Genomic DNA, 56,792 nt, shown 5'->3' with positions numbered 1-56,792 from the left:
TGCCGCACGCCGCAGGGCGGTCCTTTCGAACCCTGCGCCAGGGCCGATCGGGCGGGCCGCGCGGGTGTGACCTTCGCCGGGGGATCCGTGTGCCGTTGACACCGGGTGCCAGGGCTTCTAGCGTCTCGTCTGCTGAAGCTACTAAGCGGTTGCTCAGGGACGAGGAGCCGCGGATCCCCAGGGCGAGGAGAACAGCATGTCCACCACCGAGCAGCGTGTCGCCATCGTGACCGGGGCGGCCCGGGGCATTGGCGCCGCGACCGCCGTCCGGCTCGCGGCCGAGGGCCGCGCGGTCGCCGTACTCGACCTCGACGAGGCGGCCTGCAAGGACACCGTCGAGAAGATCACGGCGGCGGGCGGCAAGGCGATCGCCGTCGGCTGCGACGTCTCCGACAGCGCCCAGGTCGAGGCCGCCGTGGCGCGCGTCGCCGCCGAACTCGGGGCGCCCACCATCCTCGTCAACAACGCGGGCGTGCTCCGGGACAACCTGCTCTTCAAGATGAGCGAGTCCGACTGGGACACCGTGATGAACGTGCACCTCAAGGGCGCGTTCCTGATGGCCAAGGCCGTCCAGAAGCACATGGTCGACGCCGGCTGGGGCCGTATCGTCTCGCTCTCCTCGTCCTCCGCGCTCGGCAACCGCGGCCAGGCCAACTACTCCGCCGTCAAGGCGGGCCTCCAGGGCTTCACCAAGACCCTGGCCAAGGAGCTCGGCAAGTTCGGCGTCACCGCCAACGCCGTCGCCCCCGGCTTCATCGTCACCGAGATGACCGCGCAGACCGCCGCCCGGGTCGGCATGGGCTTCGAGGACTTCCAGGCCGCGGCCGCCACCCAGATCCCCGTGCAGCGCGTCGGCCGGCCCGAGGACATCGCCAACGCTATCGCCTTCTTCACCGGCGACGACGCCGGCTTCGTCTCCGGCCAGGTGCTGTACGTGGCCGGCGGACCCCTCAACTGAAGCCGGGAGAGCACATCATGACGAACACCCAGCTCCCGGAGCTCTCCGGACGGGTCGCCCTGGTCACCGGCGCGAGCCGGGGCATCGGCTACGGCGTCGCCGAGGCGCTCGTCGCCCGCGGCGACCGCGTCTGCATCACCGGCCGGGGCGAGGACGCCCTCAAGGAGGCCGTCGAGCGGCTCGGCGCGGACCGGGTCGTCGCCGTCGCCGGCAAGGCCCACGACGAGGCCCACCAGGCCGTCGCCGTGGAGCGCGCCATGGAGGCCTTCGGCCGGATCGACTTCCTCGTCAACAACGCGGGCACCAACCCGGTCTACTCGCCGATGGCCGAGCTCGACCTGAACGTGGCGCGCAAGGTCTTCGAGACCAATGTGATCTCCGCGCTCGGCTTCGCCCAGCAGACCTGGAAGGCCTGGCAGAAGGAGAACGGCGGCGCGATCGTGAACATCGCCTCCGTCGCCGGCCTCGCCCCCTCGCCCTTCATCGGCGCGTACGGGATGAGCAAGGCGGCCATGGTCAACCTGACCCTCCAGCTGGCGCACGAGTTCGCGCCGGACGTGCGGGTCAACGCGATCGCCCCCGCGGTGATCAAGACCAAGTTCGCCCAGGCGCTCTACGAGGGCCGCGAGGAGGAGGCTGCCGCGGCCTACCCCCTCAAGCGCCTCGGGGTGCCCTCGGACATCGGGGGAGCGGTGGCGTTCCTCACCTCCGAGCAGTCCGCCTGGGTGACCGGTCAGACGCTGGTGGTCGACGGCGGGCTCTTCCTCGGCGCGGGCGTGCACTGACGCCCCGCGCGCATGGGGCCCCGCGCACGCGCGCACCGGCACCCCCGCGCGCGTGCCCGGAGTGAGGTGATCTTCATACCGGTGAGTAGCGTTCCGGTTTGCCCCTCCTTGTTCCAAGTGCCCCGCTCGGTCCCCCAGTTGACCGGGCGGGGCGCTGCGGTATGGTCTGCCGACCCATGGCTGAACGAGGAGCGTGCACGTGTTCAACCGGACCATATGCCTGCGCACCACCGCGGCCCTTGCGTCCATGTCGTCGTTGGCCCTGCTGAGCGGCTGCGGGCTGCTCTCCGGCAGCGGTTCGGAGACCGAGCAGACGATCAAGGTCGGCACGGTGAGCGAGCCCAGCACCCTCGATCCGGCCGCCTCCTGGGACGGTTCCTGGGAGCTCTTCCGCAACGTCTTCCAGACGCTCCTGTCGTTCCCGACCGGCAGCAACGCGCCCCAGCCGGACGCGGCGGAGAGCTGCCGCTTCAAGGGCGCCGGCAGCCGTACGTACCAGTGCACGCTCCGCAGGGGCCTGGTCTTCTCCAACGGGGACAAGATCGACGCGGCGGCGGTGAAGTACTCGATCGACCGCATTGTGAAGATCAACGTGAAGGCGGGCCCCAAGGGGCTGCTCACCAGCCTGGACCGGGTCACCGCCGACGACGAGCGGACCGTGACCTTCCACCTGAACAAGCCGGACGCCACGTTCCCCTTCGTGCTGGGCGCGCCGGCCATGTCCATCGTGGACCCCGAGACCTACCCGGCGAACGAGCTGCGCGACGACGGCGGCCTCACCGGCTCCGGCCCGTACACGCTGGAGTCCTACCACGCGGGCGACCGGGCCGAGCTGAAGAAGAACCCCCACTACGCGGGGTTCGCCCAGCTCAAGAACGACGCCGTCTCGATCCGCTACTTCAAGGACTCCGCCGCCATGGTGGACTCCCTCAAGAAGAAGCAGATCGACGTCACCTACCGGGGCCTGACCGCCGACGAGGTCGTGGACGTCCAGAACGAGAAGACCGCGGGCAAGCCGCTCCAGCTGGTCGAGACGGTCGGCACCGAGATCCGCTTCCTGGTCTTCAACCCCAAGGACCCGCTCGCCGCCAACCCGGCCGTCCGCCGGGCCGTCGCCCAGCTCGTCGACCGGGACGCGCTGGTGGCCAAGGTCTACAAGGGCACGGCAGAGCCGCTGTACTCGATGGTGCCCAAGGGCGTGGCCGGGCACACGGTGAGCTTCTTCGACTCCTTCGGCGCCCCCAGCGTCCCCAAGGCCAAGGGCATCCTGCGGCGCGCCGGGATCACCGACCCGGTGCCGTTGAGCCTGTGGTACACCACCGACCGCTACGGCTCCTCCACGGCCCTGGAGTTCGCCGAGATCAAGCGGCAGCTGGAGGCCTCCGGGCTGTTCCGGGTCACCCTCCAGAACCGCCCCTGGAAGGCCTATACGCAGGGGATGCAGGACGGGGAGTACCCCGTCTTCGGGCGCGGCTGGTTCCCGGACTTCCCGGACCCGGACAACTTCATCGCGCCCTTCGTCGGCAAGGAGAACGCGGTCGGCACCCCGTACGAGCCCCAGGAGATCGTCGACCAGCTGATCCCGCAGACGCGCGAGGTCTCCGACCGGGGCGCGGTCAGCAAGAAGTTCGAGCGGGCCCAGGACGTGCTCTCCGACGACGTGCGGCTGCTGCCGCTGTGGCAGGGCAAGCTCTACGTGGCGGCCAGCGACGAGATCGCGGGCGGCGAGCGCGCCATCGACCCCCAGACGGTCATGTGCATGTGGGAGCTGCACCGCAAGACCAGCTGGTAGGAGGCCCGGCGGGGCGGGCGCGGCAGACGTTGTCAGTGGCGGCCGGTAGGTTTTTCGGTAACTCGCACCGCAGGGTGCGGGGCCGGACATCCCACGGAGGTTGTTGACGTGACCGACATCGCCATGCTGCCCGAGTCCTGGCGCGGCGTCCTCGGCGAGGAGCTCCAGAAGCCGTACTTCAAGGAGCTCACCGACTTCATCGAGGAGGAGCGGGCGAAGGGTCCCGTCTACCCGCCGCGCGAGGAGGTCTTCGCCGCCCTCGACGCGACTCCGTACGACAAGGTGAAGGTCCTGGTCCTCGGCCAGGACCCGTACCACGGCCCGGGCCAGGGCCACGGGCTGTGCTTCTCGGTGCGGCCGGGCGTGCGGACGCCGCCGTCGCTGCGGAACATCTACAAGGAGATGCACGAGGAGCTCGGCCACCCGGTGCCGGACAACGGCTATCTGATGCCCTGGGCCGAGCAGGGCGTCCTGCTGCTCAACGCGGTGCTGACCGTCCGCGAGGGCGAGGCCAACTCCCACAAGGCCAAGGGCTGGGAGAAGTTCACCGACGCGGTGATCCGCGCGGTCGCCGCCCGCCCGGACCCGGCGGTCTTCGTGCTCTGGGGGAACTACGCGCAGAAGAAGCTCCCCCTCATCGACGAGGAGCGGCACGTCGTGGTGAAGGGCGCCCACCCCTCGCCGCTGTCGGCCAAGCGGTTCTTCGGCTCGCGGCCCTTCACCCAGATCAACGAGGCGGTCGCCGCGCAGGGCCACGAGGCGATCGACTGGCGCATCCCGGACCTGGGCTGACCCCGCCCGGGGCGCCCGCGCGACGGACCTCGCGGGCGCCCGGCTTCCAGGGGGTCAGGCGCCTTCGAGCCGCCGCTCCAGCCGGTCGAGGGCGGCGCGGATCCCGTTGCCGTACGCGTCGTCGGCCAGGGCGTCCAGGGCGGTGTGCGCCCGGTCCAGATGGACGCGGGCGGCGTCCGGGCGGTGCAGCTTCACGTAGTCCGCCGCCAGGTTCAGATGGAGCGAGGGGTAGAAGGCGCGGACCGCGAGCGAGGCGTGGTGCGCGTCGAGCCGGTCCTGGCCCAGCGCGTCGGCCGCCGCCAAGGCCCGCAGGTCCCAGGCGAGTTCGTCGCCCACGTCGTCCTGCGCGTCCGCCATGTAGTGCGCCAGCGTGCAGCGGTGCAGCGGGTCGCCGTGCTCGCCGATCTCGGCCCAGATGACACCGAAGCGGTTGCGCGCCTCCTCCCGGTCGCCGCCGTGCAGGAGCATCAGTGCCTGCCCGATCCGGGTCATGACGACGTCCTCCGACGCCTCCTGCTGCTCCGTCACTACGGCCTCCGCGAGCCTGTCGTACGCATCCCGTCGCCTCGACGCTAACCGCCCGCACCGACAATCGGGCTGAGGCTCCGGCGCGGCTCCCCGGCCTGTCGTTACCTGCCGTAGGTCCCCTCGCAGATGCGTGCCTCCGGGCTGTCCGGCCGCCAGCCGCCCAGCGACCGGCCCAGGTCGCAGACGTCGTCCCCGATGATCGGCGGGGGAGCGGGCACCCGGGGCACGGCCGGATGCGGCGCGGGACGCGGATGAGGGTGCGGATGGGGACGCGGCGCCGGCGGATGGGCGCGGGGACGCGGGACGGGCGCGGGGGCCGGGTGCGCGGCGGGGGTCCGGGGCGCCGGGTCCGGCGGCAGCGCCGCCTCCAGGGCCTCGCGGACGGGCGCCTGGACGACCTGGGGCCGCACGTTCCGGTCGGCCTGCCCGGTCGCCGGGCGGCCCGGCGTCGGGGGCGGCCCCGGGGCGGGGCCGTGCTCGACGGTGACACATCCGGAAACGGCCAGGGCGGCCACCCCGACGAGGAGCCTCACTGCGGTACGGGTTCGGTGCACCCGCTCAACTCTGCTGGGTGCTAGGCCCCTTGCGCGCGCGTGCGGGCCGGGATTGGCCCGCACGAGTGACGGCGCGGGGTGACGCCGAGGGGCCGGAGCGCCCCGGCTCAGTCGCCGGTGGTGCCGTCGACGCCCTCGCGCAGCAGGTCGGCGTGGCCGTTGTGGCGCGCGTACTCCTCGATCATGTGGGTGTAGATCCAGCGCAGGTTGAAGTGCTGACCGCCCCGGGAGGTGCCGGCGCTCAGCTCGTCGAGGCCGTGGCCCTCGGCGCGGGCGCGGGACGCGGCGATCTCGCCCTGCCAGGTGGCGAGCGCCTCCTCGAAGGTGTCCTCGGGGCCGACATGGAAGTCGCCGTCCGGGTCCTCGTCGGTGAAGTAGTGCGGCGCGCCCTCCCCACCACCGAACACATTGGTGAACCAGTGCTGTTCGACCTCCGCCATATGCCGTACCAGGCCCATCAGGGTCAGCCCCGAGGGCGGCATGGAGGCGGACCTCAGCTGTTCGTCGGTGAGCCCCGCGCACTTCAGGGCGAGGGTCTCGCGGTGGTACTCCAGCCAGCCCACGAGCATCGTCAGCTCGTCGGCGTCGAGGGCGGGTTCCTGGCGTTCGGGCGTCTCAGTCGTCGTCATGGCGGCCATCCTCACGGATCACGCCCGCGACCGCCACGGGTTATCGCCCGTCGGCCCGTCCGCCGCCGCCGGTCGGCCGTGGCCCGGCCCCCGTATGCTGACCAGGCAAGGAAGCAGGATGCCGGACGGCGACAGGAGACTTCGTGAAGGTCGGCTGCATCGGACTCGGGGACATCGCGCAGAAGGCCTATCTGCCGGTCCTGACCACTCTGCCGGGGACGGAGCTGCATCTGCAGACCCGTACCCCCGCCACTCTGACGCGGGTCGCCGACACCCACCACCTCCCGCTCGCCCAGCGCCACACGGAGCTCGACGCGCTCCTCGCCGAGGGCCTGGACGCCGCCTTCGTGCACGCGCCGACCGCCGTGCACCCGGCGATCGTGACCCGGCTCCTCGAAGCGGGCGTGCCGACCTACGTCGACAAGCCGCTGGCGTACGAACTCGCCGACTCCCAGCGCCTCGTGGAGCTCGCCGAGGAGCGCGGGGTGAGCCTGGCCGTCGGCTTCAACCGGCGTCTCGCCCCCGGCTACGCGCAGTGCGCCGAGCACCCGCGCGAACTGATCCTGATGCAGAAGAACCGCGTCGGCCTCCCCGAGGACCCGCGCACCCTGGTCCTGGACGACTTCATCCACGTCGTGGACACCCTGCGCTTCCTGGCGCCGGGACCCGTCGAGCACACGGTGGTGCGCGCCCGGGTCCGCGACGGCCTGATGGAGCACGTCGTCCTCCAGCTCTCCGGCGACGGCTTCACCGCCATCGGCACCATGAACCGGCTGAACGGCTCCACCGAGGAGATCCTGGAGGTCTCCGGACAGGACACCAAGCGGCAGGTGCTGAACCTGGCCGACGTCGTCGACCACAAGGGCCAGCCGACCGTGCGCCGGCGCGGCGACTGGGTGCCGGTGGCCCGCCAGCGCGGCATCGAGCAGGCCGTGCACTCCTTCCTCGACGCCGTCCGGGCCGGCAAGCTGCTCAGTGCACGGGACGCTCTTGCGACGCACGAGCTGTGCGAGCGGGTGGTACGGGAGGCTCTGGAGCAGGCCTCCTGAACGAGCGCCGCCCGACGAGGGCGCCGTACGCGGCGACGACGAGCAGCGCCGCGTACACCGCCCAGTCGCCGAACCGGAGGTAGAGGGTGCTGCCCTCGGCGAGCGGCACGTCGTAGACGGCGGCCGTGCTGCGCTCGGTGCCGAGCCAGTGGCCGATCCGCTCGCCGTCCGGGCCGTACACCGCGCTGATCCCGGTGAGCGTGGCGTGCACGGCCGGGCGGCCCGTCTCGGCGGCGCGCAGCGCGGCCAGCGAGGCGTGCTGCGCGGGGGCCCAGCTGTGCTGGAACGAGGAGGTCGAGGACTGGGCGACGACCAGCCGGGCGCCCTCGCGCACCAGATGGCGGCTCATGTCGGGGAACGCCGACTCGAAGCAGACCAGCGGGCCGATCCGCAGCCCGTCCGGCAGCGTCATCACCACCGGCGTCGTCCCCCGGCGCCGGTCCTCGCCCGCGGCCTTGCCGACGGAGGTGGCCCAGCCGAGCAGCGAACGCGCCGGGATGTACTCGCCGAACGGCACCAGCCGCATCTTGTCGTAGCGGTCGCCGGTCGGGCCGTCCGGGCCGACCAGGACCGAGCTCTTGAAGATGCCGGGCCGGTCGGCGCGGCGGGCGTCCACGTTCACCAGGATGTCCGCGCCCACCGCCCGCGAGAGCGAGGCGATCCTGGCCGCGAGGTCCGGCCGGGCCGTCAGGTCCGAACCGACGCTGCTCTCGCCCCACACCACCAGGTCCACGTCCTGCCCGGCCAGCGACCGGGTCAGCGTCTCGCTGCGGGCGAAGCGGGCGTCGGGGCCCTCGACGACACCCGGCTGCACGACCGCGATCCGCGCCCGGCCCGCCTTCTCCGGACGGGGCGCCCAGGCCCACAGGGCCCCGACGGCGACGGCACCCGCGAGGACCGCGGCCACCACCGGCGTACGAGCCGGCCGGGAGACGAGCAGGACCGTCACCGCGACGTTGACGGCGACCACCACCAGGCTCACCAGCCACACCCCGCCGACCGAGGCGAGGCGCAGGCCCATCGGCACCTGCCACTGGCTGGAGCCGAGCACGCCCCACGGGCCGCCCAACCCCTGCCAGGAGCGGACCAGTTCGACCATCAGCCAGCCGGAGGGCAGCACGGCGAGCGCGGCCGCGGCGCGCCGCGGGGAGGGCGCGCCCGCGCCGGGGCCGCCGAGCAGGGAGCGCACGAGGACACCCCAGGGCGCCCACAGCAGCCCGAGGAGGGCCGCCAGGACGACGATGAAGACCGTCAGGCTCGGCATCAGCCAGTGGTGTACCGCCAGCATGAAGCCGGTGCCGCCCAGCCAGCCGTCGAGGGCGGCCCGCCGTCCGTCGCGCGCCGACCGGATCAGCAGCAGCCACGGTACGAGCGCCACGTAAGCGAACCACCACAGGCCCGGCGCCGGGAACGCCAGCGCCGGGAGCGCCCCGGCGAGCACCGCGGCCGCGCCCCGCCACCACCGCGACACCGTCAGCAGGTGGCGCGGCCCCGTGAGACGGTGTCGCAGTCCGGCCGGTACTCGCATGCAGCGCTCTCCTCGCCCCGCCCGTGAGCGGTGGTTCCCGCCCGGGCGCCTGTCCTGGTGTGCGTCCTTCAGTGTGCGGCACATGGGCGGTCGCGCCCACCGGGGTCCTGCACGCGGCGAGTCTGCCCCCGCCGCGCCGCGGTACGCCCGCTCACCGGCCGGCGAGCGCCCCCGACACATGCCGCCACTTCTCGTGCACGGTCACCTCGCGCAGCCGCCAGCCCGCGTCGGTGCGCAGCAGCCCGAAGTCGTACCGGCCGCCGGAGAAGAAGTTGGGCTCCACCGGGCCCGCGCCGCCGTTCTCCCCGGCGCCGAACCGCATCGGGTTGAGGTAGTCGGCCCGCACCCGGGCCCGGTCGCCGGGGTAGCCGCCGAGGTCCTGGAGGGTGAGCAGCCGGTTGACGATCAGATGCTGGCGGACGGGGAAGAGCCGCATCGTCTCCGCGAGCCAGGCCGCGACCTGCGCCGCCGGCCCCTCTGTGCCGCCCGCGGCGCGGTAGTCGGCGCGCCCGTCCGGGGTGAACAGCTCCCCGTACGCGGACCAGTCGGCGTCGTCGACGGCGGCCGCGTAGCCGGTGACGATCTCATCGATGGCGAGCCGGTCCATCACGGTCGCGAGTTCCACACGCTGGGTCATCGCCACAGTGTCGGGCAGCGGGCGCGAGGGGCCAAGGGCCCCGGCGGCCGCCGGTCCGGCCGGGCCCGCTCTTGTGGGCGCGCGGCGTCGCGTGCTACCCGTGGGCGCCATGACCGTACCCAGCGAAGCCGCCGGTCCCGCCGTCCGCAGTGAGCGCGCCGGTCCCGTCACCACGGTGGTGCTCTCCCGCCCGCAGGCGCGCAACGCGGTCGACGGGCCGACCGCCCGCGCCCTCGCCGATGCCTTCCGGGCGTTCGAGGCCGACGACGAGGCCGCGGTCGCGGTGCTGTGGGGAGAGGGCGGCACGTTCTGCGCCGGCGCCGACCTCAAGGCGATCGGCACCACCGGCGGCAACACGGTGAGCGAGGACGGCGACGGTCCGATGGGCCCCACCCGGATGCGGCTCACCAAGCCGGTGATCGCGGCCGTCGCGGGACACGCCGTGGCGGGCGGACTCGAGCTCGCGCTCTGGTGCGATCTGCGGGTGGCCGAACAGGACGCGGTCTTCGGCGTCTTCTGCCGCCGATGGGGCGTGCCGCTGATCGACGGCGGTACGGTACGGCTGCCCCGGCTGATCGGCGCGGGCCGGGCCATGGACCTGGTCCTGACCGGGCGCCCGGTCGACGCGGCCGAGGCGCTCGCGATCGGGCTCGCCGACCGGGTGGTGCCGCCCGGGACGGCCCGCGCCGCGGCCGAGGAGCTGGCGGCGCGGATCGCCGCGTTCCCCCAGCTGTGCCTGCGCGAGGACCGCCTCTCGCTGCTCGAACAGGAGGGCCTGTCCGAGCCGGAGGCGCTGCGGGGCGAACTCGCGCACGGCCTGCGGTCACTGGAGCGGGCGGCCGAGGGGGCGGCCCGGTTCGCGCGGGGCGCGGGACGGCACGGGTCCTTCGGGACGTGAGGGCCCCGGCCCCGGTCAGCCGCCCGCGATCTCCCCCGCGTGCGGGCTGAGGGTGCCCGCGGCGACCAGGGCGAAGAGGGCGAGGCCGAGCAGGATCCGGTAGACGACGAACGGCATGAAGCTCTTGCTGGAGATGAACTTCATGAACCAGGCGATGACGACATATCCGACACCGAAGGCGACCACCGTGGCGAAGAGGGTCTCGGCCACCGGGGCCTGCCCCTCGCCGCCCGCGTCCTTCAGCTCGAAGACGCCGGACGCCAGCACCGCCGGGATGGCGAGCAGGAAGGAGTAGCGGGCCGCGGACTCGCGGGTGTAGCCCATCAGCAGACCGCCGCTGATGGTGGCGCCCGAGCGGGAGACGCCCGGGATCAGGGCCATGGCCTGGCACATTCCGTAGACCAGGCCGTCCTTGACGCTCAGGTCCCGGAGCGACTTGCGCTCCTTGACCGCGCGGTGGCGGCCGCCCGCCTCGTCGCGGGCGGCGCGGCGGTCGGCGATGCCGAGGACGACGCCCATCACGACCAGCGTCGTGGCGATGACCCGCAGATCGCGGAAGGTGGTGTCGATCTGGTCCTTGAGGACGATGCCGAGCACCCCGATCGGGATCGAGCCCACGATGACCAGCCAGCCCATCCGGGCGTCCTGGTCGGAGCGCATCCGGCGGTCCGTGAGCGAGCGGAACCAGGCCCCGATGATCCGGACGATGTCCTTGCGGAAGTAGATGAGGACGGCCGTCTCGGTGCCGATCTGCGTGATCGCGGTGAACGCGGGCCCCGGGTCCTGCCAGTCGGCGAAGGCCGCGGTGAGGCGGAGGTGCGCGCTGGAGGAGATCGGCAGGAACTCCGTCAGCCCCTGGACGAGCCCGAGGATGAACGATTCGAACCAAGACATGGGGCGAGGGCCATCCCGGATGCTGAAGACGGTTGCGGGCACGACGATCCGAACAGCCGGTATGACCATGTGATCGGCGGCCGGTCGCAGGGCAGCGTACAGGCCGCAGATGAACCGGGAGTTATGCGGTCCTGTCGGGCGCCGGCTGCCCGGCGCCCTCGGCCGTCCGCCCCTGCGCCGCCGCCCGCCCGCCCAGCCGGTGCCGCTTGCGCCACGCCACCGCCGCCGCGCCCAGCCCCGACACCCCGATGAACGCCATCGCGACCAGGAACACCGGCGAGGTCGGGGACGCCGCCCGGCTGCCCGCGACCACGTACGCCGCCGTGTTGGGCACCGAGCCGAGCCCCGTCGCCAGCAGGAAGGGCAGCCAGCCCATCCGTGAGACGGCCGCGCAGTAGTTGGCCGCGGCGAACGGCACCCCGGGGAAGAGGCGGATCGCCAGCATCGAGCGGAAGCCGTGCCGGCTGAGCTGGCCGTCCACCGCCTTCAGCCAGCGGCCCCGCAGGAGGGGGCGGAGGGCGTCCTGGCCGAGCATCCGGCCGAGCCCGAAGGAGATCCCGGCCCCGAGCACCGTCCCGGCGAGCGCGGACGGCAGCCCCGCCTGCGAGCCGAAGATCGCGCCCGCGGCCAGGTTGAGCAGCGGGCGTGGTACGAACGCGGCGGTGCACAGGCCGTACGCCACCCCGAACAGGACGACCGCGGCGCCGCCCCCGATCCGGTGCGGCAGGCCGTCGGCGAGCAGCCGCTGCGGCTCCAGGAGCAGTACGGTCGTGGCGGCCGCCGCGAGCACCAGCACCAGCAGGGCGAGGCGCGACCAGGGTGAGAGCAGGGCCCTGGCGCAGCGTACGGCGAGCCCGGCGGACGGGCGGACGGCGTCGTCGAGCATCCGGGGAGACTAACCGACGCGGGCATGTGATCGCCGTAACGGGCCTCGCGCGACGGCCCGTACGCGAGCCGCCGCGCCCCTCGCGCGGCGGGCCCGGCCCCTGTTCGCCCGCTTCCCCGGCCGGTGCGGCGAAGGCGCTGACCGCGGCCGACCGCCGGGCGGCCCCGGCCGCCCACCGCCGTGCACTGCCGCATGCGCTCAGCCCGGCGGAAGGCCGGCCACCGCGCCCGGGACCCGTCGGAACACGCCCCCCGATCGCCCGCTCCCGCTCGGCCCCGCGGCCGAAAACCATTCGACTCCCGGCCGGGGCCGGGGCACCATCGGCGGCATGTGCCGGCCCGCCTCCCCCGCAGCGCCGTCCGCCGTCGCGGACGCGCCGGAGGCTGTCCTCGTGAGGGCGGCGTTCGTCGTCGCGGTGCCCTTCTGCGGCGCCCGAAGCTGACCCTTCCCGGAGAGACCGGCGGACCCCGCGGGGGGAGGGTCGGCCGGACTCAGGGGCCCCACCTCCGCGCAGGGACACCCAGGGACACAGCCATGCCCAGGACGCCGTACGTACGCACCAAGCCCCACCTCAACATCGGCACGATGGGCCATGTCGACCACGGCAAGACCACGTTGACCGCCGCCCTCACCAAGGTCCTCGCCGAACGCGGCACCGGCACGTTCCTTCCCCCCGACCGGATCGACCGGGCGCCGGAGGAGGCCGCGCGGGGCATCACCATCGCCCTCGCGCACGTCGAGTACGAGACCGACACCCGCCACTACGCCCACGTCGACATGCCCGGCCACGCCGACTACGTCAAGAACATGGTCACCGGGGCCGCCCAGCTCGATGGGGCGATCCTCGTCGTCTCCGCGCTCGACGGGGTCGGGCCGCAGACCGCCGAGCACGTGCTGCTCGCCCGCCAGGTGGGCGTGGACCACATCGTGGTCGCCCTCACCAAGGCGGACGCAGCCGACGACGAGCCGACCGACCTGGTCGAGCTGGAGGTGCGCGACCTGCTCTCGGCGCACGGATACGGCGGCGACTCGGTGCCCGTCGTCCGCGTCTCGGGACTCGGAGCGCTGACGGGCCAGCCGCGCTGGACGGCGTCGATCGAGGCCCTGCTGGACGCGGTCGACACCTATGTGCCGCTGCCGGAGCGCCGCACGGACGCGCCGTTCCTGCTGCCCGTGGAGAGGGTGCTGACCCTCACCGGCCGCGGCACGGTCGTCACCGGCGCCGTCGAGCGCGGCACCGTCCGCGTCGGGGACCGGGTGGAGGTGCCCGGCGCCGGGGTGGAGAGCGTCGTCACCGGTCTGGAGACCTTCGGCAGGCCGATGGAGTCCGCCGAGGCGGGCGACAGCGTGGCGCTGCTGCTGCGCGGGGTGCCGCGCGGCGCGGTGCGGCGCGGCCAGGTCGTCGCGGCGCCAGGCACCCTCACCCCGAGCCGCCGCTTCGCCGCGCGGGTGCACGTCCTGTCGGCGCGCGAGGGCGGCCGCACCACCCCCATCGCCACCGGCTACCGGCCGCAGTTCCACCTCCGTACCGCCGACGTCACCGGGACCGTCGACCTCGGCGAGAGAGCGGTGGCGCGCCCCGGCGACACGGTCACCATGACCGTGGAGCTGGGCCGGGACCTGCCGCTGGAGCCCGGGCTCGGCTTCGCGGTCCGCGAGGGCGGACGCACGGTCGGCGCCGGGACGGTCACCGCTCTCCTGTGAGCGGCGGCCATCCGGACCCGTCTCCTCCGGGCCCCCGGGGGAGACGGGCCGCCGGCGTTCCGTCATGCTTCCGGCATGACGGACAGGGCACTGGTGCTCGGCTCGGGCGGTATCACCGGCGTGGGCTGGGAGATCGGCATGCTGTACGGGCTCGCCGAGGCGGGCGTCGACGTGAGCGGCGCCGACCTGGTGGTCGGCAGCTCGGCGGGCTCGGTGGTCGCCGCGCAGATCACCTCGGGACGGATCGGACTGCGGCAGCTGTACGAGCGTCAGCTCGCCCCGCCCGACGGTGAGATCCCGGCGCAGCTGGGCCCGGCCGCCCTCCTCCGCTTCGCCCGCGCGGCGCTGACCTCCCGTACGCCCGAGGAGTACGGCAGGAAGCTGGGCCGGGTGGCGCTCGCCCGGAGCGCGGGTCCGGAGGCGGCCCGGCGGAAGGTGATCGCCGGACGGCTGGTCTCCCACACGTGGCCGCAGGACCGGCGGCTGAAGATCACCGCGGTCGCGGCCGACAGCGGCGAACTGCGGGTCTTCGACCGGGACAGCGGCGTGGGGCTGGTGGACGCCGTCGCCGCCAGCTGCGCGGTGCCCGGGGTGTGGCCCGCCGTCACCATCGAGGGCCGCCGCTGGATCGACGGCGGGGCGCACTCCCCGGCCAACGCCCAGCTCGCCGCGGGCTACGACCGGGTGCTGGTCCTCGCCCCGCTCGCGCTCGGCGGCGGCCCGCTGGACTCGCCGCGCACCCAGGTGGCCAGGCTGATCGGCGCGGGCGCGCGCGTGGAGCTCATCACGCCCGGCTCCGCCGCCCGCCGCGCCTTCGGCCGCAACTCCCTCGAACCCGCCCGGCGCGCCCCGGCCGCCCGCGCGGGCCGCGCCCAGGCGGCCGCCCACGCGGCGGCCGTCGCCGAGCTCTGGGCGTAGCGGCGCCCGGCCGCCGTCGGCGCACAATGGGACGGTGAACGAGCCGATACCGGTCAGCCGGACAGTGGACTGGGGCACCGCCAAGCTGATGCCCGACGTGGACCGGGAGCGCGCCTGGCTGCTCACCGTGGACGGGGCGCCGCAGTCCTACGTCGACCTCGACGACCCGACGTACATCGAGTTCGAGTACGCCCGCAGGCTCGCCCATGTCGTCGACTGCGCGGGGGAGCCGGGCGCTCCGCTCGACGCGCTCCACCTCGGCGGCGGCGCGCTCACCCTGCCCCGCTATCTGGCGGCGACCCGGCCGGGCTCGCGCCAGGACGTGGTGGAGGCCGACCGGGGGCTGCTCGCCCTGGTCACCGAGCATCTGCCGGTGCCCGGCGGCAGCGGGATCCGGGTGCACGCGGCCGACGCCCGCGCCTGGGCCGAGGCCGCCCCCGCGGACTCCGCCGATCTGCTCCTCGCGGACGTGTTCGGCGGCTCCCGGGTGCCCGCGCACCTCACCTCGGTCGAGTACGCGCGCGTCGCCGAGCGGGTGCTGCGGCCCGGCGGGCTCTACGCGGCCAACCTCGCCGACGGCCGGCCCTTCGACTTCCTCCGCCCCCAACTGGCCACCTTCCGGGCGGTGTTCGAGCACGTCGCACTGATCGCGGAGCCCTCGGTGCTGCGCGGGCGGCGGTTCGGCAACGTGGTGCTGCTCGCCTCGCACGTCCCGCTGCCCCTGGCCCCGCTCGCCCGGCTCACCGCCGGGGACGCCTTCCCGGCCCGGGTCGAGCACGGCGAGGCGCTGCGGCGGTTCACCAGGGGCGCGGCGCCCGTACCGGACAGCGAGGCGAAGCCGTCACCCGAGCCCCCCGACGGGGCGTTCGGCATCGGCTGAGACGGCGGCGACCGCCGCCTGCGGCTCCTGCGGCCCGGCCGCCACCGGCGTGGTGCGGCGCGTGAGGTTGCGGACGTCCGGGACCGTGAGCACCGCGGCGGTCAGGACCACGATCACCGCCGCGCAGCCCCACAGCGCGGAGGTCCGGCCGAAGGAGCTCTCTGCGGGGCCCGCGAGCGCGGTGGCCAGCGGCACCACGGCGAGCGAGCCCAGCCAGTCGTACGCCGAGACCCGCGACAGCTTCTCCTCCGGTATCTCCTGGTGCATCGCGGTCATCCAGGAGACGCCGAACACCTCGATCGACACACCGGTCACGAACATCACCGCGACCAGCACCCCGATCGGCACCGGCACGGCGAGCGCGGCGGAGGGCAGCGCGAGGGGGAAGACGCAGAGCGAGCCCGCGAACAGCAGCCGGCGCGGCTTCCAGCGCGTCATCACCAGGGCGCCGCCGACCGTGCCCGCGCCGAACGCGGCGAGCGCCAGGCCCCACGGCCCCGGCCCGCCCAGATGGTCCCGGGCGACCAGCGGCCCGTACACCGCGTCGGCCGCCACCACCACGGCGTTGACGACCGAGAACTGCGCCACGATCGCCCACAGCCAGGGGCGCCCGGTGAACTCCCGCCAGCCGTCGCGCAGATCGGCCAGCATCCCGCCGCCCGGCGCGCGCCGCGGGAGGTGGCGCACGTCGATGAAAGCGCGCAGCGCGCCCGCCACGGCGAAGGCGGCCGCGTCGATCGCGAGCACCCAGCCGGGGCCGACGGCGGCGATCAGCGCACCGCCGAGCGCGGCGCCGCCGATGCCCGCGCCCTGCATGGCCATCCGGTACAGCGCGAAGGCCCGTCCGGCCTCCTCGCCCTCCACGCTGGACATCAGCATGCCCTCGGAGGCCGGGCCGAAGAACGCCTGGCCCACACCGCCGAGCGCGCTGAGCGCCAGCATCTGCCAGAGCGCCGGAGTGCCGGTCAGGACGAGGAGCGCGAAGGCGCCCTGGGAGAGGAAGTTGAGGGTGTTGGCGGCGACCATCACGTGGTGCCGGGGTATCCGGTCCGCCAACGCGCCGCCGACGAGCAGGAAGAGGACGAGCGGCACGGTACGGGCCGCCGCCACCAGACCCACGTCGCCACTGTCGCCGCCGGACTGGAGCACCGCGAACGCCGAGGCGATGAGCGCGCCCTGGCTGCCCAGGTTGGTCACGATCGCGGCGGCGGTCAGCAGGGAGTAGGTGCGGCCCGCCCAGGCGGGGCGGCGGAAGCGGGAAGCGGCGGCGGCAGATGTCACCTGTGGACTATCGCCGCCGCCGCACCGATGTGCCAAACCGTCCGGCGGTGCCGTGCGCGGTGCCGGGGGTGTCACCGCGTCACGACGGGAGGTCAGCCGGTGGGCGCCCCGGCGAGGCGGACCGTGCTGAGGATCTTCTGGATGGTCGCCTCGTCGACCGCCCCGCTGACGCCGGTGGCCGCGTAGAGGCTCCACGCCACGAAGTCGCCCTTGGCGTTCTTGAACCCGAAGGTGATCGCCTGGCCGTCGGTGTCGCACTTGCTGGTCTTCTTGACCCCGGTCGCCGACGCGCGGGCGACGCTGCCCACGATGCCCGACTTGGTGGTGTACGGGACGGGCTTGGTGGTCTTGATGATGTTCTTGTCCGGCTGCGTGTACGCGCCGTACACCCACCACGGCACCTGGTTCCCGGCCACCTCGTCGGTGTTCTTGGCGCCGTCGGCGCCCTTGGTGCCGGTGCCCGCGAGCTCGGTGTCCTCGGTGTTGCCGTCGTGGTTGGAGTCCTCGCTGCACCACTTGGGCTTGTAGTACGCGGGCGCCGACTGCATGATGATCGGCTTCCCGGTCGGGTTGGCGTGGTCCTCGAACCCGCCGGCCCACGACGGGCCCTTGAACTCCCAGTCCGACGGGACGTCGAAGGCCGTGCCCCACTTGGGGTTCACGATGACCTTCCAGCCCTCGATCGTCGGCTTCATGTCCTCCGTGGAGCCGCCGCGCGGGTTCGGGGCGGGCGAGGAGGCCTGCGGGGGAGCCGAGGAGCTGGACGGCGGCTTGCTGTCGGCCTTGTCGTCCTTCTTGCCGTCGTCCTTCATCACCACGACGCCGGTGACGACGGCCGCGACCACGACCGCGGTCGCCGCGACGATGGCGATCAGGGTCGTCTTCTTCTTGTCGCCGTCGCCGTTCTGCGGAGGCATCGGCGGTCCGGGCGGCGCACCCACCGGGTACTGCGGCACGGTCGGCTGCTGGTACGGGTTGGGCTGCTGCGGATAGCCGTATCCCGGCTGCTGGTAGCCGCCGACCGCGGGCTGCGCGGGCTGCGTCGGCTGCTGGTACGGGTTGGGTGCCTGGTACCCCGGCTGCTGGTACGGGTTCTGGTTAGGGTCCTGCGGATTCTGCTCGCCCCCGGGCGGCTGCTGTCCTTGCCACATGGCGAGTAACCATAGAGGGGCCGAGGGGCCCGTTCGACGTCCGCCCCTGTGAGGGGATGGTCAAGGTCTACTACTCACGGGTAACATCCGATGGCATGAGCGCTGATCAGATGTCCGTCGGCGAGATGCTCGCCGCGACCGTTCCCATGGCCAGGACCCTTGAGCTGGAGTTCCTGGAGACCACCCCCGAGCGGGCCGTGGTCCGGCTGCCCGACCGGGCCGCGTACCACAACCATGTGGGCGGACCGCACGCCGGCGCGATGTTCACGCTCGCCGAGTCCGCCAGCGGCGCCATCGTGATCGCCGCCTTCGGCGACCAGATGAACCGCGCCGTGCCGCTCGCCGTCAAGGCCGAGATCGGCTACAAGAAGCTCGCCATGGGCGTGGTCACCGCCACCGCCACCCTGGGCCGCCCGATCGCGGACGTCGTCGCGGAGCTGGACGCGGGGCAGCGCCCCGAGTTCCCGGTCGCCATCGAGATCACCCGCGAGGACGGCGCCGTCACCGGCGAGATGACCGTCGTCTGGACCCTGCGCCCCAACGCCTGATCCACGCCCCGCCCGCGCGCCGGGAACGTGCGGGTGCCGCCCGCCGGGGCCGGTTCCGGCACGCCGTCGGCCCGGGGCGAGCAGGTAGGCTGCCCGGGGTGCGCCAAGGGGGGCGCACGCCGGGCGTCGGCCCGTCGCGATCGGGAGGAACGGGCGTTGCACATCCAGGAGTGGCTGGAGAACATCCCCGCCGTCAGTGTCTACCTCCTGGTGGGGCTGGTCATCGGCTTGGAGAGCCTCGGCATTCCGCTGCCGGGCGAGATCGTCCTGGTCAGCTCCGCGCTGCTGGCGTCCCAGGAGGGTCACATCAACCCGGTGATCCTCGGCGCCGCCGCCGTGGCCGGCGCGGTCATCGGCGACTCGATCGGCTACGCGATCGGCCGCAAGGGCGGCCGGCCGCTGCTCGCCTGGCTCGGCGCCAGGTTCCCGCGGCACTTCAGCGAGGGCCATGTCGCCATGGCCGAGAAGTCCTTCAAGAAGTGGGGCATGTGGGCGGTCTTCTTCGGCCGCTTCATCGCGCTGCTGCGCATCTTCGCGGGCCCGCTGGCCGGTGTACTGCACATGCCGTACTGGAAGTTCCTCATCGCCAACGTCCTCGGCGGCATCTGCTGGGCGGGCGGGACCACGGCCGCGATCTACTACATCGGTGTGGTCGCCGAGTCCTGGCTGAAGAACTTCTCCTACGTGGGCCTGGGCCTCGCGGCCGTGCTGGGCGTGGTCTCGATGCTGGTCGTCAAGAACCGCGCGAAGAAGGCCTCGGCCGAGCTGGAGACGGCCGCCGCCCCGGCCGAGAACGTGCCCGCCGCGGAGTGACCCGCCCGCCCACCGGGTGAGCGGACCGGTCAGCGCGCGAGGGCCCCGCGTCAGCGCGCGAGGATCCTGGTCAGCGCGCGGCCGAAGACCAGCCGCCCGGCCCGGGCGGTCAGCGCGTCGAGCGCGCGCGGCAGCCCCCGCACCCGCAGGTCCTCGCGCCACACCAGCAGCGCCCCCGCGGATCCCGGACGGCCGGGACGCACCTCGATCTCGGCCCAGCCGGTGACCACCCGCCCGCGCTTCTCCAGCCGGCAGCGGCCCGGCCGCCCCGCCTCGGGCGGCTCCCACACCACGACCTCCATGGGGTCCTCGAACGCCAGGCGCCCCGCGCCCGTGCGCGCCACGAAGACCGTGCCGACGCCGGTGGGACCGGGCGTGACGACGGTGATCCGGGTCAGCGGGACGCTGCCCGAGTGGCGCGGCCAGTCGGTGAGCCGCCGCCACACCTCGGCGGGGCCCGCCTCCGTACACCGCTCGATCCGGAAGAGTGCCATCCGGCGAGCCTACGGGCCACCCGGGCGCACGTCCCGGCGACCCGTCGCCTACCGTGCCCCTGGGTGCGATGAGATCCGTACGAAGGAGTGGCGCATGGCGGAGCGGGCGTTGGTCGCGGCGGTGGGCGGGAAGAAGCCGCGGGTCGATCCGGCGGCCTTCACGGCGCCCACCTCGGTGGTGCTCGGCGAGGTGACCCTGGCCGCGGGGGCGAGCGTCTGGTACCACACGGTGCTGCGGGCCGACTGCGGTCCCATCACGGTCGGCGCCGACAGCAACATCCAGGACAACTGCACGGTCCACGTCGACCCCGGCTTCCCCGTCACGGTCGGCGAACGCGTCTCGGTCGGGCACAACGCGGTCCTGCACGGCTGCACGGTCGAGGACGACGTCCTCGTCGGCATGGGGGCGACCGTCCTCAACGGGGCCGTGATCGGCGCCGGTTCGCTGGTCGCCGCGCAGGCGCTGGTGCCCCAGGGCATGGTCGTGCCGCCCGGTTCGCTGGTCGCGGGCGTGCCCGCCCGGGTCCGGCGCGAACTCACCGCCGAGGAGCGCGAGGGCCTCAAGGTCAACGCGCTGATGTACGTGGGCCTGGCCCGGGACCACCGCGAGGCGCACGGCGGCTGACCGCCCGCGCGCCCGGCCTGAGCGGAAGATCACAGGTCCCGGCGCTGACCGGCGCAGTCGGCGGTGAGTACCGTGTGCGGGTGCCGAAGAACAGAAACACGTTCTCCTCGCTGACCGCCTGGCGGCGCCGGCTGGCCGCGGGCGCGGTCCAGCGCGGCTGGCAGTGGGTGCAGCGGGCCGGAGCGGTCACCGCCGAGCACCCCGGGCGGCTGCGGTTCCGCCGGATCGGCGCCGGCACCCGGCTCGCCTTCCCGCAGGGCACCGTCTTCGGCGAACCCTGGATCGAGCTGGGCGACCACTGCATCATCGGCGAACAGGTCACGCTGACGGCCGGGATGATGCCGGGCCTCGACCTCGGCGCCGAACCGATCCTCACCCTCGGGGACGGCGTGGTGCTGGGCCGCGGCAGCCACGTCATCGCGGACACGACGGTGACCATCGGCTCGAACACGTACTGCGGCCCGTACGTCTACATCACCTCCACCAACCACAGCTACGACGACCCGCACCAGCCCGTCGGCAAGCAGTGGCCCCGGATGGAACCCGTGGAGATCGGACCGGGCTGCTGGCTGGGCACCGGCGCTGTGGTGCTGCCGGGGGCCCGGCTCGGCCGCAACGTGGTCGTCGCGGCGGGCGCGGTGGTCCGGGGCGAGGTGCCCGACCACGCGGTGGTGGCCGGGGCGCCCGCCCGGGTCGTACGGACGTGGGACCGGGAGAACGGCTGGCAGCCGCCGCTGCGCACGCCCGCCCCGGTGCCGATCCCCGAGGGGGTCACCCCGCAGCAGCTGCTCGCCGTCGCGGAGTTGGCGGCCGACGAGGCGTAGGGGCCGTCGGCGGCCACGTCGGCCGGCCTCACGAAGGCGAGCGCGGACCCCGCCTCGTGCCCTCCCCCCGCAGTACAGTGCGGTGAACGGCTCGGTGCAGCGGACCGTAGTTCATTACACTGAACGCGTCATTCAAAATAGTAGCCGGTCGCCCCGGGGTGGCCCCCATGATGGACGGAATGTGTCGGACCTCGATCTGCTGACCCAGTCCCTGGCCCGCAACGTCAAGCGCCGGCGCGCCGAGCGCGGCCTCACCCTGGACGCGCTGGCCACCCGCGCCGGAGTCAGCCGCGGCATGCTCATCCAGATCGAGCAGGCCCGGACCAACCCCAGCGTCGGCACCGTGGTGAAGATCGCCGACGCGCTCGGGGTGAGCATCACGACCCTGCTCGACTACGAGAGCGGGCCCAGCGTGCGGATCGTCCCGCCGGACCAGGCCGTCCGGCTCTGGTCCACCGAAGGGGGCAGCTCCAGCACCCTGCTCGCGGGCGCCGAGGCGCCCGGCCCGCTGGAGATGTGGCGGTGGCACCTGATGCCCGGCGAGGGCAGCGCCTCCGACCCGCACCCGGCGGGCACCTTCGAGCTGATCCATGTCGGCGAGGGCACCCTCACCCTCGTCGTGGACGGCGTCGAACACGCCGTCCCGGCGGGCCACTCCGTCTCCTTCGAGGCCGCCACGAGCCACACCTACCGCAACGACGGCACCCAGCCGGTGGAGATGACGATGGCGATCTCCGTGCCCATCGAGCGCTGACGGCGCCGACCCCGCTGACAGCTCCGGCGGTGCCCGTGGTGCCCGCGGGGCTCCCGTCACGTACCGCGAGGCCCGCCGGATGGCGCGAACCGGCCATCCATGCGCGGGAGTCGGACCGATCGGCGCGGTCCTGTGCGAGAGTGGCCGATGCGGGGAAGACAAGTGCGGAGAGGGTGAGCACCCTCCCGCAACCAGGCACGCCCGCCGGTGGGGGGATTCATGGGACATCTCGTCACGGCCGCCGAACGACCTTGTCCGGCGCCCGACCGTCAGGGCCGTGAAAGGCCATCACTGCACACACAGGCCGCCCGGGCACGCGGCGGGGACCTCCCCGTCGCGATCCAGCGCCTGATCGCCGCCGAGAACGCCTCGACGGTTCCGGTAGCCGCCTTCCAGTCGGCGCTCTAGCCGGAGGCCCCGGCCATGGACCGGTCACCTCCGGTGGTGTCGCAGGTCGTCCTGAAGATGCACAGCCGGTGCGACCTGGCGTGTGACCACTGCTATGTGTACGAACACGCCGACACCAGCTGGCGCGGCCGGCCCAGGGCCGTCTCGCACGAGATCCTGGCCGCCACGGCGGCCCGGATCGCCGCCCACGCCCGGAGCCACCGGCTCCCCGCCGTCCACGTGGTCCTGCACGGCGGCGAACCCCTGCTGGCCCGCCCTGCTGAGACACGCGGCCGAGGAGCTCGGACGCGCCCTGCGCGGCATCAGCACCCTCGACCTGCGCATCCACACCAACGGGGTCCTGCTCGACGAGGAGTTCTGCGAACTCTTCCGGGAACTCGGCGTCCACGTCGGCGTCTCGCTCGACGGCGACCGCGCGGCAAACGACCGCCACCGCCGCTACGCCGACGGCCGCAGCAGCCACGCCCGCGTCGTCGAGGCGGTCGCCCTGCTGAGCCGCCCCCGCTACCGGGAGCTGTTCGCCGGACTGCTGTGCACCATCGACCTGGAGAACGACCCGGTCGCGGTCTACGACGCGCTGGCCGCCCTGCGCCCTCCCCGCGTCGACTTCCTGCTGCCGCACGCGACCTGGGACCACCCGCCGCCGCGCCCCGCGCACACGCCCACGCCGTACGCGGACTGGCTCGACGCCGTCTACCGGCGGTGGGACGAGCAGGGGCGGCCGGTCCCCGTACGCCTCTTCGAGTCCGTCCGGCGCACCCTGCGCGGCGGCGACAGCCTCACCGAGTCCCTCGGGCTCACCCCGGCCGACCTGGTCGTCGTCGAGACCGACGGCACCTTCGAACAGGCCGACAGCCTCAAGACGTCCTACGACGGCGCCCCCGCCACCGGCATGAACGTCTTCGAGCACAGTCTCGACGACGTGCTCACCCACCCCGGGATGCTGGCCCGCCAGAAGGGGATCGAGGCGCTGTGCGCGCGGTGCACCGCGTGTCCCGTGGTGGCGTCCTGCGGCGGCGGCCTCTACGCCCACCGCTACCGGACCGGAACCGGCTTCGACAACCCGTCCGTGTTCTGCCCCGACCTGATGGCGCTGATCATGAACATCCGCAGGCACGAGTCGCTCCCCGAGCCCCCGGCGCACGCCCGGGCCGACGAGCCCGCCACCACCGGCCAAGCCACCCGGCCCGAACCCGAACAGACGCTGGAGGCGGCCGACTTCGACGAGCTGGCCGCCGGCTTCGGCGGCGCCGGAGCCGTCTCCCGGCTCGCCGTCGCCCAGCTCGACCTCAACCGGGGTCTGCTCGCCGCTCTCGGCGGCCGGGTGGACCCGGCGGACCGCCGGGCGGGCGCCGCCTGGGAGCTGCTGCTGGATCTGGACACGGCGGCGCCGCACGCGCTGGAGGCCGCCCTCGCCCACCCCTACTTCCGGCCGTGGGCGCTCGGCGTGCTCGGCGGCCGGGAACCCGCCGCGCTCGCGGGCGGTCTCGCGGAGCTGGCGGCGTCGGCGGCGCTGCGGGCCCGGCGCGCGGACACCGTCGTCGTACCGCTGCGCGACGGCACCCTGCGGCTGCCCGGCATCGGCAGGGCCCTGCTCCCGGGAGGTGCCGAGGAGGCCGAACTGACCGCCCAGGCCTACGGGTTCACCGTACGGGCCGGGGGCCGGCGGATCCGGATGGGCTGGAGCGAGGGCCTGGACGGCCGCACCCCGCACTGGCAGCCCGTACGGCTCTTCGAGGCGGGCGGCTGGACCGTCGCCCTGGAGGACACCGACCCGCTGCGCGACCGCTACCCCTGGCCCCCGGAGGAGCGCCTGCCCGCCTCGGGGGCGCGCGCCTGGGCCGACGCGCTCGCGGGCGCCTGGGCGCTCATCCAGCGCCATCTGCCGGCGTACGCGCCGGGGATCTCCGCCGGGCTGCGCTCCATCACCCCGCTGAGCCCCCGGGCGGGCAGCGACACCAGCGCCACCTGCCGGGACGCCTTCGGGGCCGTGGGCGCGGCCCGCCCCGCCGCCCCCGCCCTCCTCGCCCTCCTGATCGTCCATGAGTTCCAGCACGTGAAGCTGGGCGCGGTGCTCGACAGCTGCGACCTGTACGACCCGCAGGACACCGACCGCTACTACGCGCCCTGGCGCGACGACCCCCGGCCGCTCGGGGCCCTGCTGCAAGGCGCGTACGCGCATCTGGCGGTCACCGACTTCTGGCGGGCGCGGCGCACGGCCGCCGAGACCGCGGCGGGGCGCGCGCGGGCGGAGAGCGAGTTCGCGCGCCGGCGCCGGCAGACGACGGAGGCCATCGACACCCTGGCCCGCTGCGGCGCGCTCACCGGCCCCGGCAAGCGCTTCGTCGCCGGGATGGGGGAGAGAGCCGCGGCCTGGCGGGAGGAGCGGGTGGCACCCGAGGCGCTCGCCGCCGCCGCCGATTCCGCCCGGCGCCACCGGGACGCCTGGCGGGCGCGCAACGCGCCGCGCGGGTGACAGGCCGCCCCCGAAACGGCGCGTACAGGCGGTTCCGCCGCGGATCGCTCGCTTTCTACACTGAGGACCCACCCACTCGGACCGGGAGGGAGCGGTGCTGCACGCAGCCGCGCGGGGCGGGGGGCACGAGCCGAGGCCGTACTTCTTCCTGAGTTACGCGCACACGCCGAAGAACGATCCCCGGGACAAGGACCCCGACCTCTGGGTACGGCGATTCTTCCGCGACCTGTCCGCGCACGTGATGCAACTGACCGCGCTCCCGGCCGGGGTGCCCGCCGGGTTCATGGACCAGCACGTGCGCCCGGGCGAGGACTGGCAGGGCCAGATCACCGAGGCGCTGGCGCACTGCCGTGTCTTCGTCCCGCTCTACTCGCCGCGCTACTTCCTCAGCGAGCAGTGCGGCCGGGAGTGGTTCGCCTTCGCCGGGCGCGAGACCCTCCACCAGTCGCGCAGCGAGCACCGCGCGCCCCCCGCGATCGTCCCCGCGCTCTGGCTGCCCGTGCTGCCGCACCAACTCCCCGAGGCCGCGCGCAGGCTGCGGTTCGACCACGCGGACTTCGGCGAGGAGTACGCCGATGAGGGCTTCTACGGGATGATCAAGCTCACCTACCTCCGCGACCACTACGAACACGCCGTCTACCGGCTCGCCAAGCGGATCGTGAGCGTCGCCGAGCGCACCCTGGTGGCCGACGGCGACCCGTACCAGGACTACGCGACCCTCACCTCCGCCTTCGGGCCCGCCCCCGGGCCCGGCCGCGACCTGGAGGTCACCGTCCTCGCGTGCTCCCGCGACGGCCTGCCGCACGGACGCGGCCCCGACTGCTACGGCCCCCGGCCCAGCGACTGGAACCCCTACCACCCGCTCTCCGCCCGGCCGCTGGCCCGCCACACCGCCGACCTCGTGGTCAACCTCAACTACTCCGTCCACCTGGCCGAGTTCGAGGACCGCGCCGACCGCCTGCTGCGCCCCGGGCCGCCCGAGGCCCCCGGAGTGCTGCTGCTCGACCGCTGGGCGCTCCAGTCCCCGCGCCACCGCGAACTGGTGCGGCTGCTCTGCGCCGAGCCGCGGCCCTGGCTCAGCGTGATGGTCCCGTGGAACCGCGCGGACCCCGAATCCCGCCCGCGCGAGGCGGAGTTGCGCCATGTGGCCGACGAAGTCCTCGGCACGAGACTGCGGCAGAGTCCCGGCCACCTGACGCAGGGCGGCGGTCTGCCTACTCTGGAAGCCTTCAGCCAGGAGCTCCCCAGGGCGGTCCGGTCGGCGGTCAGGCACTACGAGAGCGCCGCCCGCACGGGCCCGCCGGCCGGGCCCGGCAGCCCGCTGCCCCACGTCCTGCCGGGCGGGGTCGGGCTCGGCCGGACGGCCCGCGGCCGCACCGGGGACCAGCCAGAACAGCGCGCCACCGGGAACAGCCAGGCCGAGCGGGTGGAGGGCCCTCCAGATGGCCGAGAACCGTGACGGGACCGTCATCACGTTCTACTCGTACAAGGGCGGCACCGGACGCACGATGGCGCTCGCCAACTGCGCCTGGATCCTGGCGGCCAACGGCTACCGGGTGCTCGCCGTGGACTGGGACCTGGAGGCCCCCGGACTGCACCGGTTCTTCCACCCCTTCCTCAACCTGCGCGACCTGGAGGCCACCCCGGGCCTCATCAACCTGATCACCGAGTACCAGGAGGAGGCCCGGCGCACCGGTGAGCGCGCCCCGGACTGGCACCGCGCCTACGCGCGCGTGCGTCCGCACGCCGTCACCCTCGACTGGTCCTTCCCCAGCGGCGGCAGCCTGGACTTCCTCTCGGCCGGCCGCCGCAACCGCGACTACTCCTCGGTCGTCGGCCGGATGGACTGGGACCACTTCTACGAGCACTCCGGCGGCGGCCAGTTCTTCGACGCCATGGGCGACGACATGCGCCACCACTACGACTACACCCTGATCGACAGCCGCACCGGGCTCAGCGACATCGCCGACATCTGCACGGTCCAGATGCCCCAGGTGCTCGTCGTCTGCTTCACCCTGAGCGACCAGAGCATCGACGGCGCCTCGGCCGTCGCCCGCTACATCGAGGAGCGCTACCACGAGCGCGGCATCCGCATCCTGCCCGTGCCGACCAGGATCGACGAGGGCGAGAAGGAGAAGGCCGACGCCGGGCGGGCGCTCGCCCGGGAGTGCTTCGAGGGCTTCCCCAGCGGACTGCGCGGCGAGGCCGCCGACGTCTACTGGGGCACGGTGGAGATCCCGTACCGGCCCTTCTACGCCTACGAGGAGGTCCTGGCGACCTTCGGCGACCCGCCGGGCCTCGGCAGTTCGCTGCTGGCCGCCTGCGAGCGGCTCACCTCGGTGCTCACCGACGGACAGGTCACCGGACTGCCGCCGATCGACGAGGCCCTGCGCAACGCCCATGTCGCGGCCTTCACCCGGCGCCGGCCCGCCTCGCCCGCGAACATCGTGCTCAACCACGTGTCCGAGGACCGGATGTGGGTGGAGTGGCTGACCGCCGTCCTCGGCACGGCCGGCTTCCGCACCTTCCCCGTCGACGTGCGCTCCCCGCACGCCGGGCGCTCCCAGGAGGAGCCCGGCGAGGAGGCCCACCGCGTGCTGCACATCGCCTCCCCGCCCTACCTCAAGTCCCGGGCGGGACGCGGTCTGTGGGACAGCGGGCCCGCCCCGGACCGGGCGGGCGGCCGCCGCCAGGTGCTGCCCGTGCGCGTCGGCGACGTACGGCTCACGCCGCCGCCGGGCGGGCTTCGCGCGGTGGACCTGGTGCGCGTCGACGAGGCCGAGGCGGCGGCCGCGCTGCTCGGCGCCCTCGGCCGGGCGGAGGCCGCCGCCGCGCTCCCGTGCGCCCCCGACCGGCCCCGCTTCCCCGGGAACGCGCCCCGCGTGTGGAACGTACGGCCGCGCAACACCTGGTTCACCGGCCGCACCGACCTGCTCGACCGGGTGCGCGACCAACTGCGCGGCGACAGCCGCTCCGCCCAGCGCCTGCCCCAGGTCCTCTACGGGCTGGGCGGCGTGGGCAAGACCCAGGTGGCGCTGGAGTACGCGCACCGTTTCCGCGCCGACTACGACCTGGTGTGGTGGATCGAGGCGGAACGCCCCGACCTGGTGGTGGCCTCCCTGGCGCAGCTCGCCGCCGAGATGGACCTGCGGGCGGGGGACGTGGTGGCCGAGGCGGCCATGGCGGCCCTGAAGGAGCTGTGGCGCGGCGAGCGCTATCCTCGCTGGCTGCTGATCTTCGACAACGTCGAGGACCCGGACGCCGCGCTGCGCCGGCTGCCCGACGCCATCGGACCGCTCCCCGCCTCGGTCTACGGGCATCTGCTCGCCACCTGCCGCAACAAACCGGCCACCCCGAAGGTGGAGAGCACCCAGGTCGAGGTCTTCGACCGGTTCGAGAGCGTGGAGCACCTGACCTGGCGGGTGGCGGGGCTGCCGCCCGAGGACGCCGACCGGGTCGCCGACGCCGTGGGCGATCTGCCGCTGGCCGTGGAGGTGGCGGCGGCCTGGCTCGCCGAGACGGCCACACCGGTCGACGCCTATCTGCGCCAGCTCGCGGAGCAGAGCACCTCGGTCCTCTCGCTCGGCACGCCCCAGGCGTACGGGCTGCGGTTCGGCGCCACCTGGGCCATCTCCATCAGCAGGCTGCGCGAGGAGTCCCGGGCCGCCGTGCGCCTGCTGGAGATCTGCTCGTTCTTCTCCGCCGAACCCGTCTCGATGCGGCTCATCGGCAGCGACGCGATGTTCGACGCGCTGCTCCCGTACGACGCCGATCTGCGCGAACGGTACATGCTCGGCCGGGTCATCCAGACGCTGAACCGGTTCGCCCTGGCCAAGGTGGACCCGGCGGACAGCAGCATCCAGGTGCACCGCCTCGTCCAGGCGGCCGTGCGCGACGAGCTGAGCGCCGAGGAGCAGACCGAGGCCAAGCGGGTCGTGCACCGCATCCTGGCCCAGGCGCGGCCGACCGAGGGCGTCGACCGGGACGACCCCGTCAACGACCCCAAGAGCTGGCCCGCCTTCGAGCTGATCTGGCCGCATCTGAACGCGTCCGGCGTCGCCGACAGCGACGACCCCAGGGCCCGTGAGCTGATGATCGACCGGATCCGCTATCTGCTGCGCCGAGGCGAGCTGGAGAGCGCGCGCTCCTTCGGCGCGGAACTGGACCGCGTCTGGACCCGCCGGCTCGGCGAGGACGCGCTCCAGACCCTCAACATCCGCTTCGAGCTGGCCAACGCGCTCCGCGCGCAGGGCCGCTACCAGGAAGCCCTGGCCCTGGACGAGGACATCCTCGCCCGCCAGCAGCGCCTCTTCCACCCCGCCGACGACCACCCCACCGTGCTGGTCGTCACCGGCAGCCTCGCCGCCGACCTGCGCGCCGTCGGCCGGTTCACCGAGGCCCTGGAGCGCGACCTGTGGGTCTACCGGGGCATGCGGGGCCTCTTCGGGGAGACCCACCGCCGCACCCTGACCGCCGCGCACAACCTCGCCATCGACTACCGCCTCACCGGGGACAGCGAGGCCGCGCGGCGCCTGGACGAGCGGACTGTGGAGCGCCGCGGCATGCTGCTGGGCGACGACCATCCCTACACCCTGGTCACCAAGGCGAACCTGGCCCAGGACCTGCGCGAGACCGGCGAGTACGCGGTGTCGGGCGAGGTCCTGCGCGAGGTCGTGGAGGGACTGCGGCGCGTCCTGGACCCGCACGCCCCCGAGGTGCTGCGCGCCGCCAAGAGCCTCGCCGTCTCCCTGCGCAGGGCCGGACATCCGCACGAGGCCATGCGGCTGACGACCGAGGCATACGAGCGCTTCCACGACCGGTACGGACCGGACTCGCCCGACACCCTCGCCTGCGGGGTGAGCCTCGCCGCCGACCTCGCGGCCACCGGCGCACCGGGGCGCGCCCTGGACCTTGCCCGGCGGATGCTGCACGGGTACCGGGGGACGCTGGGGGAGTCCCACCCCTACAGCCTGGCGTGCCGGGCGAACGTGGTCGTCCACCTGCGGGAGACCGGAGGCGCCGAGGAGGCGGTCGAGGACGCCGAGGAGGTCCGGGAACGGCTGGAGCGGGCGCTCGGCCCCCAGCACCCGTTCACCCTCTGCGCGGCCGTCAACCTGGCCAACGTGTACGGCGACCTGGGCCGGGCGGACCTCGCCGAGCGGTGGGAGTACGTCGCGCTGGAGGGACTGCTCGACAAGCTCGGCGCCTGGCATCCGGACGTCCTGGTCTGCCGGTCGAACCTGGCGGTCTCCCTGCGGGCCGCGGGCCGGGGGGAGGAGGCGGCCGGAATGCGGGCGGCGGTGATCGAACCGGCCGCGGAACGCCTGGGCGTGGACCACCCGATCGCGGAGGCGGCCCGCTCCTGGCGACGACTGGACCGGGACATCGAGATCCAGCCGGTGTGACCGGAGGCCGGAGGCGGGAGGCCGGGAGAGCGGTGCGGTCCCGGCCGCCGGGTGGGGGGCGGCGGCTATCGGGCGCGCCCGACCGGCGCCCCAGGGGATGCCACGAGGCCCGCCGCCGAACGACTGCATTTCGCATGCCCGTTCAGGTCGGGTCCGTCGGATGCCGTGGTGACTGCCGCCGAACGACTGCATTCGGCATGCCCGTTCTGGTCGGCCCCGCCGGATGCCACGAGGCCCGCCGCTGGAGGGCTGCATTACCCAGGCCCGTTCAGGCCACCGCCCACCGCAGCGCCCAGGTGAATACCGCGAGCGCGCCGAAGTGCGCCGCGTCCGGCGGCACCTCCAGCCGGGCGCCCGGGATCCGGTCGGCCAGCCAGCGGGTGTGCCGCACGGGTGCGAACACGTCCTGCGCCCCGTGCCACAGCAGCACCGGCGTACGGATGTCCTCCGGCCGGAACTGCCAGGGCGAGCTGAGTGCCAGGATGTCGTCGACCCACCCGTCGGCCGAACAGCGCAGCCCTTCCGCGAAGTTGCGCACCAGCAGTGCCCGGATCGCGGCGTCGGCCAGCACCTCCCGGTCCGGCCCCGGCACCATCGCGTGCATCGCGGTGACCGTCGCCCTCGGGTCCGCCCGTATCTCCGCCGCCCGCCCCTCGAAGGCGGCGGTCACCGCCCGCGGACCGCCCGCCGCGATGGTGTACGCCCGGACGTTGTCCTCGGTCATCCCGTCGAACCAGTCGAGGCCCTCCGCGTCACGCGGCGCGAGCGGTACGAGCGCCACCACCCTGGCCGTACGCCCCCCGAGGCGCGCGGCACACGACAGCGCGTGCGGCGCGCCGCCCGAGCGCCCCACCACGGCGAACCCGTCCAGGCCCAGGGCGTCGGCTATCGCCGCCACGTCGTCCGCCGCGTGTGCGACCCGCCGCCCGGGCCGCCGGTCCGAGTCGCCGTACCCCGGCCGGTCGAAGGTGATGAGGCGGACGCCCATCCGGTACAGCACGGTGCTGCGGGGAGCCGGGCCGTGTCTGCTGCCGGGAGTGCCGTGCAGCAGGAACACCGGCCTGCCCAGCGGGTCGCCCCGGCTCTCCACGGCCAGCCTCCGGCCGTCCGGGGTGCGGATGAACATCGGCAAGGCGCGCCTCCCATGGGTCCGTTCGGGGACTGCTGGGGATGGCGCCAGTATGAGCGCGCCGGGACGACCGGTACAGCGGACGGCGGGACGCGGACGCGGCGCGCCGGGAGCACGCGGGACGCGGCCCCCCGGGCGGGCAGGCCCCCGGGCGGGCAGGCCCCCGGGCGGGCTGCCCCGGGGCGGGGTCGGCCCCCGGCGGGGCTCAGCCCAGCCGGGGCAGCTCGATCGCCGGGCACCGGTCCATGACCATGTCGAGCCCCGCGGCCCGCGTCCGCTCGTACGCCGCCTCGTCGATCACCCCGAGTTGGAACCAGACCGCCTTGGCCCCCGCGGCCACGGCCTGGTCGGCTATCCCTCCGGCCTGCTCACTGTTCACGAACACGTCCACGACGTCGACGTCGAACGGGATCGCGTCCAGCGACGGATAACCCTGCTCCCCGTGGACCGTCTCGGCCTTCGGATGGACGGGCACGATCCGCTTCCCGTACCGCTGGAGCACCGCCGCCACTCCGTACGCCGCGCGGCGCTCGTTGGACGACAGACCCACGACCGCCCAGGTGTCCCCGGTCCCGGTCAGGATCCTGCGGATGGTCTCCTGCTCGCTGCTCACGTCTCGCCTCCCGCGGACCAGAGGCCCGTCAGCTGTTCTTCTCTCCCGCAGAACGAGCGGCGGGCTCCCGGAATTCCCGCTCGCCGGGCACGGTGGCGACGGCCAGCACATTGCCCTCGCTGATGTATCCGTCGGGCGCGTCCAGCGGGTGGTCCGCCGCGTCCGGGTCCGCGAACCGGCGCCACTCCTCGCTCAGCCCGAGCGCCGCCGCCTGTTCGGCGAGCCGGGCGCAGGTCGGCGCGTAGAACGCCCTGGCCTGCGGGGAGAGTGGGGCGAAGTGCTCGATCAGGACGGTCTGTTGCCGCACATCGGTCAGGCCCGCGGCCTTCAGATGGCGGTAGAGGTCCCGGGTGCGCAGGAGCTGGGAGGCGTACCCGGGAGTGCGGCCGGCCGCGCGGAAGAAGTCCGCGAAGAGGTACGGATCGGCCGGCCGGGCGGTGATCAGATGGGCGTCCAGGTCCTTCACCGCTATCGTGCCGCCGGGCCGCACGACCCGGCGCAGCTCCCGCAGGGCGATGGCCAGTTCGCCGTCGCTCAGGTACTGCACGGTGTTCGCGCACCACACGGCGTCGAAGGTGGCATCCGCGAAGGGCAGCTCCAGCAGATCGGCGCGGCGCACCTCCACCGGGCAGACGGGGGCCCAGCGATCCAGCCGTTCCCGGGCCAGCGCGGCGTTCTCCCCGGCCAGGTCCACCGCCGAGACCCGCCCGCGCGGCCCGACCAGATCCGCCAGCCACGGCAGGAAGTCCCCGCCGCCGCAGCCCGCGTCCAGGACGTGCGCGCCGGGCCGGATGCCCGCCTGCCCCAGCAGGGCGAGGTAGGCGTCCCGGCACGCCTCGAAGTGGGCGTCGACGATGGTGTGATGGGTGAATCCCAGGCCGGTGGAGGAGGTGAACCCCCAGGCGCGGTGGTCTTCGCGGCCACGCCGTTCCCCGCGCCCCTCTTGGCCCGTGAACCCCCAGGCCCGGTGGTCTTCGCCCGGCATCAGCGCGCTTCCCCTTCACCGGTGCGGGCTTCCAGCGCCTCCAGCTCGTCGAGCAGCGCGTCCAGCTCTTTTTGAGTCGCCTCCGGTGCCTCCAGGGGCGGCAGATGACCCGCTCGGGGGACGACGACGAGGCGCCCCCGGGGCAGGGCGTCCGCCATCGCGCGCGCGTCCGCCTCGGTCACCAGCTCGTCCTCCTCCCCGATGATCACCACGGCCGGGATGTCGGCGTCCCGCAGGACGTCCAGGGCGTCCTCGCGCGCGGTGATCGCCCGCTGGGCCCAGGCCAGGGACGCGGGGGCGGACCTCGCCGCGACAGCGCGGACGTGGGCCAGCACCCGGGGGTGCTCGGCCCGGGTGGTGGCGCCGACCAGTCGCGGCGCGGTGGCCTCGACGGCCGCCGGGCCCCTCACCGGGTCCTCCATGAGGGCGGCGAACCCCTCCCGGGCCGCACGCGCGGCCCCGTCGTCCGCCTGCGCCCGGGTGGACAGCAGCGCGAGCGCCCGCGTCCGCCCGGGATGCCGGCGCAGGAACGCCATTGCCACGTAGCCGCCCATCGACACCCCGGCCAGCACCGCACGCGCGATCCCGCGCCGGTCCAGCTCGCGGGCCAGGTCGTCGGCGACCGCGTCCAGCGAGGGCGGACCGTCACCGAGCGCGGTGCCCCCGAAACCCCGCTGGTCGAAAGCGATGACGCGGTGGCCGCGCCGCTCCAGGACCTCGCGCTGCGCGTCCCACATGGAGGAGTCGAGGGCGAGCGCGTGCAGCAGCACCACCGGCGCCCGGCCGTCGGCCGCCGTCATCGCGCGGTGCTCCCGTTCTCGGCGTCCGCGATGAACCGGGCCGTGTGCTCGGCCGGTCCGGGGTCGCGCAGCCAGGCGAGGGAGACGGGCGCGGGCGGCAGGTCGACGATCGGGATCACCTTCATCCGGGCCGGCGCCATCGCCTCCAGGGACTGGAACGTCAGATGCACCGCGTCCGTCCCGGAGAGCGTCCCCATCAGGCCCTTCACCGTGCCCATCTCGTAGGCCCGCCGGATCCTGCGGCCCTTGGGGGTACGGGGCGGCACCACCTCGTCCCACACGTACTCGGGGAACGCGCCCGGGCAGCGGAACCCCTCGTACGCGGCCAGCTCCTCCACCGACACGGACGCGTGCGTGGCGAGCGGGTGGTGGGCGCCGACGATCACGGCACGAGGGTCGAGGGCCACGGGCCGGCTCACCGCCAGATCGGGCTCCTCCAGCCCGTACTTGACGATCATGACGTCCAGCTCCCCGGCCCGCAGTCCACGGAACGGGTCGCCCACTTCGTAGCCGACCAGCTCTACCTCGCTCGCGTCACGGCCCGCCGCGCGGATGATCGCGGCGGCGAGGTCGGGCGAGCCGTGGATGCCCAGGCGGACCGGCGGGGTGCCCGCGGGCGTGCCGGGGAGGCGGTCGGCGGGCAGAACGGTGGAGTCAGTCATCGGGGGTCTCCTCGGTCAGTGCGGCAAAGGCGCGAAGGCGGTCGGGGTGGGTGGGGTCGGCATCGACGCGGAGCGCGGCGAAGGGCGCGCTCGCGCCGGTCAGGCTCGGGACGGAGCGCAGGGTCAGCCGGTCGCCCGGCACGATCAGGCCGTCCAGGACGGCCTCGGCCACCAGATGGTTGAGGTGGACGAGCGCCTCGGGCACCCGGACGCCCGAGACGGCCAGATAGAGGTCGCGGTGGATCCCGGCCCTCGGCGGGGGACCGGAACCCGGCGCGGCCGATCGCGCCGGGTGCTGCCGCGGCGTCCCGGAGCCGCCCCGAGTGGCGGTCGGGGCCGGGACCGTGACCGTTCTCGGCGGGCCCACCGGGAACGCGGCCGTGGACAGGAACAGCTTGAGCAGACGGCGCAGCTCCGCACTGCTCGCGGCCGGTGCCGGGCCGCACCAGCCGACCGACCCGTCCTCGGCCAGGTGGTCGAAGGAGTAACGGCCGAGCAGGTTCTCGGGGTTCCCGGCCAGGTACACCGTTCGGGTGAATGACCGGCGCCAGGCCGCCGCGGCGTCGGGTGCCAAACCGAGCGCGAAGGCGGACGCCTCACGGACCCAGGCCGCCGGGTCGAAGTTGCGCACGACCGCTACCGCCTGCACGGCGTCCGCGTCCGGCAGCTCGGTGACCCGGGCGCGCACCGCCCGCAGCGCGGCCGCGTCCGACTCGCCCTCGGCGGGCACCAGTTCGGGCCGCGCCTCGCGCAGCCGCCGCGACGCCTCGGCGTGGAGCCGCCGCTGCGTCAGCGGGACGGGAGCCGTGGGCGGCGAGGCCCGTTCTCCGGTCAGGGGCACAGGAACACCTCCCTCAGCAGATCCCGCGCGGGCGCGGGACGGCGCCGGCCGAGCAGACTGGTGGTGAGCCGGTAGGGATCCACATAGGTGTGGTCGCGGCGGTGGACGCCCAGCCGCGCGGGCAGGTCCGGCTCGGCGGTGTCGGGCGCGCCCGCCAGCAGGCGCTCGGCGCGCCCGAGGCACTGGCGCAGCAGGTCGGGCCGGTGCGACTGGGCCTGGCCCGGCCCCAGCGTGGCGATGAAGTAGAGCCGCATGCCGAGCCGGATCGCCGCCTCGCCGTGGTCGGCGGCCGCGGCGAGGAGCGCGGCGGCGTCCAGGCCCTGCCAGCCGCCCGCCCGGGCCGAACGGATCCGCCCGTCGACCGGCACCCGCCCCACGGTGACCCGGTGCACATCGGGACCCAGCGGCCCGAGCACGCGCGCGAGGAGCTGGTAGTCCGGGTCGAGCTCGCGGTCGTACAGGAACACCAGCTCGTCGTAGTGCGGGGCGAGCGGCAGGAGTTCCCGCAGGGCGCAGGCGAGGTAGTTGGGCCGGCTGTCGGCGGTGACGATCTGGCGCAGCGGCAGGCCGTGCCGTGTGAGGTCGAGGTAGACCGGACCGCCCACCGCCCGGTGGTCCAGGCACAGCCCACGCGCGCGCAGATGCTCCAGCGCCTCCTCCAGGCCGAGGCCGGGCGGCTGGTGGTCGAGGAGACCGGGGTCGTACAGGCCCAGCCGCGCGTAGTGGCCCCGCCACAGTTCGAGGACGCGGGTGGCGGCCGGGTGCACCCACCCGTGGTGCTCGACGGCGTCGGCGTACGGGCGCAGCGCGGCGGCCGGAACCCGGTCCCCGGCCGCCCGGTGGCGTACGTACAGCGAACCGATGTCGTCCTCGGTCAGCTCCGCGTAGCCCGTGTCCCCCTGCGTCCGGTCGAGGAACTCCCAGAAGGCGAGGGTCTGTTCGGTCAGGTGGTACGTGGAGTGGCTGAAGCGGTAGTCGACGTCCGCCAGGCACGCGGTGGCCCGGTACATCACGTCGGTCCAGAACAGTCCCTTGAGGTGGGACGGCATGAGCGGCTTGGAGGGGGTGATCGTGACCGGGGCGAGCAGCACCCGGCGGCGCGCCGCTGTCGCGGGGCGGGGCGCGTCGAGGACGGCGGGGGCGGTCACGGGCGCCCTCCGGGCGGCTCGGGCGCGGGGCGGCGGCACAGGGGCGTCACGAGGAGGCTCCTTCCGCCGCCGTGAGGACGTTCAGGAGCTGTGCGCGGGGCAGGGGCCCTGTGTCCGCCGGGAGCGGTCCACGGGGCGCCTGGGCGACCCGGTGCCGGAACTTCTCGTCGCCGAACACCTCGTCCGGAGTGCTCAGCCCCATCAGGACCCGCGTCAGCCCACGCCACACCGTGCCGTCCCGTGCGGCGGCCGACCGTATGGAGGTGTTGGGGCAGCCGGCGTAGACGGGCGGCAGGGAGCGGCCGTGCACGACGGCGCTCCAGCGCCCGATCCGCTCCCGGTCGGTGCTGGCCGCGTGCTCGTACCACGGCCGCAGCAGCACGTCGGCGAGTTCGGCGGCGGCCTCGCCCCGCTGCCGGGCGGGATGGGACGCCAGTGTGTCGGCAAGGCCGAAGGCGTGCGCGAGTGCCAGCGACATCCCGCGCCCGTAGAGCGGGTTGGTGACACAGGCGGCGTCCCCGACCGGGAACAGCCCCGCCACGGGCGGCCGCACGGCGGTGGCGCGCAGGGTGTTGGCCGGGCCGCCGATCACCTGGACCCCGGAGATGGGGGCGCTGACCGCGTCGTCGAGCCAGGCGGTGAGGCCGGGAGTGGCGCGTGCGACGGCGGTGAAGGCGTCGGCGTGCCGCAGCCGGTCCAGCTCCGTGTCGCCGGGCAGGGTGCCCAGGGCGATCGCGAAGGTGCCCGCGTCGCCGGGGTGCAGCACGCCCGCGTAGTGGTCCCAGATGTCACCGGCGGCATGGCCGCGGTTCAGCGGTCCGGGCAGGGAGCCGCTTCTGAGCCGGTAGAAGCGCGTGAAGCCGCGCAGCCCGCCCGGGCTGGTCAGGTCCCCCGCGACCGGGACCCCCGCGTCGGTGAGCCAGCCGCGGGCGGCCGCGCGGCGCCCGGTGGCGTCCACGACCACCTCGGCGGACAGATGGGCGCCGTCCGTGGTCACCACGCCGCGCACCGACTGCCGGTCGGAGCCCAGCCGCAGCCCGCGGACGGTCGTGCCGTGCCGGATCTCCACCTGCGGAAGGGCCTCGACCGTCCGGTACAGGACGAGTTCGAGCGTGGTGCGGCGGCAGCCCAACGCGACCAGCAGGTCGTCGCCCACCTCGCGCGCGCGGTCGGTCGCACCCGGCGGTATCGCGCGCGTGAGGTCGAACAGCGGCGCCCCGGCGGCCATCAGCCGCTCCAGCACCTCGGGCGCGCGGGTGCGCAGAGTGCGTACGCCGAGCGAGGTCAGCGTGTGGGACTGCTGGGCCTGCGGCACGGTGGGGCGCTGCCAGCGGCTGTGCAGATCGGCCATCGCGCCCCGGGGCGGCGGGGCGGAGCGCTCCAGGACCGTCACCCGGCGCCCGGACCCGGCGAGCGCGAGAGCGGTGGCCAGCCCCGCGACACTGCCTCCTACGACCAGAGCCTTGGACATCAGCGCCGCCGGCCGTGGATGAAGAACACCCGGCGCACGTCCGTCTCGTGCCGCGGCGGCACCGGATCCGGCCAGCGGCCGAAGTCCGCCCCCGGCTCGCCCGGTTGCACCGCCTCCACCGAGAACCCGTAGCGGTCGAAGAGCGCCTCGGGTTCGTCGGTCCCGAACAGCCAGGGGCAGCCCCAGCCCGCGAAGATGTCGAGCAGGCCCCGCATATGAGGCAGCGTCAGGGCGGCGGAGTTCACCAGGTCGGCGGCGATCCGGCTGCCGGGCGCCGAGAAGGCGGCCACCCGGCTCAGGATGCGGTGGGTGTCCTGCTCGGGGATGTAGTAGAGCAGCCCCTCCAGCAGCCAGGTGGACGGCAGGGCGGGGTCGTAGCCCGCCCGGAGCAGGTCGTCCTCCCAGTCGGGCGCGGTGAGGTCCACGGCGACCGTACGGTGGTCGGTGCGCGGCCTCACGCCCTCCAGCCGGTCCCGCTTGTACGCGAGCACCGCGGGCCGGTCGACCTCGAAGTAGCGCAGCCCCTCGGGCCAGTCCAGCCGGTACGCGCGCGAGTCCATCCCGGCCGGGGCCAGCACGATCTGCCGCATCCCCGGCTCACGGGCCGCTTCCTGGAGGTGGTCGTCGAAGAACCGGGTGCGGATGGCGTTGTAGTCGGGGGTGCTGGGGAGCGTACGCGAGGCGTCCGCGGGGAACGTCGCCCGCCGGATCTCCGCGAGCAGCTCCGGGCCGATCTCCCCGCAGAGCGCCTGCGCGTACGGATCCTGGTAGATGCGGTCGGGCCGGCGCGTCTCGGCGGCACGCAGGGCGGCGGTGAGCAGGGCGGTGCGTTCGACGGCGTCGAGCAACTCGGTCACGGGGTTCTCGTCTCCTTCGGTCGGACGGGTGGAGTGCGGCCCCGGTGGGGGAGGGGGCCGCGACTGGAGGGTCAGGAACCGTTCCCGTCGGTGAGTCGTTGCCATTGCGCCGGGTCCTGGCGGAAGAGCCGGTCTTTGACCTGGGTGGGGCGTACGCCGGAGGCGACGGTGGCGTGCCAGTCGTCGAGGAAGGCGTCGGGATGCAGGGGCAGGGCGGTGGGAGCGCCCAGACGGAGGTGGGTGCGGGCGTGGCGGTAGCCGGCGGATTCCAGAGCGAGGGCGCGGTCGAGGCGCGTCAGGAACGCGTCGGTCTCGGCCCCGCTCCAGGGGATGGCTGAGGCGAGGGCGAACTGGTAGGCGGGGAGGCCATGGGGGTCGGGGGTGACACGGCAGGCGACGTTGCGCAGTTCGAGCCCGCCCGCGGCGAGCGCGGTGGTGAGGGCGCGCAGGACCTGGGCGTCGCGCAGACGTTCCCCGGCCGCGTCGGAGAGGGTGCTGCGGCCGGTGTATTCCAGACGCGGCACACCGCCCTCGCGGTCCACGACCCGGACGACGTCACCGACCGCGTAGCGGTAGAGACCGCCCACATGGCTGAAGACGGTGTGGTAGTCGCGGCCGACCTCGAGTTCGTGGGGCCGGAGCGTGGGGACGTCGGGGGTGAGGTCCCGGTCGGCGTCGGCGAACTCGTACACGGAGGCGGTGACGACGAGGCTTCCCGCGCTCGGGTGGCGGTCCAGGGCGACGCCGGTGGGCCCCTCGGAGGCGGCCACCGGGGCGGGCAGGACGGTGACGCCCGGCCCGAACTCCTCGCGCAGACGGGGGAGGTAGAGCGAGGCGACGCCCGTGGTCCAGCAGAAGAGGGCGCGCATCCGCGGCCAGACGTGGGCGGGCCTGATCCGCCCGAAGCGCTCCGCGAGCCGCTCCAGTTCACGGGCGCGGCCGGGGTTGGGCGGGCAGTGGGGCTGACCGCCGAGCGTGCCGTCGCGTACCTCCCGGACGATGCGCTCCCACCAGAGGTTCAGCTGGTGGGGCAGGGCCGCGACCATCGCCGGGTTGATCCCGATGACACAGCGGACGTCGCTCTCGACGGCCAGCCGCAGCCGCAGATACATCTTGTCGAGGTGCGCGCCCGCGTCCACCTCGACGGGCAGGGTGGCCCAGGGGGCGGCCGTACCGGGCTCGGCCGACAGCGGCTCGCCGAACCGTGCGCCGAAGTCGACCTGGCTCGCGCCGACATGGGGCCGGCCGGAGGCCGTGGTGGGGGGAGCGGCGATGGGGTCGTGCTTCAGGTTGAGGACGGCGTCCGGGCGGGTCAGGACATCGGGGAAGTGCTCGATGAGCGGCGCCCAGGCGGCGTAGTAGAACGGGAAGAACGTGGTGCGCATGAACCGTGGGGTGACCGGGATCTTCTTGTGGGCGCCGGTGCTGCCGCTGCTGGTGAAGAACACGGCGGGCCGGTCGGCCGTCAGGACGTTCTCCTCGCCCGCGGCGGCCCGCTCGATCCACGGGGCGAGCCCGCTGTAGTCCTGCACGGGCACGGCCGCGCGCCAGTCGTCCAGGGTGCGTACGCGCGCGAAGCCGTGGGCGCGTCCGTAGGCGGTGCCGGCGTTGAAGGCGAGCAGGTCCTCCAGGACCCGCCGCTGGTGTCCGGCGGGGTCCGCGAAGGCCGTACGCAACCGGTCCCGTTCGGCGAGGACCCGCGACCGGTACCGCTCCACCCGCCCCGGATCCGTCCAGGTCAGTCCGTCCCGAGGGGCCTGGCGAGCCTCAGACGTAGTCATGGCAGACCACCTCCCGCACGGCCTCGGCGGTCCTCCCGGGGGAGCCCTGCTGCTCCACGACCGTGACCGGAAGGCCGCGGATCTCGTCCCACATCAGCTTCTCCAGGTCCGTCTGGTACCGCTCGAACGCCGCCCGGTTCGGCCTCTCGCCGTAGTGTTCAAGGGAGTTGAGCCGGCTGCCGCGCCGACTGCGGCGCCAGGCCTCCTGGGGCGCGACCCGGAGGTACACCACGTGGCGCGGCTGGGGGAACGAGCGCCACCAGTCGTACATGGGGTTCTCGCTCACCCCCGCCAGACGGCACTTCGCGAGGATCTTGTAGTAGTACGAGTCGACGAGGAGCGGCCGTCCGTCGGGCGATCCGGCGGCGGTCAGGAGCTGGTCGCGCAGGTGCACCACGGCGGTCTGGAGCATGCTGGCCATGAACTCCGGCGAGTAGGCCCCGTCCGGGGCGGCGACGTCCTTCACCACGTCTCGCCGCAGCCGGCCGATCAGCGCGTGCCGCTCCGCGAGGAAGCGGTCGTCGACCGAGACGACCCGGACGGGATCGGGGCCTTCCGCGAGTCGGGAGACCGCTGAGGACTTGCCCGCGTAATCGCCTCCCAGAAGGACGGAGAATAACGGGAGGTTCTCTGACATATCGGGTTGCTCCTTACGGACCGGCGCACTCTCTGCTGTGGCACGACTCCTCCGCGCAGCCTGCGCGAGCCGCCTATAGGGAGAGTTGAGGATCAAGGGGGAGGGGCGGGCGAGGGTTCACCTGATGTCCACGGGGGCGTTGCCGGGCGTGTGTGTCACCGGGTGGGCCCGTGGCCCCGCCCGGGCCCGCACCGGCCCCGGTGACATCGGTCACGCCGTGCCCCCGCGGCCCCCGGCGTTCCCCGCCCCCGCCGCCGGAGCCCGCGACGGCCCGCAGGTCACGGGCGCGGCACCGCATAGGGTGGCCGTATGCAGGAGCAGTACCGGACGATCGCCCGCGAGGGTGTGCACGAGACCGAGGTCAACCGATCGCGGTTCATCTGCGCGCTCGCGCCCGCCGCGACCGAGCAGGAGGCGCAGGACTTCGTCGCGCGCGTCCGCGCCGAGCACCCGACGGCGACCCACAACTGCTTCGCGTACGTCATCGGGGCCGACGCCTCCGTACAGAAGGCGAGCGACGACGGCGAGCCGGGCGGCACCGCCGGGCTCCCGATGCTCCAGATGCTGACCCGCCGCGAGGTGCGGTACGCCGTCGCCGTCGTCACCCGCTACTACGGCGGTGTGAAGCTCGGCGCGGGCGGCCTGATCCGCGCCTACGGCGGAGCGGTCGGCGAGGCCCTGGACGCGCTGGGCACCGTGGTGCGCCGGAGGTACCGCCTCGCCACCGTCACCGTCGACCACCAGCGCGCGGGCAAGCTGGAGAACGACCTGCGGGCCACCGGGCGCGCCGTGCGCGAGGTGCGCTACGCCGAGGCCGTCACCATCGGGATCGCCATCCCCGAGGCCGACGTGGAGTCCCTGCGCCGCTGGCTCGCGGACGTCACGGCGGGCACCGCGACGCTGGAGCTCGGCGGCGAGGCGTACGGGGACGCGTGACAGCTGTGAGCCGTACCGGTAAGGCAGTTGCCGCCCGGGATGTCCGACCCCACCGATACCCTCGGGGATCATGAGACTCCTGCATACGTCGGACTGGCACCTGGGACGGTCGTTCCACCGGGTCGCCCTGCTCGACGCCCAGGCCGCGTTCCTCGACCACCTGGTGGCGACGGTGCGCGAGCGCGACGTGGACGCGGTCCTGGTGGCGGGCGACGTCTACGACCGGGCGGTCCCGCCGCTGGCGGCCGTGGAGCTCTTCGACCGCGCCATCCACCGGCTCGCCGACGAGGGCGTGCCCACGGTGATGATCTCCGGGAACCACGACTCGGCCCGGCGGCTCGGTGTCGGCGCCGGTCTCATCGAGCGGGCGGGCATCCATCTGCGCACCGACCCGGCGGCCTGCGACACCCCGGTGCTGCTGTCCGACGCCCACGGCGAGGTCGCCTTCTACGGGCTGCCCTACCTCGAACCGGCCCTGGTCCGCGAGGAGTTCAAGACCGCAAGGGCCGGGCACGAGCAGGTGCTGGGCGCGGCCATGGAGCGTGTCCGGGCCGATCTCGCGGCACGCGCGCGCGGCACCCGCTCCGTCGTGCTCGCCCACGCGTTCGTCGCCGGGGGCGAGCCCAGCGAGAGCGAGCGCGACATCACGGTCGGCGGGGTCGCCGCCGTCCCCGCGGGGGTCTTCGACGGCGTCGACTATGTGGCGCTCGGCCATCTGCACGGCTGCCAGACCCTCTCGGACCGCGTGCGCTACTCGGGCTCCCCGCTGGCGTACTCGTTCTCCGAGACCACCCACCGCAAGACCATGTGGCTCGTCGACCTGGCCGCCGACGGATCCGTCGGCGCCGAGCGCGTCGACTGCCCGGTCCCGCGCCCGCTCGCCCGGGTCCGGGGCCGGCTCGACGAGCTGCTGGAGGATCCCGCGCTGGAGCCCCACGAGGACGCGTGGGTCGAGGCGACGCTCACCGACCCGGTCCGCCCCGACGACGCGATGGCCCGCCTCGCCACCCGCTTCCCGCACACCCTGAGCCTGGTCTTCGACCCGGACCGCGCCCCCGAGGACCCGCTCGCCTCGTACGCGCGACGCCTGGAGGGCCGCACCGACCAGGAGATCGCGGAGGACTTCGTGGCCCATGTGCGCGGCGGCAGCGGACCCGACGAGCGGGAGCGCACCGTGCTGCGCGCCGCCTTCGACGACGTACGGGTGGAGTCGGAGCTCATCCGGGACCACGCGCGCGAGGGGGCCCGATGAGGCTGCACCGGCTGCGCGTCACCGCGTTCGGCCCCTTCGGCGACACCCAGGAAGTCGACTTCGACGCGCTCTCGGCCGGGGGGCTCTTCCTGCTGCACGGCGTGACCGGGGCGGGCAAGACCTCCGTCCTGGACGCCGTCTGCTACGCGCTGTACGGAGCGGTGCCCGGCGCCCGCCAGAGCCCCGGCGCCGTGCTCCGCAGCGACCATGCCGCGCCCGACACCGTCACCGAGGTCCTGCTCGACCTGACCGTCGGCGGACGGCGGCTGGAGATCACCCGCAGGCCCCAGCAGAACCGGCCCAAGAAACGCGGCACCGGCTTCACCACCGAGAAGGCGCAGACGTGGCTGCGCGAGTACGACCCGGGCGCGGGCGCGTGGCAGGCGCTCAGCCGCTCCCACCAGGAGGTGGGGGAGGAGATCGGTCAGCTCGTCGGTATGAGCCGCGAGCAGTTCTGCCAGGTCGTGCTGTTGCCGCAGGGGGACTTCGCCAAGTTCCTGCGCTCCGACGCCGAAGCACGCGGCAAGCTGCTGGGCCGGCTCTTCGACACCGGCCGCTTCGCCGCCGTCGAGGAGCGCCTTGCCGAGCTGCGCCGCGCCGCCGAACAGCAGGTCAAGGCCGGTGACGAGCGACTGCTCAACCTCGCCCAGCGGATGGCGCAGGCCGCCGGGGACGGCCCGGACGCGCGCGACTGGCCGCTGCCCGGCCACCGCCCCGGGGAGCCGGGGCTCGCCGAAGGGGTCCTGGAGTGGGCCGCCGTCGCGCGCGCCGGGGCCCGCGAACGCCTCGCCGTCGCGGAGTGCGCCCTCACCGCGGCCGAGAGCCGTCAGGCCGCCGCCCGCGTCGCGCTCGACGACGAGCGCCGCCTCGCCGAGCTCCAGCGCCGGTACGCGGACGCCCGCCGCCGCGCCGACGAACTGGCCGCCGCCGAGCCCCAGCGCGCGGCCGTACGGGAGCGGCTGGCGCGGGCCCGCAAGGCCGACCTGGTCGCCCCCGCCCTCGCGCTGCGCGCGGAGGCCGAGCGCGACCACGAGACGGCGGCCACGGCCCGTGAGCGCTCGCGCGCGTCGCTGCCCGCGGACCTGGCCGAGGCCGGGGCGGAGCAACTGGCCGCGCTGGAGCGGCAGATGCGCCAGGAGCTGGGCGCGCTCGACGCCGCCCGCCGGGCCGAGGCCCGCAGCGCCGAGATCACCGCCGAGCGCGCCGAGCTCGACCGCCAGGCCAGGGCCGACGAGCAACTGCTCCTCGACGCGGCCGGCTGGCTCGCCGCCTGGGAGGGCGAGCGCCGACGCCACCAGGAGCGCGTCGACGCCGCCCACCACGCAGCCACCCGCACCGAACAGCTGGCGGGACGGCTGGAGCCGGCCCGGCGCAGGCTGGCCGCGGCCCGCGAGCGCGACGCGCTCCAGGTGCGCGTGGCCGCGGCCGAGGAGCGGCAGGGCGCCGCCCGGGAGAAGGCCAACACCGCCCATGAGCACTGGCTGGCGCTGCGCGAGGAGCGGCTGCGCGGCATCGCCGCCGAACTCGCGGCGGGCCTGCGCGAGGGGGAGGCGTGCGCCGTCTGCGGCTCGCCCGAGCACCCCGAGCCCGCGCGCGCCACCACCGGCCATGTGGACCGTACGACGGAAGAGGCCGCCCACGAGGCGTACCGGCAGGCCGAGGAGGCCCGCGCCGAGGCCGAGCGCGCCCTCGCCTCCGTACGCGAGCGGTACGCGGCGGCGAGCGCGGAGGCGGGCACCGAACCGCTCGGGGTGCTCGACGGCCAGGTGCGCGCGTGGGAGGCCGAGTACGGCGAGAGCCGCGCGCTCGCCGCCGGGCTGCACGCGGCACGCGAGGCCTTCGAGAGCGCCGAGCGCGAGCACGCGCGGCGCCTGGAGGAGCAGCGCGAGGCGGACCGGCGCGTCTCGGCCCGTACCGCGCGGCGCGAGGAGATCGACCGGGAACAGGCCGCCCTGGAAAGGGAGCTGGCGGTGGCCAGGGGCGAGGCCCGCAGCGTCGCCGAGCAGGCGGCGCTCCTCGACCACCGGGCCGGGCTGCTCGCCCGGGCGGCCGACGCCGTCCGCGAGGTCGAGGTGAGCGCCCAGCGGCTCAAGGACGCCGACGGGCGGCTCTCCGAAGCGGCCTTCCGGGCCGGGTTCGACACCCCGCGGGCCGCGGCGGACGCCTTCCTCGACGACCGCGGGCAGAGCGAGCTCCAGCACCGGCTCGACGCGTGGCAGCGCGAGGAGGCGGCCGTCGCGGACCGGCTCGCCGACCCCGGCACGGTCGCGGCCGGCGCCCGTCCGGCCGCGCGGACCGAGGAGGCCGAGGCCGCCCACGCGCGCGTGGAGCGCGCGCTGCGCGAGGCCGCCTCGGTGCTCGCCGCCGCCCGCGCGCGCTGCGCCGAACTCGCCAGGCTCGGGCGCGAGGCCGCGGCCGAGACGCGCCGGATCGGCCCGCTGCGCGAGGAGTACGACCGGGTGGCCCGCCTCGCCGGGCTCACCGCCGGAACCTCCGCCGACAACGAACGCAAGATGCGCCTGGAGTCGTACGTACTGGCCGCGCGCCTGGAGCAGGTCGCGGCCGCCGCCACGGCCCGGCTGGGCCGTATGTCCGGCGGCCGTTACACGCTGGTGCACTCCGACGCGCGGGGCGGACGCGGCCGCTCCGGGCTGGGGCTGCACGTGGTCGACGCGTGGACCGGCCGGGAGCGCGACACCGCCACGCTCTCGGGCGGCGAGACCTTCTTCGCGTCGCTCGCGCTTGCCCTGGGCCTGGCCGACGTGGTCACCGACGAGGCGGGGGGCGTACGGCTGGACACGCTCTTCATCGACGAGGGCTTCGGCAGCCTCGACGACCAGGCCCTGGACGAGGTCCTGGACGTCCTGGACTCGCTGCGCGAACGGGACCGCAGCGTCGGCATCGTCAGCCATGTCGGCGATCTGCGGCGCCGCGTCCCCACCCAGCTGGAGATCGTCAAGGAGCGCGACGGGTCGCGGGTGCGGCACCGGACGGCGGGATCCGGGGACTGAGGGACCCCGGCGCGCGCGGCCCTCAGCGGCCTATCGCCCGGCGGGGCAGGGGCGAGGAGTAGACCACGCTGGTCGTCACCGACCCCAGGGCGCCGATCTTCCCGGAGATCTCCTCCAGGTGGCTCATCGACCGCGCGCCCACCTTGATCACGAAGCAGTCGTCGCCCGTGACGTGGTGCGCTTCCATGATCTCCGACGTCGCGTCCAGCAGGTCGTGGAACGGCTTGTAGTTGCCGTTCGGGTACCGCAGCCGTACGAAGGCGAGGATGCCGCGGCCGAGCCGCTCCTGGTCGACGACCGCCGTGTAGCCCGAGATCACCCCTGCCTCCTCCAGACGCCGCACGCGTTCCGTCACGGCGCTCGGGGACATGGCGACGGAGCGGGCCAGCTCCGCGAAGGTGGCCCGGCCGTCCTGCTGGAGGGCGTCCAGGATGCGCCAGTCGGTGGCGTCCGGGGAATACTCGGTCATGGCTGCCAGACAACAGGGGATTCCCCGGCGAATCAAGAGATGTTCCGGGGATCGTGCCTTCCGGCCGATGATCAACGGCCGTAGATTTCTGGCCATGACAACAACGCAGCTCGCCACCGCCGCCAACCCCGTCCTGCGCGTCGCCCCGGCCGCGCCCGCGGACGCCGCCGCCTATTTCCGCGCCAGTCTGGTCTTCCACGCGGACGTCTCCGACGTGGCGTCGGTGCTGGCCCGGGGCGGGGAGCCGGGCTTCGTCGTGCTGGACTCGCGCTCCACCGAGGCCTGGGACCAGGGCCACGTACCGGGCGCCGTACACCTGCCGACCGCGCTGATCGCCGAACAGGCGGAGCACCTGCTCGACAGGTCCGTGCCGGTCGTCACCTACTGCTGGGGCCCCGGCTGCAACGGCGCCACCCGCGCCGCGCTCGCCCTGGCCGAACTCGGCTACCAGGTCAAGGAGATGCTCGGCGGCTTCGAGTACTGGGTGCGCGAGGGCTTCGCGTTCGAGACCTGGGAGGGCGTCGAGAAGCGCGAGGCCGACGCGCTGACCGCGCCGGTCGGCGCGGACGACTGCGGCTGCTGACACCGCCGCGGCGGGCGGCGGTGTCGCGCGGTGACGGGCCGGCGGGCCCGCCACCGCGACGGCTCGGAGCGTGGCGCTCAGAGCTTGGACAGCTCGTCCACCAGGTCGTCCAGCCCCAGCGGCCCCTGCGACAGCGCGGCCATGTGCCAGGCACGGGCGTCGAACGCGTCACCGTGGTGCTTCTTGGCGTTCTCGCGGCCCATCAGCCAGGCGCGCTCGCCCAGCTTGTAGCCGATCGCCTGCGCGGGCACGGACAGGTACCGGGTGAGCTCGCTCTCCACGAAGTCCGCCGGACGCCCGCTGTGGCGGCCGAAGAACTCCTGGGCGAGATCCGGTGTCCACCGCTCGCCGGGATGGAACGGCGCGTGCTCGGGGATCTCCAGCTCCAGGTGCATGCCGATGTCGACGATGACCCGGCACGCCCGCATCATCTGCGCGTCCAGGTACCCCAGGCGCCGCTCCGGGTCGGGCAGGAAGCCCAGCTCGTCCATGAGCCGCTCGGCGTAGAGCGCCCAGCCCTCGGCGTTGGCGCTCACCGTGCCGATGGTGGCCTGGTAGCGCGAGAGGCGGTCCGCGACGTGCCGCCACTGCGCGATCTGCAGATGGTGGCCGGGAACACCCTCGTGGTACCAGGTCGAGACCAGGTCGTACACGGGGAAGCGGGTCTCGCCCATCGTGGGCAGCCAGGTGCGGCCGGGCCGTGAGAAGTCCTCGGAGGGGCCGGTGTAGTAGGGTGCGGCGGCGCTGCCCGGCGGGGCGATGTGCGACTCCACCTTCCGTACCCGCTCGGCGAGTTCGAAGTGCGTGCCGTCCAGGGCCTCGATCGCCTCGTCCATCAGGTTCTGCAGCCATGCGCGGACCTCGTCCACGCCCTCGATGTGGGTGCCGTGCTCGTCGAGGTGGGCCAGCGCCTCCCAGGGCCCCGCTCCCGGCAGGATCTTGTCGGCCTCGGTCTTCATCTCGCCGAGGATGCGGTGGTACTCGGACCAGCCGTACGCGTACGCCTCGTCGAGGTCCAGCGTCGTCCCGTTGAAGTAGCGCACCCAGCGGGCGTACCGCTCACGGCCGACCGTGTCGGGAGCCCCGGCGATCGCGGGCGCGTACACGTCGCGCAGCCAGTCGCGCAGGGCGACGAGCGCCTCGCCCGCCACGCGCGCGCCCGCGTCGAGGTCGGCGCGCAGGGCCTCGGGGCCCGGCGCCGCGAACTCCGCGAACCAGTCGCGGTCCGTGCCGATCCACTCGGTGAGCTGGCCGATGAAGGTGTCCGTGGCGCGCGGCCCGGCGAACAGGCCGCGTTCGAGACCCAGTTGCAGGGACGCGCGGTAGCCATCGAGGGCGGCGGGAACGGCCGTGAGCCGCGCCGCCACATCCGCCCAGTCCGCCTCGTCGGAGACCGGCATCATGGTGAACACCTGGCGCACGGAGTGGACGGGCGAGCGCAGGTTGCTGATGCAGCGCAGCCCCTCCTGCGCGTCGTGGACCGCGAGTTCGGAGGTCAGACGCTCCCGCAGCAGTCTGGCGCAGCGCCGCTCCGAGTCGCTGTCCGCGCCCGGTGCCCGCTCCGCTTCGTCGAGCCGCGCCAGCGTCGCGCGGGCCAGGGAGGCCACGGCCTCCTGCCCGGCGGGCGTGAAGTCCGGAAGCAGCCGGGCGCTCTCGCGCACGCCCAGATAGGTACCGGTGATGGGGTCGAGTTCGATGAGTGCGTCGACATGGGCGTCGGCGACCTGGCGGGGCAGCACGCTGCTGGAAGTGTCTGGCATGGTCCACATACTCGTACGAGCACGGGCCCCGCGTCACCCACAGGCGACCTTCAGCCACCAGGGACGGAAGGGGAGGGAGAGGGCGAAGCGGAGGGCGGCGCCGGTGTCGACGACGGAGGCAGCAGAGGACCGCACTCCCACTGCTGGAATATCAACCGCGTCTCGACGCGGGCGACTTCGCGCCGCGAGGTGAACTCGTCGATGACCAGCCGCTGGAGGTCGGCCGTGCCGGTCACCGCCACGTGGACCAGGTAGTCGTCCGGGCCGGTGAGGTGGAACAGGGCGCGGGACTCCGGCAGCGCCCGGATGCGCTCGACGAACGGACCGATCAGTTCACGCCGATGTGGCCGCACCTGCACGGAGAGCAGGGCCTCCAGGCTCCGGCCCATTCGCGCCGGGTCGAGCCGGAGCTGGTGTCCGAGGATGACTCCGGAGCGGCGCAGTCTGGTGACCCGGTCCAGGCAGGTGGAGGGGGCGACGCCCACCTGCGCCGCGAGATCGCGGTAGGTGGTCCGGGCGTCGTTCTGCAGAAGGCGCAGAATGTCCAGATCCACCGGGTCCAGTACGACGGAATCGGCCATTGGCCGAACGTAGCACGGACCTCGGCGCCCGATTCCGGTCACGGTTGCACAGTGCCGCCATGGACACCGACACGCAGGACCGCGCCCAGGCCGCACCCCGTGCCCTGGCCACCGAAGCCGTCCACGCCGGCCGCGACGACCTCGCGGGACTCGGACTGCACGCCCCGCCGATCGACCTGTCGACGACCTACCCCTCGTACGACAGCGCGGCCGAGGCCGCCCGGATCGACGCCTTCGCCGCCACCGGGCTGCTGCCCGAGGGACCGCCGGTGTACGCCCGTCTCGACAACCCCACCGTAGGCCGTTTCGAGACGGCCCTCGCACGGCTGGAGGGCGCCGAGGGCGCCGTGGCCTTCGCCAGCGGCATGGCCGCCCTCTCCGCGGTGCTGCTCGCCCGGGCCTCGGCGGGCCTGCGGCACGTGGTCGCCGTCCGGCCGCTGTACGGGTGCAGCGACCACCTCCTGGACGCCGGTCTGCTCGGTACGGAGGTGACCTGGGTGGACCCGGCGGGCATCGCCGACGCCCTGCGGCCCGACACCGGTCTGGTGATCGTGGAGACCCCGGCCAACCCCACCCTCGCCGAGGTCGACATCCGGGCCGTCGCCCATGCCTGCGGCTCGGTGCCGCTGCTGGTCGACAACACCTTCGCCACCCCGGTGCTCCAGCGTCCGCTGGAGCAGGGCGCGCGGATCGTGCTGCACAGCGCCACCAAGTACCTGGGCGGCCACGGTGACGTCATGGGCGGGGTGGTCGCGTGCGACGACGCGTTCGCGCGGCAGCTGCGCCAGGTGCGGTTCGCCACCGGCGGCGTCCTGCACCCGCTCGCGGGCTATCTGCTGCTGCGGGGCCTCGCGACCCTCCCGGTACGGATGCGGGCCGCCGCGAGCAGCGCCGCGGAGCTCGTCCGCAGACTGACCGGGGACCCGCGGGTCGCCCGGGTCCACTATCCGGCGGTGGGCGGGGCGATGGTCGCGTTCGAGGTGCACGGCGACCCGCACGCCGTGATCGCGGGCGTGCGGCTGATCACCCCCGCCGTGAGCCTCGGCAGCGTCGACACCCTCATCCAGCACCCGGCCTCCATCAGCCACCGCATCGTGGCCGAGGGAGACCGGCGGTCCGCCGGGGTGAGCGACCGGCTGCTGCGGCTCTCGGTCGGTCTGGAGGACGTGGAGGACCTGTGGAGCGATCTGAGCCGCGCGCTCAGCGCTCCGCCTGCTCGAACGACGCCTGCTCGAACGACGCCTGCTCGAACGACGACCGCTCGGCCGACGACCGTTCGATCGGCGGACGTCCTGACGTCGGCAGAGCGGCCGACGGACGCGCCGCCGCGCGAGCCTTCGGCAGCCGTGCGGTGACCACCAGGGTGCCCTCCTCGATCTGGTAGTCGAGCGGCAGCCCGAGGCCGCGCATCGCCGCCACCATCGCGGTGTTGGAGGACTGCGTCACCGCGTAGACGCTCTCGCAGCCGGCCTCGGCCGCCAGCGCCACCAGGCGCTCCAGGAGTTCGGAGCCGATGCCCCGGCGCTGCCAGTCGTCCTCGACGAGCAGCGCCACCTCGGTCTCGTCGCCGTCCCACAGCAGATGGCCGAGGGCGACGAGCCGCCCGGAGGCCGACTCGGCGGCGAGGGTGCGCCCGTAACGGGGGCTGAGCAGGTGGTTCAGATAGCGGTCGGCGTCGCCGACGGGGCCGTGGTAGCGCAGGCCCAGCGTGCGGTCGGAGCAGCGCTCGTGCATGGCCTTGGCGGCTTCGACGTCGTCCTGGCCGGCCCGGCGCACGGTGATCTCGTTGCCCTCGGGCAGGGTGAGGACGTCCTGGCTGCGGGGGATGCGCGGGCCGAGCCGCGCGTCCAGCTCGACCAGCGCGCGCGCCCGCGCGAACTCGGTCGGGGTGAAGGGGAGGTAGGGCCGGTCGATGGTGATGACCCCGCCGTTCGGGTCGCGCAGCCGCATGGTGGTCGCTTCGAGGACGCCCTCGACCGGCGCCGTCTCACCGGTCGGCCGGCCGGACAGGGACACGGCGGGCAGCGAGTGGATGGTGCACCGGCCCAGCAGCTGGCGCAGCGCGAGGGGCAGTTCGGCCGCGTCGAGAGCGGTGCGGGTGGCCAGCCCCAGCACCCGGGTGGGCGCGTCCACCAGGTCGTGCGCGTCCGCGCGCTCCAGCCAGATGTCGCCGCCGCCCGCCCCCGCGATGTCCCGGGTGAGGTGGTCGGCCGAGAGCTCGGCGGGGGCGCGCAGCAGGAGTTCGTCGACCGTGCCGTCGGCCAGCGGATGCGTCTGGAGGGTGAGGATGTCGACGCCGCTGCGGGCGAGTGCGGTGCACAGCGCGGCGAGGCTTCCCGGTTCGTCGCGCACGGTGGCCCGCATCCGCCACAGCGAGGTCTCGCGGGAGGCGGCGCCGTTTTCGGCGGGCCCTTCGGCGGGCGCGGCGGCGGCGGGGCCGCGCGCCGCGCCCGTATCGGCGGGTGCGTCCGCCGGGGGCGCGTGGCTGTGGCGCCGGGCCCACCAGGTGTGGAACGCCGCCGTGGCGACCAGCGCGACCGCCGAGGCGATCAGCAGGAACGGTCCGTCCGGACCGTGGGCGACCGTGTTCGCCACGGCGTCGGCCACCGCCACGGCCGTGAACATCGCGGCCAGCTCGATCAGGTCCCGCCGCCAGTGGTGGCGGCGGGTGTTCCCGTGGACAGTCAACTCGGGCATCTCAGTCATGCTTTCACTGTGACCGAGCGGTGTTGCGTGATCGCGAACGCTTTGTGACTGATGGGTTAAGTGTGGTTCTGGTGCCTTTCTGGCCGTTTCTTACGACTTGTGGCGCGGAATGACCGCCTCGCTGCCACACTCCGTACGCCCACCCGGAAGCCCTGCGGGGCGGCTACTGGCCCACCAGCCCCGGCTTCAGCACCTCGGTGAAGAGTACCGAACCGCCCTGCGCGCGCAGACGCACCGTCAGTTCGCCGCTGCCGCCGTCGATCTCGACCTCTCCGAAGTTCGGCGGCATCTCCATCGGGGAGGCGTTGGCCCGGGCCGGCGCGTGGACGAAGACCTGGTCGGGGCCGAAGGTCGCGTCGAGCGCGTTCGCCGGGAACCCGCCCGCCGCGAGCGGCCCCGACACGAACTCCCAGAACGGGGCGAAGTCCTTGAACGCGGCCCGCGACGGGTCGTAGTGCTGGGCCGCCGTGTAGTGCACATCGGCCGTGAGCCACAGCGTGCCGGTGATCCGGCGGTGCTTGACGAACCGCAGCAGCTCCGCGATCTGGAGCTCGCGCCCGAGCGGCGCGCCCGGGTCGCCCTGCGCCACGGCCTCGAAGTTCGCCGGCCCGTCGGGAACGACCAGACCGAGCGGCATGTCGGCGGCGATCACCTTCCACACCGCCCGGGAGCGGGACAGCTCCCGCTTCAGCCACTCCAACTGCTCCGCGCCGAGGATGCCCACGGTGTCGTCGGCCCGGCGGTTGGGGGAGTTGGCGTCGCGGTACGTACGCATGTCGAGGACGAACACGTCCAGCAGCGGACCATGGCGCACGACCCGGTGCACACGCCCCTCCCGGCTGCCCGGCCGCAGCGTCGAGACCGGGACGTACTCGCTGAAGGCCCGCAGCGAACGGGCCGCCAGCACGTCGACGTTCTTCTCGGTGTAGCGGGCGTCGTCCAGGATCTGCCCGGGGTACCAGTTATTGCGTACCTCGTGGTCGTCCCACTGGACGATCGAGGGCACCTGCGCGTTGAACCGCCGTACGTTCTCGTCGAGCAGGTTGTAGCGGAAGTTGCCCCGGTACTCGGCGAGCGTCTCGGCGACCTTGGACTTCTCCTCGGTCGTGACGTTCCTCCAGACGCGGCCGTCGGGCAGCGTCACGCTGGGCGGAATGACCCCGTCCGCGTAAATGGTGTCGCCGCTGGACAGGAAGAAGTCCGGATCGAGCCGCCGCATCTCGTCGTAGACGCGGAAGCCGCCGATGTCCGGGTTGATGCCCCAGCCCTGCCCCGCGATGTCGCCGGACCACAGGAAGCGCACGTCCCGGTGGCGCGAGGCGGGCGCGGTACGGAACGTGCCGTACACCGGCTTCCCCGTACGGCGGGGGTCGTCGGGGTCGGCGAGGGTGACGCGGTAGTGGACCTGCTCACCGGCGGGCAGTCCGCGCAGTCGTGTCGTCCCGGTGAAGTCGGTGCCGGGCCCCAGCAGCGGGCCGGGCCAGGTGCGCGCGCGGCGGAACGACGCGGTGGCGGAGGTCTCCACGACCATCCGGGCGGGCCGGTCGGACCGGACCCACACGAGCCCCGACGACGCCGTGATGTCACCGGCCTGCACGCCCCAGCCGGCGTTCGGCCGCCCGGAGAGCGCCAGCGCGGGCGCGGCCGCGGCGAGCCCGGCGGGCAGGGCGAGACCCGCGGACACGGCGAGCGAACCCTTCAGGACGGTACGGCGGGTGGGCGAGGGGATCCGAGGGCGGTACGGCATCGAGGCGCCTCCTGGGGCGGGGTGGTGGGTCAGGGCGGTGGATCAGGGCGGTGGTCCGGCGCGTGCGGATCAGAGCCATGCCTACTGCCCGGCTGCGGCGCGGGCGCGAACCCCGGGTGAACACCGGGAGGCCACCGCCGCGGCACGAGCCGCCGGCCCCACGTGGCCGACAACGTGTGGACCTGGGGCGGGCGGCCGGGGACCAGGGGACGATCGCCTTGGTGATCTTCGACGGGTACGGTCGGTACGAGCCGTCAGCACGGCCGCGCGTCCCCTCGTTCAGCACCAGCGAAAGCCCAGGAGGCTCCCATGCCCGTCGGAGGCCGTTCACACATCCGTATCGCCCGCCCCTCGCGCGACCTCGCGGCGGCGGAGCGCTTCTGGGTAGGGGGCCTGGGCCTGGACGTCGTGTGGCGGCACGACGCGGAGGCCACGGGCCCCGGCGAGCACGCGCTGCTGATGGTCGGCTGGCCCGACGCCGACTGGCATCTGGAACTGGTCCAGGTGCCGGCCGGAACCGCCGAGCCCCGGCCGACCGAGGAGGACCTGCTGGTCGTCTATGTGGACGAGGAGGTCCCGGCGGAGCTGGTGACCCGCCTGGAGGCGCACGGCGGCACGCGGGTGCTGTCGCCCAACCCGTACTGGAACGAGTGGGGCGTGACGATCGAGGACCCGGACGGGTACCGGCTGGTGCTGTGCAAGCGGGGCTGGTCCAACTCCTAGGGCGTCTTCCGGATCCTGTCGGGCCGGGCCCTGCCGCGCGGGCGTGCGCGGTTCTCACGCGCGGGCGTGGTGGCCGTGTGTACCGGCCCCCGTGCCCCGGACAGGAACCGGCGGACACGCCTCAGGCGCCGCGCGTCTCCAACGCCCCGGCGAGCAGCCGTACCCCGCGCGCGATGTCCGACGGCGTCAGATGGGCGTATCCGACCACCAGCGAGACCTCGTCTCCCGGCCCGGCCCCGGAGGAGAGGTAGTACGAGAGCGGGCGCACGGCCACGCGCGCGTGGGCGGCGCGTGCGAGCAGGCGCGGTTCGGGCCCGTACCGTGCGGGCAACCGCGCGATGATGTGCAGCCCGGCCGCGATGCCGCTCACCTCCGTGCCCGGAAGGTGCTCGTGCAGCGCCCGGACCAGCGCGTCCCGCCGCTCGCGGTAGGCGCGTTGGCACCGGCGCAGCTGACGGTCGTACGCGCCGCTGGTGACGAAGTCCGCGAGCAGTGCCTGGTCCAGCGCGGGATTGCCGAGGTCCATGGTGCGTTTGCGGGTGACGATCGCGCCGGTCAGCCGGTCGGGCGCCAGCAGCCAGCCGAGCCGCAGACCGGGGGCGAGCGACTTGCTCACCGACCCGGTGTACGCCACGCGTTCGGGGTCGAGGCCCTGGAGCGCCCCCACCGGCGCCCGGTCGTAACGGAAGTCCCCGTCGTAGTCGTCCTCCACGACGAGCCCGTCCACCGCCCGCGCCCAGTCCAGGAGTTCGGCCCTCCGCCGCGCGGAGTAGGCGATTCCGGACGGGAACTGGTGGGCCGGGGTCGTCACCGCGACCCGCACCCCGCTCGCGTACAGCGGGCCCATGGCCAGGCCCTCGTCGTCGAGCGGCAGCCGCCGGGTCCGTACGCCCGTGGCCGCGAACAGGGCGGTGTGCTCGGGGCTGCCGGGGTCCTCGACCCCCACGGCCGGCTCGTCCCTCTCCCCGGGGGCGAGGGACCCCCCGAGGGAGAGGCCCTCCCCGAGGACGAGACCGAGGAGCGTCGTGGCCTGGGCGACCCCGGAGCACACCACGATCCGTTCCGGGTCGGCGACCACTCCGCGCCGCCGGGCCAGCAGCGCGGCGAGCGCCGTCCGCAGCTCCGGCAGCCCGCGTGGATCGGGGTAGCCGAGCGAGCGGTGCGGCAGCCGCTCCAGTACGCCCTTGTGCGCGGCGGCCCAGGCCGCGCGCGGGAACAGGGACAGGTCCGGGGTGCCGGGCAGGAAGTCGACCCGCGCGCCGGGGTCGCGCGGCGCCAGATCCCGCGCGCGTGGCGCGTCGGCGGCGCGCGCCGCCCCGCCCACCCAGGTGCCCGAGCCCCGGCCGCTGCGCAGATAACCCTCGGCGGTGAGCTGTTCGTACGCCTCGGTCACCAGGCCGCGTGAGACACCGAGGTCGGCGGCGAGCTCACGGCTCGACGGCAGCCGGGTCCCGGCCGCGAGCCGGCCCGAACGGACGGCCTCCCGGAACGCCGACTGGAGCAGTCTGCCGCGCTGCCGAGCCGGAGCCGCGGCGGCCGGAAGCAGCAGCTCCCAGGCCGCGTTCCACGACGGACGCCCGTCGTCGCCGTGCGGCGCGGAGGGCGAAGTGGTCCCCGATGACGTCATGGAAGTGGACCTTAAACAAGACCACCGGGCTGCCTAGCGTCGGGCCCATGAACGTGTCACAGCTTCGGGGCGCGGCGCTCGCCGCCGTCGCCTGCGTCCTCGTCGGCGGGTCCTTCACCGCCAACAGCGTCCTCGGCGACTATCCGCACGCCGGCGGCCAGGCCCTGCGGTACGGCCTGGCCTGCCTGTTGCTGCTCCCGCTGCTCGGCCGGGGCGGCACCGCGCCGCTGCGCCGCCTCGGCGCGGCACGGTGGGGCCGGCT

The 56,792-nt window shown here is 74.2% G+C and carries 48 protein-coding genes and 3 pseudogenes (1 of these 51 only partly in view); 24 read left to right on the top strand and 27 right to left on the bottom strand.

The window, feature by feature from the left end; all coding sequences use genetic code 11:
* Positions 1-196: 196 nt before the first annotated feature.
* The 4 genes from fabG (at position 197) to AC069K_RS07845 (ending at position 4,327) form a co-directional block, all read left to right on the top strand.
* The gene (gene fabG / locus AC069K_RS07860) at positions 197-958 is read left to right on the top strand and encodes a 3-oxoacyl-ACP reductase FabG (RefSeq protein WP_365104045.1); all 762 of its coding nucleotides are present in this window, start codon (positions 197-199) and stop codon (positions 956-958) included.
* A gap of 17 nt (positions 959-975) precedes the next feature.
* Positions 976-1,743 carry an SDR family oxidoreductase gene (locus AC069K_RS07855; RefSeq protein ID WP_358834978.1) on the top strand — a complete coding sequence of 256 codons (768 nt, stop codon included), beginning with the start codon at positions 976-978 and terminating at the stop codon, positions 1,741-1,743.
* Positions 1,744-1,990: 247 nt separating this feature from the next.
* A complete protein-coding gene (locus AC069K_RS07850; RefSeq protein ID WP_365104195.1) occupies positions 1,991-3,535 on the top strand; it encodes an ABC transporter substrate-binding protein in 1,545 nt (514 codons plus the stop codon).
* Positions 3,536-3,643: 108 nt separating this feature from the next.
* Entirely contained in the window at positions 3,644-4,327 is a 684-nt protein-coding gene (locus AC069K_RS07845) for a uracil-DNA glycosylase (protein WP_365104048.1), read from the top strand.
* A gap of 54 nt (positions 4,328-4,381) precedes the next feature.
* Here AC069K_RS07845 and AC069K_RS07840 read toward each other — a convergent pair whose 3' ends face one another.
* From AC069K_RS07840 to AC069K_RS07830, 3 genes are all read right to left on the bottom strand, one after another.
* On the bottom strand, positions 4,382-4,855 hold the full coding sequence (locus tag AC069K_RS07840; protein ID WP_365104051.1) for a hypothetical protein: 474 nt from the start codon (positions 4,853-4,855) through the stop codon (positions 4,382-4,384).
* Between the two features lie 101 nt (positions 4,856-4,956).
* Positions 4,957-5,409: a hypothetical protein gene (locus AC069K_RS07835; protein WP_365104054.1), complete on the bottom strand. Its 453-nt coding sequence runs from the start codon at positions 5,407-5,409 to the stop codon at positions 4,957-4,959.
* Positions 5,410-5,516: 107 nt separating this feature from the next.
* Positions 5,517-6,038, bottom strand: coding sequence for a DinB family protein (locus AC069K_RS07830; protein WP_365104056.1), 522 nt, complete (start codon positions 6,036-6,038; stop codon positions 5,517-5,519).
* Between the two features lie 143 nt (positions 6,039-6,181).
* Between AC069K_RS07830 and AC069K_RS07825 the strand changes: the two genes are divergently transcribed.
* Positions 6,182-7,087 carry a Gfo/Idh/MocA family protein gene (locus AC069K_RS07825; RefSeq protein WP_365104059.1) on the top strand — a complete coding sequence of 302 codons (906 nt, stop codon included), beginning with the start codon at positions 6,182-6,184 and terminating at the stop codon, positions 7,085-7,087.
* On the opposite strand, the gene lnt is transcribed toward AC069K_RS07825, so the two are convergent.
* Together lnt and AC069K_RS07815 are read right to left on the bottom strand one after the other, a co-directional pair.
* A complete protein-coding gene (lnt, locus tag AC069K_RS07820; protein WP_478613202.1) occupies positions 7,011-8,615 on the bottom strand; it encodes an apolipoprotein N-acyltransferase in 1,605 nt (534 codons plus the stop codon). The genes AC069K_RS07825 and lnt overlap by 77 nt on opposite strands.
* Positions 8,616-8,766: 151 nt before the next feature.
* Positions 8,767-9,252, bottom strand: a complete 486-nt coding sequence (locus tag AC069K_RS07815; protein WP_365104064.1) for a nuclear transport factor 2 family protein — start codon at positions 9,250-9,252, stop codon at positions 8,767-8,769.
* A 109-nt stretch (positions 9,253-9,361) separates the two neighbouring features.
* On the opposite strand from AC069K_RS07815, the gene AC069K_RS07810 reads away from it, so the two are divergent.
* Positions 9,362-10,150, top strand: coding sequence for a crotonase/enoyl-CoA hydratase family protein (locus AC069K_RS07810; RefSeq protein WP_478613198.1), 789 nt, complete (start codon positions 9,362-9,364; stop codon positions 10,148-10,150).
* A 15-nt stretch (positions 10,151-10,165) separates the two neighbouring features.
* Here AC069K_RS07810 and AC069K_RS07805 read toward each other — a convergent pair whose 3' ends face one another.
* Both AC069K_RS07805 and AC069K_RS07800 read right to left on the bottom strand, forming a co-directional pair.
* Positions 10,166-11,044, bottom strand: a complete 879-nt coding sequence (locus AC069K_RS07805; protein WP_365104070.1) for an undecaprenyl-diphosphate phosphatase — start codon at positions 11,042-11,044, stop codon at positions 10,166-10,168.
* Positions 11,045-11,165: 121 nt separating this feature from the next.
* Positions 11,166-11,930, bottom strand: a complete 765-nt coding sequence (locus AC069K_RS07800; RefSeq protein ID WP_478613194.1) for a TVP38/TMEM64 family protein — start codon at positions 11,928-11,930, stop codon at positions 11,166-11,168.
* Between the two features lie 534 nt (positions 11,931-12,464).
* Between AC069K_RS07800 and tuf the strand changes: the two genes are divergently transcribed.
* The 3 genes from tuf (at position 12,465) to AC069K_RS07785 (ending at position 15,432) form a co-directional block, all read left to right on the top strand.
* The gene (tuf, locus tag AC069K_RS07795) at positions 12,465-13,634 is read left to right on the top strand and encodes an elongation factor Tu (RefSeq protein ID WP_478613191.1); all 1,170 of its coding nucleotides are present in this window, start codon (positions 12,465-12,467) and stop codon (positions 13,632-13,634) included.
* Positions 13,635-13,709: 75 nt separating this feature from the next.
* Positions 13,710-14,552 (top strand): patatin-like phospholipase family protein, encoded by an 843-nt coding sequence (locus tag AC069K_RS07790; protein WP_478613189.1) that lies wholly within the window; start codon positions 13,710-13,712, stop codon positions 14,550-14,552.
* 34 nt (positions 14,553-14,586) lie between these two features.
* Positions 14,587-15,432, top strand: a complete 846-nt coding sequence (locus AC069K_RS07785; RefSeq protein ID WP_478613186.1) for a spermidine synthase — start codon at positions 14,587-14,589, stop codon at positions 15,430-15,432.
* Here AC069K_RS07785 and AC069K_RS07780 read toward each other — a convergent pair.
* The gene (locus AC069K_RS07780; RefSeq protein WP_478613183.1) at positions 15,394-16,713 is read right to left on the bottom strand and encodes an MFS transporter; all 1,320 of its coding nucleotides are present in this window, start codon (positions 16,711-16,713) and stop codon (positions 15,394-15,396) included. The two genes, AC069K_RS07785 and AC069K_RS07780, sit on opposite strands and share 39 nt — an antisense overlap.
* Positions 16,714-16,805: 92 nt before the next feature.
* A complete protein-coding gene (locus tag AC069K_RS07775) occupies positions 16,806-17,864 on the bottom strand; it encodes a DUF8017 domain-containing protein (protein ID WP_365104084.1) in 1,059 nt (352 codons plus the stop codon).
* 110 nt (positions 17,865-17,974) lie between these two features.
* On the opposite strand from AC069K_RS07775, the gene AC069K_RS07770 reads away from it, so the two are divergent.
* Entirely contained in the window at positions 17,975-18,412 is a 438-nt protein-coding gene (locus tag AC069K_RS07770; protein WP_358836553.1) for a DUF4442 domain-containing protein, read from the top strand.
* A 156-nt stretch (positions 18,413-18,568) separates the two neighbouring features.
* Positions 18,569-19,225 (top strand): DedA family protein, encoded by a 657-nt coding sequence (locus tag AC069K_RS07765; protein ID WP_358836548.1) that lies wholly within the window; start codon positions 18,569-18,571, stop codon positions 19,223-19,225.
* A gap of 50 nt (positions 19,226-19,275) precedes the next feature.
* On the opposite strand, the gene AC069K_RS07760 is transcribed toward AC069K_RS07765, so the two are convergent.
* On the bottom strand, positions 19,276-19,719 hold the full coding sequence (locus AC069K_RS07760) for an SRPBCC family protein (protein WP_478613179.1): 444 nt from the start codon (positions 19,717-19,719) through the stop codon (positions 19,276-19,278).
* Between the two features lie 94 nt (positions 19,720-19,813).
* On the opposite strand from AC069K_RS07760, the gene AC069K_RS07755 reads away from it, so the two are divergent.
* The 6 genes and pseudogenes from AC069K_RS07755 to fxsT all read left to right on the top strand — a co-directional run bounded on the left by AC069K_RS07755 (position 19,814) and on the right by fxsT (position 30,211).
* Positions 19,814-20,344, top strand: coding sequence for a gamma carbonic anhydrase family protein (locus AC069K_RS07755; RefSeq protein WP_365104090.1), 531 nt, complete (start codon positions 19,814-19,816; stop codon positions 20,342-20,344).
* 80 nt (positions 20,345-20,424) lie between these two features.
* Positions 20,425-21,168 carry an acyltransferase gene (locus AC069K_RS07750; protein WP_365104093.1) on the top strand — a complete coding sequence of 248 codons (744 nt, stop codon included), beginning with the start codon at positions 20,425-20,427 and terminating at the stop codon, positions 21,166-21,168.
* A 181-nt stretch (positions 21,169-21,349) separates the two neighbouring features.
* The gene (locus tag AC069K_RS07745; protein WP_365104096.1) at positions 21,350-21,922 is read left to right on the top strand and encodes a helix-turn-helix domain-containing protein; all 573 of its coding nucleotides are present in this window, start codon (positions 21,350-21,352) and stop codon (positions 21,920-21,922) included.
* Positions 21,923-22,345: 423 nt separating this feature from the next.
* Positions 22,346-24,806, top strand: a pseudogene (locus AC069K_RS07740) (FxsB family cyclophane-forming radical SAM/SPASM peptide maturase).
* Positions 24,807-24,900: 94 nt separating this feature from the next.
* A complete protein-coding gene (locus AC069K_RS07735) occupies positions 24,901-26,265 on the top strand; it encodes a TIR-like protein FxsC (protein ID WP_365104103.1) in 1,365 nt (454 codons plus the stop codon).
* Positions 26,249-30,211, top strand: a complete 3,963-nt coding sequence (gene fxsT, locus AC069K_RS07730) for an FxSxx-COOH system tetratricopeptide repeat protein (RefSeq protein ID WP_478613174.1) — start codon at positions 26,249-26,251, stop codon at positions 30,209-30,211. Before AC069K_RS07735 ends, fxsT begins: the two co-directional genes overlap by 17 nt.
* 268 nt (positions 30,212-30,479) lie before the next feature.
* On the opposite strand, the gene AC069K_RS07725 is transcribed toward fxsT, so the two are convergent.
* From AC069K_RS07725 to AC069K_RS07675, 11 genes are all read right to left on the bottom strand, one after another.
* Positions 30,480-31,337 (bottom strand): alpha/beta fold hydrolase, encoded by an 858-nt coding sequence (locus AC069K_RS07725; RefSeq protein ID WP_478613327.1) that lies wholly within the window; start codon positions 31,335-31,337, stop codon positions 30,480-30,482.
* Between the two features lie 208 nt (positions 31,338-31,545).
* Positions 31,546-31,953 carry a CoA-binding protein gene (locus AC069K_RS07720; RefSeq protein ID WP_358836937.1) on the bottom strand — a complete coding sequence of 136 codons (408 nt, stop codon included), beginning with the start codon at positions 31,951-31,953 and terminating at the stop codon, positions 31,546-31,548.
* 28 nt (positions 31,954-31,981) lie between these two features.
* A complete protein-coding gene (locus AC069K_RS07715; protein ID WP_478613171.1) occupies positions 31,982-32,938 on the bottom strand; it encodes a class I SAM-dependent methyltransferase in 957 nt (318 codons plus the stop codon).
* The gene (locus tag AC069K_RS07710; RefSeq protein ID WP_478613168.1) at positions 32,938-33,738 is read right to left on the bottom strand and encodes an alpha/beta fold hydrolase; all 801 of its coding nucleotides are present in this window, start codon (positions 33,736-33,738) and stop codon (positions 32,938-32,940) included. Before AC069K_RS07710 ends, AC069K_RS07715 begins: the two co-directional genes overlap by 1 nt.
* Entirely contained in the window at positions 33,735-34,400 is a 666-nt protein-coding gene (locus tag AC069K_RS07705) for a LysR substrate-binding domain-containing protein (RefSeq protein ID WP_478613165.1), read from the bottom strand. The genes AC069K_RS07710 and AC069K_RS07705 overlap by 4 nt, the downstream gene beginning before the upstream one ends.
* Positions 34,393-35,241: a DUF6182 family protein gene (locus tag AC069K_RS07700; RefSeq protein WP_478613162.1), complete on the bottom strand. Its 849-nt coding sequence runs from the start codon at positions 35,239-35,241 to the stop codon at positions 34,393-34,395. The genes AC069K_RS07705 and AC069K_RS07700 overlap by 8 nt, the downstream gene beginning before the upstream one ends.
* Positions 35,232-36,389: a hypothetical protein gene (locus AC069K_RS07695; RefSeq protein ID WP_478613159.1), complete on the bottom strand. Its 1,158-nt coding sequence runs from the start codon at positions 36,387-36,389 to the stop codon at positions 35,232-35,234. Before AC069K_RS07695 ends, AC069K_RS07700 begins: the two co-directional genes overlap by 10 nt.
* 46 nt (positions 36,390-36,435) lie before the next feature.
* On the bottom strand, positions 36,436-37,860 hold the full coding sequence (locus AC069K_RS07690; RefSeq protein ID WP_478613156.1) for an FAD-dependent oxidoreductase: 1,425 nt from the start codon (positions 37,858-37,860) through the stop codon (positions 36,436-36,438).
* Positions 37,860-38,717 (bottom strand): class I SAM-dependent methyltransferase, encoded by an 858-nt coding sequence (locus AC069K_RS07685; protein WP_478613153.1) that lies wholly within the window; start codon positions 38,715-38,717, stop codon positions 37,860-37,862. The genes AC069K_RS07690 and AC069K_RS07685 overlap by 1 nt, the downstream gene beginning before the upstream one ends.
* 71 nt (positions 38,718-38,788) lie before the next feature.
* Positions 38,789-40,498 carry a GH3 family acyl-acid amido synthetase gene (locus tag AC069K_RS07680; protein ID WP_478613150.1) on the bottom strand — a complete coding sequence of 570 codons (1,710 nt, stop codon included), beginning with the start codon at positions 40,496-40,498 and terminating at the stop codon, positions 38,789-38,791.
* Complete coding sequence (locus tag AC069K_RS07675; RefSeq protein WP_478613147.1) at positions 40,485-41,135, bottom strand: hypothetical protein; 651 nt, start codon at positions 41,133-41,135, stop codon at positions 40,485-40,487. Before AC069K_RS07675 ends, AC069K_RS07680 begins: the two co-directional genes overlap by 14 nt.
* A 309-nt stretch (positions 41,136-41,444) precedes the next feature.
* Between AC069K_RS07675 and AC069K_RS07670 the strand changes: the two genes are divergently transcribed.
* The 3 genes from AC069K_RS07670 to AC069K_RS07660 all read left to right on the top strand — a co-directional run bounded on the left by AC069K_RS07670 (position 41,445) and on the right by AC069K_RS07660 (position 46,334).
* Positions 41,445-42,071, top strand: a complete 627-nt coding sequence (locus AC069K_RS07670; RefSeq protein WP_365104132.1) for a YigZ family protein — start codon at positions 41,445-41,447, stop codon at positions 42,069-42,071.
* A 70-nt stretch (positions 42,072-42,141) separates the two neighbouring features.
* The gene (locus AC069K_RS07665) at positions 42,142-43,323 is read left to right on the top strand and encodes an exonuclease SbcCD subunit D (protein ID WP_478613143.1); all 1,182 of its coding nucleotides are present in this window, start codon (positions 42,142-42,144) and stop codon (positions 43,321-43,323) included.
* Positions 43,320-46,334, top strand: coding sequence for an AAA family ATPase (locus AC069K_RS07660; protein ID WP_478613140.1), 3,015 nt, complete (start codon positions 43,320-43,322; stop codon positions 46,332-46,334). Before AC069K_RS07665 ends, AC069K_RS07660 begins: the two co-directional genes overlap by 4 nt.
* A 22-nt stretch (positions 46,335-46,356) precedes the next feature.
* On the opposite strand, the gene AC069K_RS07655 is transcribed toward AC069K_RS07660, so the two are convergent.
* The gene (locus AC069K_RS07655; RefSeq protein WP_365104141.1) at positions 46,357-46,803 is read right to left on the bottom strand and encodes an Lrp/AsnC family transcriptional regulator; all 447 of its coding nucleotides are present in this window, start codon (positions 46,801-46,803) and stop codon (positions 46,357-46,359) included.
* A gap of 94 nt (positions 46,804-46,897) precedes the next feature.
* Between AC069K_RS07655 and AC069K_RS07650 the strand changes: the two genes are divergently transcribed.
* Entirely contained in the window at positions 46,898-47,386 is a 489-nt protein-coding gene (locus tag AC069K_RS07650; RefSeq protein ID WP_365104144.1) for a rhodanese-like domain-containing protein, read from the top strand.
* Between the two features lie 77 nt (positions 47,387-47,463).
* Here AC069K_RS07650 and AC069K_RS07645 read toward each other — a convergent pair whose 3' ends face one another.
* Complete coding sequence (locus AC069K_RS07645) at positions 47,464-49,146, bottom strand: DUF885 domain-containing protein (RefSeq protein ID WP_478613135.1); 1,683 nt, start codon at positions 49,144-49,146, stop codon at positions 47,464-47,466.
* 50 nt (positions 49,147-49,196) lie between these two features.
* Positions 49,197-49,727 (bottom strand): Lrp/AsnC family transcriptional regulator, encoded by a 531-nt coding sequence (locus AC069K_RS07640; protein ID WP_365104149.1) that lies wholly within the window; start codon positions 49,725-49,727, stop codon positions 49,197-49,199.
* A 59-nt stretch (positions 49,728-49,786) separates the two neighbouring features.
* On the opposite strand from AC069K_RS07640, the gene AC069K_RS07635 reads away from it, so the two are divergent.
* Positions 49,787-51,082, top strand: coding sequence for a trans-sulfuration enzyme family protein (locus AC069K_RS07635; protein ID WP_478613132.1), 1,296 nt, complete (start codon positions 49,787-49,789; stop codon positions 51,080-51,082).
* Here the strand turns inward: AC069K_RS07635 and AC069K_RS07630 are convergent.
* Both AC069K_RS07630 and AC069K_RS07625 read right to left on the bottom strand, forming a co-directional pair.
* A pseudogene (locus AC069K_RS07630) lies at positions 50,985-52,424 on the bottom strand (GNAT family N-acetyltransferase); the annotation flags it as partial. The gene AC069K_RS07635 and the pseudogene AC069K_RS07630 overlap by 98 nt on opposite strands.
* Before the next feature lie 172 nt (positions 52,425-52,596).
* Positions 52,597-54,180: an alkaline phosphatase D family protein gene (locus tag AC069K_RS07625; protein ID WP_478613129.1), complete on the bottom strand. Its 1,584-nt coding sequence runs from the start codon at positions 54,178-54,180 to the stop codon at positions 52,597-52,599.
* Between the two features lie 309 nt (positions 54,181-54,489).
* On the opposite strand from AC069K_RS07625, the gene AC069K_RS07620 reads away from it, so the two are divergent.
* Positions 54,490-54,903 carry a VOC family protein gene (locus AC069K_RS07620; protein WP_365104157.1) on the top strand — a complete coding sequence of 138 codons (414 nt, stop codon included), beginning with the start codon at positions 54,490-54,492 and terminating at the stop codon, positions 54,901-54,903.
* Between the two features lie 121 nt (positions 54,904-55,024).
* On the opposite strand, the gene pdxR is transcribed toward AC069K_RS07620, so the two are convergent.
* Positions 55,025-56,530: a MocR-like pyridoxine biosynthesis transcription factor PdxR gene (gene pdxR / locus AC069K_RS07615; RefSeq protein WP_478613125.1), complete on the bottom strand. Its 1,506-nt coding sequence runs from the start codon at positions 56,528-56,530 to the stop codon at positions 55,025-55,027.
* On the opposite strand from pdxR, the pseudogene AC069K_RS07610 reads away from it, so the two are divergent.
* Positions 56,521-56,792, top strand: a pseudogene (locus tag AC069K_RS07610) (EamA family transporter) (its annotated part continues 190 nt past the right edge of the window); the annotation flags it as partial. The gene pdxR and the pseudogene AC069K_RS07610 overlap by 10 nt on opposite strands.

The sequence above is a fragment of the Streptomyces sp. NPDC043908 genome, from assembly GCF_056435525.1.
The sequence above is the reverse complement of the archived record's forward strand: the minus strand, read 5'-3'. Positions and strand labels throughout refer to the sequence as shown.

Excerpts from the sequence above, each read along its gene's own strand:
- fabG (WP_365104045.1), top strand. The coding sequence starts at position 197 with ATGTCCACCACCGAGCAGCGTGTCGCCATCGTGACCGGGGCGGCCCGG.
- AC069K_RS07855 (WP_358834978.1), top strand. The coding sequence starts at position 976 with ATGACGAACACCCAGCTCCCGGAGCTCTCCGGACGGGTCGCCCTGGTC.
- AC069K_RS07850 (WP_365104195.1), top strand. The coding sequence starts at position 1,991 with ATGTCGTCGTTGGCCCTGCTGAGCGGCTGCGGGCTGCTCTCCGGCAGC.
- AC069K_RS07830 (WP_365104056.1), bottom strand. The coding sequence starts at position 6,038 with ATGACGACGACTGAGACGCCCGAACGCCAGGAACCCGCCCTCGACGCC.
- lnt (WP_478613202.1), bottom strand. The coding sequence starts at position 8,615 with ATGCGAGTACCGGCCGGACTGCGACACCGTCTCACGGGGCCGCGCCAC.
- AC069K_RS07815 (WP_365104064.1), bottom strand. The coding sequence starts at position 9,252 with ATGACCCAGCGTGTGGAACTCGCGACCGTGATGGACCGGCTCGCCATC.
- AC069K_RS07810 (WP_478613198.1), top strand. The coding sequence starts at position 9,362 with ATGACCGTACCCAGCGAAGCCGCCGGTCCCGCCGTCCGCAGTGAGCGC.
- AC069K_RS07805 (WP_365104070.1), bottom strand. The coding sequence starts at position 11,044 with ATGTCTTGGTTCGAATCGTTCATCCTCGGGCTCGTCCAGGGGCTGACG.
- AC069K_RS07800 (WP_478613194.1), bottom strand. The coding sequence starts at position 11,930 with ATGCTCGACGACGCCGTCCGCCCGTCCGCCGGGCTCGCCGTACGCTGC.
- tuf (WP_478613191.1), top strand. The coding sequence starts at position 12,465 with ATGCCCAGGACGCCGTACGTACGCACCAAGCCCCACCTCAACATCGGC.
- AC069K_RS07790 (WP_478613189.1), top strand. The coding sequence starts at position 13,710 with ATGACGGACAGGGCACTGGTGCTCGGCTCGGGCGGTATCACCGGCGTG.
- AC069K_RS07775 (WP_365104084.1), bottom strand. The coding sequence starts at position 17,864 with ATGTGGCAAGGACAGCAGCCGCCCGGGGGCGAGCAGAATCCGCAGGAC.
- AC069K_RS07770 (WP_358836553.1), top strand. The coding sequence starts at position 17,975 with ATGTCCGTCGGCGAGATGCTCGCCGCGACCGTTCCCATGGCCAGGACC.
- AC069K_RS07760 (WP_478613179.1), bottom strand. The coding sequence starts at position 19,719 with ATGGCACTCTTCCGGATCGAGCGGTGTACGGAGGCGGGCCCCGCCGAG.
- AC069K_RS07755 (WP_365104090.1), top strand. The coding sequence starts at position 19,814 with ATGGCGGAGCGGGCGTTGGTCGCGGCGGTGGGCGGGAAGAAGCCGCGG.
- fxsT (WP_478613174.1), top strand. The coding sequence starts at position 26,249 with ATGGCCGAGAACCGTGACGGGACCGTCATCACGTTCTACTCGTACAAG.
- AC069K_RS07725 (WP_478613327.1), bottom strand. The coding sequence starts at position 31,337 with ATGTTCATCCGCACCCCGGACGGCCGGAGGCTGGCCGTGGAGAGCCGG.
- AC069K_RS07715 (WP_478613171.1), bottom strand. The coding sequence starts at position 32,938 with ATGCCGGGCGAAGACCACCGGGCCTGGGGGTTCACGGGCCAAGAGGGG.
- AC069K_RS07710 (WP_478613168.1), bottom strand. The coding sequence starts at position 33,738 with ATGACGGCGGCCGACGGCCGGGCGCCGGTGGTGCTGCTGCACGCGCTC.
- AC069K_RS07705 (WP_478613165.1), bottom strand. The coding sequence starts at position 34,400 with ATGACTGACTCCACCGTTCTGCCCGCCGACCGCCTCCCCGGCACGCCC.
- AC069K_RS07690 (WP_478613156.1), bottom strand. The coding sequence starts at position 37,860 with ATGTCCAAGGCTCTGGTCGTAGGAGGCAGTGTCGCGGGGCTGGCCACC.
- AC069K_RS07680 (WP_478613150.1), bottom strand. The coding sequence starts at position 40,498 with ATGACTACGTCTGAGGCTCGCCAGGCCCCTCGGGACGGACTGACCTGG.
- AC069K_RS07675 (WP_478613147.1), bottom strand. The coding sequence starts at position 41,135 with ATGTCAGAGAACCTCCCGTTATTCTCCGTCCTTCTGGGAGGCGATTAC.
- AC069K_RS07670 (WP_365104132.1), top strand. The coding sequence starts at position 41,445 with ATGCAGGAGCAGTACCGGACGATCGCCCGCGAGGGTGTGCACGAGACC.
- AC069K_RS07665 (WP_478613143.1), top strand. The coding sequence starts at position 42,142 with ATGAGACTCCTGCATACGTCGGACTGGCACCTGGGACGGTCGTTCCAC.
- AC069K_RS07660 (WP_478613140.1), top strand. The coding sequence starts at position 43,320 with ATGAGGCTGCACCGGCTGCGCGTCACCGCGTTCGGCCCCTTCGGCGAC.
- AC069K_RS07655 (WP_365104141.1), bottom strand. The coding sequence starts at position 46,803 with ATGACCGAGTATTCCCCGGACGCCACCGACTGGCGCATCCTGGACGCC.
- AC069K_RS07650 (WP_365104144.1), top strand. The coding sequence starts at position 46,898 with ATGACAACAACGCAGCTCGCCACCGCCGCCAACCCCGTCCTGCGCGTC.
- AC069K_RS07645 (WP_478613135.1), bottom strand. The coding sequence starts at position 49,146 with ATGCCAGACACTTCCAGCAGCGTGCTGCCCCGCCAGGTCGCCGACGCC.
- AC069K_RS07640 (WP_365104149.1), bottom strand. The coding sequence starts at position 49,727 with ATGGCCGATTCCGTCGTACTGGACCCGGTGGATCTGGACATTCTGCGC.
- AC069K_RS07635 (WP_478613132.1), top strand. The coding sequence starts at position 49,787 with ATGGACACCGACACGCAGGACCGCGCCCAGGCCGCACCCCGTGCCCTG.
- AC069K_RS07625 (WP_478613129.1), bottom strand. The coding sequence starts at position 54,180 with ATGCCGTACCGCCCTCGGATCCCCTCGCCCACCCGCCGTACCGTCCTG.
- AC069K_RS07620 (WP_365104157.1), top strand. The coding sequence starts at position 54,490 with ATGCCCGTCGGAGGCCGTTCACACATCCGTATCGCCCGCCCCTCGCGC.
- pdxR (WP_478613125.1), bottom strand. The coding sequence starts at position 56,530 with ATGACGTCATCGGGGACCACTTCGCCCTCCGCGCCGCACGGCGACGAC.